Annotated in this window: 50 protein-coding genes; 28 read left to right on the top strand and 22 right to left on the bottom strand. The window is 41.9% G+C overall.

Going from position 1 to position 55337, the window contains the following annotated elements; genetic code table 11:
• A partial coding sequence (locus tag RG47T_RS14695) for a TonB-dependent receptor (protein WP_216351062.1) occupies positions 1–2292 on the bottom strand: 2292 nt, incomplete at its 3' end.
• 122 nt (positions 2293–2414) lie between these two features.
• Between RG47T_RS14695 and RG47T_RS26115 the strand changes: the two genes are divergently transcribed.
• The 4 genes from RG47T_RS26115 (at position 2415) to RG47T_RS14680 (ending at position 5795) form a co-directional block, all read left to right on the top strand.
• Positions 2415–2573 (top strand): hypothetical protein, encoded by a 159-nt coding sequence (locus RG47T_RS26115; protein WP_171972536.1) that lies wholly within the window; start codon positions 2415–2417, stop codon positions 2571–2573.
• A gap of 12 nt (positions 2574–2585) precedes the next feature.
• On the top strand, positions 2586–3548 hold the full coding sequence (locus RG47T_RS14690) for a heme-binding domain-containing protein (RefSeq protein WP_074490170.1): 963 nt from the start codon (positions 2586–2588) through the stop codon (positions 3546–3548).
• A 9-nt stretch (positions 3549–3557) separates the two neighbouring features.
• On the top strand, positions 3558–4049 hold the full coding sequence (locus tag RG47T_RS14685) for a hypothetical protein (protein WP_074490169.1): 492 nt from the start codon (positions 3558–3560) through the stop codon (positions 4047–4049).
• A gap of 327 nt (positions 4050–4376) precedes the next feature.
• Positions 4377–5795 carry a glycoside hydrolase family 125 protein gene (locus tag RG47T_RS14680; protein ID WP_074490168.1) on the top strand — a complete coding sequence of 473 codons (1419 nt, stop codon included), beginning with the start codon at positions 4377–4379 and terminating at the stop codon, positions 5793–5795.
• A 112-nt stretch (positions 5796–5907) separates the two neighbouring features.
• Here RG47T_RS14680 and RG47T_RS14675 read toward each other — a convergent pair whose 3' ends face one another.
• The 5 genes from RG47T_RS14675 to RG47T_RS14655 form a co-directional block, all read right to left on the bottom strand.
• Positions 5908–7281 (bottom strand): di-heme oxidoreductase family protein, encoded by a 1374-nt coding sequence (locus RG47T_RS14675; RefSeq protein WP_083627418.1) that lies wholly within the window; start codon positions 7279–7281, stop codon positions 5908–5910.
• A gap of 24 nt (positions 7282–7305) precedes the next feature.
• The gene (locus tag RG47T_RS14670; protein ID WP_074490167.1) at positions 7306–8382 is read right to left on the bottom strand and encodes an imelysin family protein; all 1077 of its coding nucleotides are present in this window, start codon (positions 8380–8382) and stop codon (positions 7306–7308) included.
• A gap of 6 nt (positions 8383–8388) precedes the next feature.
• Positions 8389–8811 carry a QcrA and Rieske domain-containing protein gene (locus RG47T_RS25565; protein ID WP_083627417.1) on the bottom strand — a complete coding sequence of 141 codons (423 nt, stop codon included), beginning with the start codon at positions 8809–8811 and terminating at the stop codon, positions 8389–8391.
• Between the two features lie 4 nt (positions 8812–8815).
• Entirely contained in the window at positions 8816–10036 is a 1221-nt protein-coding gene (locus tag RG47T_RS14660; protein ID WP_074490166.1) for a hypothetical protein, read from the bottom strand.
• Between the two features lie 355 nt (positions 10037–10391).
• Entirely contained in the window at positions 10392–11405 is a 1014-nt protein-coding gene (locus RG47T_RS14655; protein WP_074490165.1) for a fatty acid desaturase, read from the bottom strand.
• Positions 11406–11667: 262 nt separating this feature from the next.
• On the opposite strand from RG47T_RS14655, the gene RG47T_RS14650 reads away from it, so the two are divergent.
• Positions 11668–12240 (top strand): NADPH-dependent FMN reductase, encoded by a 573-nt coding sequence (locus RG47T_RS14650; RefSeq protein ID WP_074490164.1) that lies wholly within the window; start codon positions 11668–11670, stop codon positions 12238–12240.
• Between the two features lie 19 nt (positions 12241–12259).
• Here the strand turns inward: RG47T_RS14650 and RG47T_RS14645 are convergent, their stop codons facing one another.
• From RG47T_RS14645 to RG47T_RS14615, 7 genes are all read right to left on the bottom strand, one after another.
• Positions 12260–13636 (bottom strand): MFS transporter, encoded by a 1377-nt coding sequence (locus RG47T_RS14645; RefSeq protein WP_074490163.1) that lies wholly within the window; start codon positions 13634–13636, stop codon positions 12260–12262.
• A 6-nt stretch (positions 13637–13642) separates the two neighbouring features.
• Positions 13643–14245 carry an isochorismatase family protein gene (locus RG47T_RS14640; RefSeq protein WP_074490162.1) on the bottom strand — a complete coding sequence of 201 codons (603 nt, stop codon included), beginning with the start codon at positions 14243–14245 and terminating at the stop codon, positions 13643–13645.
• 21 nt (positions 14246–14266) lie between these two features.
• The gene (locus RG47T_RS14635; RefSeq protein ID WP_074490161.1) at positions 14267–14695 is read right to left on the bottom strand and encodes a MarR family winged helix-turn-helix transcriptional regulator; all 429 of its coding nucleotides are present in this window, start codon (positions 14693–14695) and stop codon (positions 14267–14269) included.
• A 119-nt stretch (positions 14696–14814) separates the two neighbouring features.
• Positions 14815–15501, bottom strand: a complete 687-nt coding sequence (gene clpP / locus RG47T_RS14630; RefSeq protein ID WP_074490160.1) for an ATP-dependent Clp endopeptidase proteolytic subunit ClpP — start codon at positions 15499–15501, stop codon at positions 14815–14817.
• A gap of 10 nt (positions 15502–15511) precedes the next feature.
• Positions 15512–15781: a hypothetical protein gene (locus RG47T_RS14625; protein WP_139235686.1), complete on the bottom strand. Its 270-nt coding sequence runs from the start codon at positions 15779–15781 to the stop codon at positions 15512–15514.
• Complete coding sequence (locus RG47T_RS14620; protein WP_074490158.1) at positions 15762–16307, bottom strand: RNA polymerase sigma factor; 546 nt, start codon at positions 16305–16307, stop codon at positions 15762–15764. Before RG47T_RS14620 ends, RG47T_RS14625 begins: the two co-directional genes overlap by 20 nt.
• Before the next feature lie 139 nt (positions 16308–16446).
• The gene (locus tag RG47T_RS14615) at positions 16447–17154 is read right to left on the bottom strand and encodes a type 1 glutamine amidotransferase domain-containing protein (RefSeq protein WP_074490157.1); all 708 of its coding nucleotides are present in this window, start codon (positions 17152–17154) and stop codon (positions 16447–16449) included.
• Between the two features lie 226 nt (positions 17155–17380).
• On the opposite strand from RG47T_RS14615, the gene RG47T_RS14610 reads away from it, so the two are divergent.
• On the top strand, positions 17381–17947 hold the full coding sequence (locus RG47T_RS14610) for a Crp/Fnr family transcriptional regulator (protein ID WP_074490156.1): 567 nt from the start codon (positions 17381–17383) through the stop codon (positions 17945–17947).
• A 35-nt stretch (positions 17948–17982) separates the two neighbouring features.
• Here RG47T_RS14610 and RG47T_RS14605 read toward each other — a convergent pair whose 3' ends face one another.
• From RG47T_RS14605 to RG47T_RS14595, 3 genes are all read right to left on the bottom strand, one after another.
• Entirely contained in the window at positions 17983–18801 is an 819-nt protein-coding gene (locus RG47T_RS14605) for a DJ-1/PfpI family protein (RefSeq protein WP_083627416.1), read from the bottom strand.
• A 74-nt stretch (positions 18802–18875) separates the two neighbouring features.
• The gene (locus tag RG47T_RS14600) at positions 18876–19838 is read right to left on the bottom strand and encodes a GlxA family transcriptional regulator (protein ID WP_074490155.1); all 963 of its coding nucleotides are present in this window, start codon (positions 19836–19838) and stop codon (positions 18876–18878) included.
• An 87-nt stretch (positions 19839–19925) separates the two neighbouring features.
• A complete protein-coding gene (locus RG47T_RS14595; RefSeq protein WP_074490154.1) occupies positions 19926–22286 on the bottom strand; it encodes an ABC transporter permease in 2361 nt (786 codons plus the stop codon).
• Between the two features lie 370 nt (positions 22287–22656).
• Between RG47T_RS14595 and RG47T_RS25760 the strand changes: the two genes are divergently transcribed.
• The 4 genes from RG47T_RS25760 (at position 22657) to RG47T_RS14575 (ending at position 28975) form a co-directional block, all read left to right on the top strand.
• Positions 22657–23052: a hypothetical protein gene (locus RG47T_RS25760; protein WP_139235685.1), complete on the top strand. Its 396-nt coding sequence runs from the start codon at positions 22657–22659 to the stop codon at positions 23050–23052.
• A 112-nt stretch (positions 23053–23164) separates the two neighbouring features.
• Complete coding sequence (locus RG47T_RS14585; RefSeq protein ID WP_074490152.1) at positions 23165–24295, top strand: efflux RND transporter periplasmic adaptor subunit; 1131 nt, start codon at positions 23165–23167, stop codon at positions 24293–24295.
• Positions 24296–24366: 71 nt separating this feature from the next.
• A complete protein-coding gene (locus RG47T_RS14580) occupies positions 24367–27519 on the top strand; it encodes an efflux RND transporter permease subunit (protein WP_074490151.1) in 3153 nt (1050 codons plus the stop codon).
• 7 nt (positions 27520–27526) lie between these two features.
• Positions 27527–28975, top strand: a complete 1449-nt coding sequence (locus tag RG47T_RS14575; protein ID WP_074490150.1) for a TolC family protein — start codon at positions 27527–27529, stop codon at positions 28973–28975.
• A 117-nt stretch (positions 28976–29092) separates the two neighbouring features.
• On the opposite strand, the gene RG47T_RS14570 is transcribed toward RG47T_RS14575, so the two are convergent.
• From RG47T_RS14570 to RG47T_RS14560, 3 genes are all read right to left on the bottom strand, one after another.
• Positions 29093–30010 carry an NADP-dependent oxidoreductase gene (locus RG47T_RS14570; RefSeq protein WP_216351061.1) on the bottom strand — a complete coding sequence of 306 codons (918 nt, stop codon included), beginning with the start codon at positions 30008–30010 and terminating at the stop codon, positions 29093–29095.
• Positions 30011–30213: 203 nt separating this feature from the next.
• A complete protein-coding gene (locus RG47T_RS14565; RefSeq protein WP_074490149.1) occupies positions 30214–31359 on the bottom strand; it encodes a hypothetical protein in 1146 nt (381 codons plus the stop codon).
• Positions 31360–31379: 20 nt separating this feature from the next.
• The gene (locus RG47T_RS14560; RefSeq protein ID WP_074490148.1) at positions 31380–32273 is read right to left on the bottom strand and encodes a TssN family type VI secretion system protein; all 894 of its coding nucleotides are present in this window, start codon (positions 32271–32273) and stop codon (positions 31380–31382) included.
• Between the two features lie 117 nt (positions 32274–32390).
• On the opposite strand from RG47T_RS14560, the gene RG47T_RS14555 reads away from it, so the two are divergent.
• Positions 32391–33329 (top strand): type VI secretion system baseplate subunit TssG, encoded by a 939-nt coding sequence (locus tag RG47T_RS14555; RefSeq protein ID WP_074490147.1) that lies wholly within the window; start codon positions 32391–32393, stop codon positions 33327–33329.
• Here the strand turns inward: RG47T_RS14555 and RG47T_RS14550 are convergent, their stop codons facing one another.
• Positions 33330–35174: a type VI secretion system baseplate subunit TssF gene (locus RG47T_RS14550; RefSeq protein WP_074490146.1), complete on the bottom strand. Its 1845-nt coding sequence runs from the start codon at positions 35172–35174 to the stop codon at positions 33330–33332.
• A 4-nt stretch (positions 35175–35178) separates the two neighbouring features.
• Positions 35179–35613, bottom strand: a complete 435-nt coding sequence (locus RG47T_RS14545) for a GPW/gp25 family protein (RefSeq protein WP_074490145.1) — start codon at positions 35611–35613, stop codon at positions 35179–35181.
• A gap of 211 nt (positions 35614–35824) precedes the next feature.
• Here RG47T_RS14545 and tssO (RG47T_RS14540) point away from each other — a divergent pair, with 211 nt between their 5' ends.
• The 17 genes from tssO (RG47T_RS14540) to RG47T_RS14460 all read left to right on the top strand — a co-directional run bounded on the left by tssO (RG47T_RS14540) (position 35825) and on the right by RG47T_RS14460 (position 52904).
• On the top strand, positions 35825–36343 hold the full coding sequence (gene tssO / locus RG47T_RS14540; RefSeq protein ID WP_074490144.1) for a type VI secretion system TssO: 519 nt from the start codon (positions 35825–35827) through the stop codon (positions 36341–36343).
• A gap of 5 nt (positions 36344–36348) precedes the next feature.
• Positions 36349–36840, top strand: a complete 492-nt coding sequence (gene tssO, locus RG47T_RS14535; RefSeq protein ID WP_074490143.1) for a type VI secretion system TssO — start codon at positions 36349–36351, stop codon at positions 36838–36840.
• 40 nt (positions 36841–36880) lie between these two features.
• Positions 36881–37840 (top strand): PKD domain-containing protein, encoded by a 960-nt coding sequence (locus RG47T_RS14530; protein ID WP_074490142.1) that lies wholly within the window; start codon positions 36881–36883, stop codon positions 37838–37840.
• Between the two features lie 19 nt (positions 37841–37859).
• The gene (gene tssR, locus RG47T_RS14525) at positions 37860–40235 is read left to right on the top strand and encodes a type VI secretion system protein TssR domain-containing protein (RefSeq protein ID WP_074490141.1); all 2376 of its coding nucleotides are present in this window, start codon (positions 37860–37862) and stop codon (positions 40233–40235) included.
• Between the two features lie 21 nt (positions 40236–40256).
• Positions 40257–42734: an ATP-dependent Clp protease ATP-binding subunit gene (locus RG47T_RS14520; RefSeq protein WP_074490140.1), complete on the top strand. Its 2478-nt coding sequence runs from the start codon at positions 40257–40259 to the stop codon at positions 42732–42734.
• Between the two features lie 97 nt (positions 42735–42831).
• On the top strand, positions 42832–43272 hold the full coding sequence (locus RG47T_RS14515) for a type VI secretion system contractile sheath small subunit (protein WP_074490139.1): 441 nt from the start codon (positions 42832–42834) through the stop codon (positions 43270–43272).
• A gap of 30 nt (positions 43273–43302) precedes the next feature.
• Entirely contained in the window at positions 43303–44691 is a 1389-nt protein-coding gene (locus tag RG47T_RS14510) for a DUF5458 family protein (RefSeq protein ID WP_074490138.1), read from the top strand.
• A gap of 81 nt (positions 44692–44772) precedes the next feature.
• Complete coding sequence (locus tag RG47T_RS14505; protein ID WP_139235684.1) at positions 44773–45375, top strand: NAD(P)H-dependent oxidoreductase; 603 nt, start codon at positions 44773–44775, stop codon at positions 45373–45375.
• A gap of 121 nt (positions 45376–45496) precedes the next feature.
• Positions 45497–45901, top strand: a complete 405-nt coding sequence (gene tssD, locus RG47T_RS14500) for a type VI secretion system tube protein TssD (protein ID WP_074490136.1) — start codon at positions 45497–45499, stop codon at positions 45899–45901.
• 87 nt (positions 45902–45988) lie between these two features.
• Positions 45989–46381 carry a type VI secretion system tube protein TssD gene (tssD, locus tag RG47T_RS14495; RefSeq protein WP_074489661.1) on the top strand — a complete coding sequence of 131 codons (393 nt, stop codon included), beginning with the start codon at positions 45989–45991 and terminating at the stop codon, positions 46379–46381.
• Positions 46382–46587: 206 nt separating this feature from the next.
• The gene (locus tag RG47T_RS14490; RefSeq protein WP_074490135.1) at positions 46588–47355 is read left to right on the top strand and encodes a hypothetical protein; all 768 of its coding nucleotides are present in this window, start codon (positions 46588–46590) and stop codon (positions 47353–47355) included.
• 4 nt (positions 47356–47359) lie between these two features.
• On the top strand, positions 47360–47926 hold the full coding sequence (locus tag RG47T_RS14485; protein WP_074490134.1) for a hypothetical protein: 567 nt from the start codon (positions 47360–47362) through the stop codon (positions 47924–47926).
• Between the two features lie 85 nt (positions 47927–48011).
• Positions 48012–49766 (top strand): type VI secretion system Vgr family protein, encoded by a 1755-nt coding sequence (locus tag RG47T_RS14480; RefSeq protein WP_074490133.1) that lies wholly within the window; start codon positions 48012–48014, stop codon positions 49764–49766.
• 22 nt (positions 49767–49788) lie between these two features.
• Positions 49789–50826, top strand: coding sequence for a hypothetical protein (locus RG47T_RS14475; RefSeq protein ID WP_074490132.1), 1038 nt, complete (start codon positions 49789–49791; stop codon positions 50824–50826).
• On the top strand, positions 50801–52006 hold the full coding sequence (locus RG47T_RS14470) for a hypothetical protein (RefSeq protein WP_074490131.1): 1206 nt from the start codon (positions 50801–50803) through the stop codon (positions 52004–52006). The genes RG47T_RS14475 and RG47T_RS14470 overlap by 26 nt, the downstream gene beginning before the upstream one ends.
• 17 nt (positions 52007–52023) lie before the next feature.
• Entirely contained in the window at positions 52024–52596 is a 573-nt protein-coding gene (locus tag RG47T_RS14465) for a hypothetical protein (protein WP_074490130.1), read from the top strand.
• Positions 52597–52601: 5 nt separating this feature from the next.
• Positions 52602–52904 carry a hypothetical protein gene (locus RG47T_RS14460; RefSeq protein ID WP_074490129.1) on the top strand — a complete coding sequence of 101 codons (303 nt, stop codon included), beginning with the start codon at positions 52602–52604 and terminating at the stop codon, positions 52902–52904.
• A gap of 430 nt (positions 52905–53334) precedes the next feature.
• Here the strand turns inward: RG47T_RS14460 and RG47T_RS14455 are convergent.
• The coding region (locus tag RG47T_RS14455) for an OmpA family protein (RefSeq protein WP_216351060.1) at positions 53335–55337 on the bottom strand (2003 nt) is incomplete at its 5' end.

Here is a 55337-nt window from a genome sequence, read left to right as displayed (position 1 = left end):
AGGGCGATCATAAAATGCCGTAGCATCAATAAGTGTATAGGCGGGTATTATAAATTTAAAAGTCTGCGTATTGGTTTGGTACGCTTTACTGCCGTGATTGGCACCCGCGCCAAATCCTAAACCTTTAACCTGTCCATTCATAAACTGGTAGCTCATCCATAAGTTGGCTATACGCGCCGGGCCGGATGCTGCAGGGCGTAAACCTAAAATTGAAGCATCGCCGGCGGTGTATTTGCTATTGTTATAAGCATAACCAGCCACAATGTTGAACCCTGTAACCGGGTTAGCCAATAACTCGGCCTCTACGCCTTTACTTAGTTGTGTACCATCTTGTATGTTAAAACCGCTATGGTTAGGGTCGGGGTCAAGCCTCAGGGTATTGCTTACCGAGATGTCGTAATAGCTAATGGTAGAACTAATACGGTGCTGCCATAAATCAAGCTTTACTCCGCCTTCCCACTGGTTGGCTTGCGATGGCTTAAAAGTTCCGCCGGTATAATCAGTTCCGCCGTTGTTGCTGAAACCGTTCATGTAATTTCCAAATAACGAAACTTTATCTTTTATCACCTGGTAAACCAGCCCGAATTTAGGGGCAAGGGCAGTTTGGCCATACTTGCCTGTAGTAGAATCATTGTAGGCATAATAGGTGCCTTTATTTTCAAAACGGTCTACACGTAAACTTAGCATAGCGCTTAATTTATCAGTAAAATTAATTACATCAGACGCATAGGCGGCATAGGTGGTTTGATTGGTTTTGGTATAATTGGTTAACACCGGGGCTGCGGCAGCCATTAGTGCCGATACCTTATCTGGCGTGAAGTTATTGTAGGCAAGGCCGGGTTTTGTAAAATTGATAGGTGTCATATTTACATTAACCTGGGCAGGGGTACTTTTCTGGTTATAATAATCGCCACCAACAACCAACCTGTTTCTTAAACCTGCAATTTTAAAATCACCGATAATGTTTTGCTGGATATCAACCCCGTAATATGGAAAGTCCTCTTTAATAATATTTTGTCTGATCAAGGCATCGCTGGTTAATGTAAGCTGGGTTACATAGCCGTTGGTAGTTGAGTATGTTTTAACAAATGCAGTTTGCGATTTCCAGTTGTCGGAAATCTTGTAATTAATTGATCCGAATATGTCATATTGTTTCGAAGTGTAGTTAAGGTTATTATTGGCAAAAGACCGGTCATAATCAATGGGTAAGTCTTTAATATTATGATAAATGCTTTTGTTATAAGTAGCTAAACGATAGGCCGATGTAGCGCTATAGTTACTCAGTTCGGCTTCGAGCGAAACAATAAGCCTTTCGTTTATTTTAAAAATGAAACTTGGTGCGGCAAAAACACTGCGTGTGTAACCGGCATCCTGGAAACTATGCTCGCTATGCAATGCCGTGTTGACACGAAACAGGATGGTTTTATCGCTATTTAGCGGCGTGTTAATATCGGCAGTAAACCTGCTTAAATCAAAACCACCGGCAACGTAACCAATGTTGCCACCAAAAGTATCATAAGGTTTTTTAGTGATCCGGTTAAAAAGGCCGCCGAAAGAAGTAACACTACTGTTGAACAGCGTACCAGACGGGCCTTTAATAGCCTCTATTTTTTCGAGGTTGGCCGGGTCAACGCTGTTATAATCAAACCCCGAAATACTGTTTCGTACCAGATTTGCTGTAGTAAAACCGCGTGATAATTGCGAGCTGCGGCCATTATTATAAACTAGAGGGATACCTGCACCCGGTATGTTTTTAAAGGCATCGTTATAGTTGGTTACTATTTGCTCCTGTATCAGCTCGCTGGTAACAACGCTGTACACTTGCGGGTTTTCAAGGTTTTTTAAAGGGAGCTTGGCAATATCATCAGTTTCTTTACGTAAAAACTTATTGGCTTTATAATCTTTTACATAAACTTCTTCCAGCTGCTTTTTATTTTCATTAAGGGTAAAATCAGCAACAATGGTTTCGCCAGCTACAACAATTACCTGTTTGGTTTGGGTATTTAAACCTACAAAGCTTGCTACTACAGTATAAGTACCAGGTTTAATATTTTTTATGGCGTAATGGCCTTCGGTATTAACGGTAGTACCATAGTTGGTTTCTTTTAAAGCAATGGTCACAAATTCGGCAGGGGTGCCGTCTGATGTTTTTACAAAGCCCCTGATAGTGCCGGTTGCTGCTTGCTGTGCCAGAGCAAAGTTTGTTGCCGCCATAATCAAAGCTACAATTGCAGTGACGAATTTGATTTTAGAGATTAAAGAGGCGTATGTAGATTTTTGTTCAAATTGCATAATTTTGATTAGATAATAGACTGATTGAAGAATCAATATTGTTTGCCCGGTTGAAGTTTGCAGACTTAATGCCGGGCTTTTTTTTGCAAAGTTATTCTTATTTAGAATAAGTCCAAATAAAGATGATAGTATTTGCAATATTTAACGATATCGTTATAGTAAACAGTAATTTAGTGTGCTTTAATGAGCAAAGCAGCAGAAATACCGTACTTAACTACTCATTTGCCGTGCTCAGCGTTTTTGCTGATGTAATAAGCTTAGCTTTAGGTTCATTTGTATAAAAAGGTATAAACATGAGTACAAAAAACAAACGGCCACTTAAAACTAAATTGCTTTTTATAGTTGCCTTACTAGGCGTATGTTTTATACTGATCCAGTTTGCCCGCCCACAAATTGATAGCCCGCCCGTTAAAGCAGATTTTGAAGCCCCGGCTGAAGTAAAAAATATTATAACACGCGCTTGTTACGATTGCCACTCTAACCAAACCAACTTACGTTGGTATGATAAGGTGCAGCCGATATACTGGCAAGTTGCCGAACATGTTAAGGATGGCCGCAAAGGCCTTAATTTTTCTAACTGGAAAAACATGGCCCCGGCCGATCAGAAAGCCAAGCTATGGGAGGCCGTAAACCAGATAGCCGAAGGTGCTATGCCGATAAAGAGTTATACAATGGTGCATACAGAGGCTAAGGTACCCGCAAGTGACCTGGCCATATTGAAAGCTTACCTTGCCGTTATGGTGCACAGCAAACCAGCCGATACTTCAAAAACCAATGCCTTGGATAAGCAGTACCAGAAATGGCAAAAGGCCAAAACTGCCCACACCAAATTGCCCGTTGAACCCAACGGCATTGCCTACATCCCCGATTATAAAAACTGGCAGGTAATAAGTACTACCGAGCGGTTTGATAACGGCACCATGCGCGTAATTTTTGGTAATGATATAGCCATTAAAGCCGTTAAAGAGCACCATATTAACCCCTGGCCCAACGGAACCATATTTGCCAAAGTAGCGTGGGACCAGTTGCAAGACACCGCGGGTAACGTAAAAACCGGTGCCTTTAAACAGGTGGAATACATGATCAAAGACGATCATAAATATGCATCGACCAAAGGCTGGGGCTTTGCGCGATTTAAAACCCCTAAAATGGTGCCTTATGCAGCGGGCAATGCACTGTTTGCCAATGAGTGCGTAAACTGCCATCGCCCAATGAGCAACAACGATTTTGTATTTACCATGCCTGTTAAACACTAAGTAATAGCTATGAAAAAATTAACCTATATCATAATGGCAGGCATGGTAGCCATACTGTATGCCTGTGGCGATAGTGCCAATAATAACAATGCGGGTACTATTAATGCCAGGGCGTCGCTGCCCGATTCGCTTAAATTTACGGCTTTGGGGTACAAAGTTGTAACATTGTCTATTAATAAAAAACTGGGTACCATGTCAACATTGTATGGTAATAAACAAGCCCTGGATAATGCTATTGCCGGTGCCGATGATGTTAAGGCGGGCGAAGCGTTTGCGCTGATTACCTGGAAACAGCAAGACGATGATCGCTGGTTCGGTGCCAAAATACCGGGCAATCTGCAATCGGTAGAAATGATTAAAACTGCTGCTGATGCCAGTGGAAAGGTAGCCATAGCTTACACGCACCTGGAAGGTAAAAACCTGTCGCCAATTGCAGATACCCTGCACAACGCCGAAAGGATTAAGTATATATTTGACCAGAAACCCTCTGTAATGCCATGATTTTTGCCGAATATGTAAAACGCGACAAATAAAAAAGTTTTTACCGTATCGGCACGTGTAATTTGGTTTAGTGCACTGTTTATGGGGGTGCTGGCATCTATACCCAAAATACTGCAACTGCATATTACCATAGCCGAACTTATTGCCGATTCTTCTATCGCGTTTTTGTATTCGCTGTTTGTATAGTATCCTGTTTTTTAGCCTGGCTGGATAAGCGTTAATGGATATTTTGATACATTGCAAACAAAAAAATGCCTGTCAAAAAATGAAATTGTGTTTATATAGTTATATTTTCGAAGGCAATAAGTTAAACCACAATATACTATCTTGAAACGAAGAACATTTATACAAAACGCGGGCTTGTTAAGCGGGGGGGTATTACTCAGCAAACAAATGGCCATGGCTGCTGCACCGGCTTACCCGGTAGTGCGTACTGCCGCTGCTCAAAGACGTTTTAACAGCAAAGTAATAGAGCAGGCGATAACAGAGTTTAAAAGTAAAGTGAAAGACCCTGAACTGGGCTGGCTAATGGAAAATTGTTTCCCTAATACGCTGGATACCACGGTTACGTACACCACTAAAAATAACCGCCCGGATACTTATGTAATTACCGGTGATATTGATGCCATGTGGCTGCGTGATAGCAGTGCGCAGGTTTGGCCTTATATTGGCTTTATTAAGCAGGATCAGAAATTACAGCAGTTAATAGCCGGGGTAATTAATCACCAGGTTAAATGTATTTTGAAAGATCCTTACGCCAATGCATTTTATGATGACCCGAATAAAGTAGGGGAATGGGCAGACGATGTAACTAAAATGCAGCCCGGTATCCATGAGCGTAAATGGGAAATCGATTCGCTTTGTTACCCTATACGCCTGGCCTATAAATACTGGCAATTAACCGGCGATACCACGCCGTTTGACGCACAGTGGAAACAATCCATCGCCCTGATCTTAAAAACCTTTAAAGAGCAGCAGCGTAAAGATGGCGACGGGCCTTACAGCTTTCAGCGTAAAACAGCCTGGTCGTTAGATAGTGTGCCGCTTGGTGGTTTTGGTTACCCTGTTAACCCGGTTGGCCTTATCTGTTCTGCCTTCAGGCCGAGCGATGATGCCACTATTTACCTGTTTTTAATCCCATCTAACTTTTTTGCGGTGGTAAGTTTAAAACAGGCTGCCGAAATGATCAAAGCGATCAGTAAAGACGATGCCCTATCTGCCGAATTAGCTGCACTGGCAACCGAAGTAGAGCTGGCGCTTCAAAAATATGGCGTGATGGATCACCCAACTTATGGTAAAATTTATCCTTACGAAGTAAACGGATACGGCAGTTTTAATTTAATGGATGATGCCAATGTGCCAAGTTTACTGGGCTTACCTTATATCGGTGCGGTATCAGTTAATGATCCAGTTTATCAAAACACCCGTAAGATGCTGTTATCAACCAATAACCCATTTTATTACAAAGGCAAAGCAGCTGAGGGTATTGGCGGCCCGCATGCCGGTAAAAATATGATCTGGACACTCGGCGTTATTATGCGCGGGCTAACCAGTATAGATGATAAAGAAACCAAATTCTGTATTGATACCCTTAAGGCTACCCATGCCGGTACCGGTTTCATGCACGAGTCATTCCATAAAGATGATGCTAAAGTTTTTACCCGTAAGTGGTTTGCCTGGGCTAACACCCTCTTTGGCGAATTTTTGTGGGAGACTTATAAAGCTAAGCCGCAATTGTTGGGGTAGGTTGCCTACTCCCATTTTGTCATTCATAACCTAGTTCTGAATGACAGGGCTATATAAAAGAACAGTCCCTGCTGTTTAACGGCAGGGACTGTTCTTTTATACTGAAATATTTCTACAGCGATTTTAAAAACGCCAACAACGCATTTCTATCGGCAGTGCTCAAATGCGAGAAGTATGCTTTTGATGCTTCTGCTTCGCCGCCATGCCACATTATGGCTTCGGTTAAGGTACGTGCACGGCCATCATGCAGATAATAGCCCGGGCTATTAATGGTTTCAAACAACCCCAGCCCCCATAATGGAGCCGTACGCCAGTCTTGCCCGCCTGCTAAATAGTCTGGCCGGTTATCTGCCAGGCCTGCACCCATATCATGCACCAGCATATCGGTATAAGGGTGAATTACCTGGCTGGATATATATGGCCTCGATACATCTACACCTGTTGTAAAGGTTTGCTTATGGCAATTAACGCATTTGCCCAGGGCAAATAATTGTTCGCCGCGTTTAATGGTAGCGTTTGTTGTGTTTCTGCGGGCGGGTACGCACAAGGTTTGGGCGTAAAACTTAACGGCATTTACAATGGTATCGGCAACTTCAGGGTCGTCTTTCAGCCCATCATACTGTGGCTGGCCAAAGCTGTTTTCTACAGGTAATATGCTGGTGGTTAAACCCATATCCTGGTTAAAGGCAGATACAACCTGTGTTATCACTGTTGCTGTATTAGCTTTCCATCCAAAGCGGCCCAAAAGCCTGGTTTTGGTATTCACATCCCATACATAATTGGCTCTGCCTTTAATACCATCGCCGTTGCTATCGTTGGGGTCGGCACCGGCAACAATTTGGCTTTCAGGTATGGTTTCTAACAAACCTAAACCAATCATTGGCGGGGCCAAACGTGGCGAAAGCATATAACTGCTTGCTATTGGCGTATATAAATTACTTAAAGTATAAGTAGGTGTGCGCAGCTCGTAAGTTGTGCCATCATCTAAAGTGTAAGTATTGTAGGTATAGCTGATGTTAACTTTACACTCCGGCAGCTTACCGAAAACAGCTTTGTCCTGCAGTTGCACGCCATATCCCGGCACGGCAAGCGGGCCGCCATTGGCATCTGTACCCGGCTGACTGATCCTAACCAATAGTGATGACTGCAGCTCGCCGGCTGTGGGTAAACCGATACCATCATTATGGTGGCACGATATGCAAGATACGTTATTGTATAATGCGCCTAAGCCACTGTTGATAGGGGCAGGGGCCGAAACAAAAGAACGGCTAAAAACATCGTCGCCCAGTGAATGTACATAATTGTCATAGGTACCCATGCCGGTAAACATCTGGCTAAAGGCATGGCTGGTAGCATTAAAAACCGTTTCTCCACCTCCGGAAAGGCGATCATCATAATCTTCAGCAGGCAATACTGATGATTTTTGGCATTGCACCATCAAAACCACCAGTAATAATAAAATCCCGATAACCTTAATTTTTCTCACGTATATATGCCCTTAGTGGCTTAATTAGTCTTTAATATTTGTGTTAACGAAGGTTGTCAAATCGCCATCCAGCGAATCGTGCAGGGTGTTTATAGCAGCCTGTACCGCTTTTACCTGCGACTGGTTGGTGTAAATAGCCTTTTCGTAAGTGGTAGTAATAGTGCTGAATGATGCGATTGCAGCTTGCATTTGGGTTCGCAGTTTAAGGTCTAATGCCGCATTTTTTGCAGCCACCAGCTGGTTTAAGCCAGTACCTGTTGCACCATTATAAGTACACATATAAGCATTATAAATGCCGGTAATGTTGTTCTTAAAATCGGCAATTGAATTATGCGAAAAAGCCGACTCATCCTGTAAAGAATCTTGTGCTACCAGTGGTGTTTGCATTTTTGAGGTCGAAACTTCGTTGCAAATATCGGCCATTGAGCCAACCAGGGCAATAAAAAGATCTTTACGCGAAGCAAAAACGGTGCTTCCGCTACCTGCAGTGGTTACTTGCTTGGTATAGTTGCCGCCCGAGGCCGACCAACTGTTTTGTAGCTGTGTAGCAGTATTATACAGGCTTTGGGTAAGCGAGGTAAGATATATCTTTTCGCGTGCAGTAATATTTGCTGCTTTTTGAGTTCCACCTAAACCAAAAATAATATACTCAATAGCGTGGAAACCTTTTTGTGTGTCTTGCAGGGCATTAACATCGGTAACCCCTAATGCATTATTGCTGGCTAATATAGCATCAAGTTCGTTTTTATCAACCGGCCAGCTATCCATAGTAGGGTCATAGTTAAAATCTTCAACCGGGCCAAACAAGAATCCTTCGCAAGCCTCCCATGGTGCACGGGTATTTTTCCACGCTGTTTGTGCTGCAAGCAGGTTGGCATCGGTTGGGGTGGCAACCAATGTGGTTACGGCTGTATTTAAAAGTGAGGCTTTAGCTTGCAGGTCGGTATAATCCGGGTTGGCTACTACACTGGTAAAGTCTGTAATTACCTTGGTTTCTAAGGTAGCATCTGTTGTTTGCACATCGTCTTTGCTCGATTTTGAGCAACTGCTAAATGCAAGTACAGCAGCACAGGTTAAGAGAGAGAGTAAGTTATTTTTCATATCTATTTATGATAAGTGTATAATTATTTGTCCGTTATTAATTTCTGTTGGGTATTTATGTAAAGGCTTTTCTGCGGGGCCAATGGTTACTTGCCCTTCCTGGTTAAAGGCACTGCCATGCAGTGTGCATTTATAACCGTTACCTGTAGTTATCAGTTGGTTATCGGCATGTGTACAGCGCAGTAATAGTGCGGTGTAGCTGCCGTCGTTTTCTTTCTTCAGCGCTATATTGTAGTATAGGTTTTTAGGCTGAATGATCTGCAAATTGCTTTTCTCAAAAAGAGATGCCGGTACAGTAACCGTTTGGTTGCTGATAGCGGTTTGATAAACAGGGAGTGTAGAGCAAGATGCCAGGCTGCCAATAGCTACGCCTGCACTGGCTATCATGCATAATGCACAGGTCTGCTTCAAAAAGTCTCTTCTTTCCATAATTTTAAAATGAAAAAGCCATACCCAGATTAATCAGATTGTTCTCTTGCTGATATGGTACTGTTGCCGGGTTGGGGTTAATAATCAGATTAGGGTTTTGTGCGCCGGTATGCACTATGCGTACATCTGCCTTTAAAGCTATGTTACGAATAGGCAGATAAGTTAACCCTGTTACTACGTAATTTTGATCGAGCGTGCCATCTGTAATTCCGTTGCTGGGGATTTTTGAATTCATATCCAGTTTTTCATCCCGCACAAATAAAATAAGTTGCTGAGGATGCGAATGGCGAATCAGTTTATACAACAAATCGTAGCCCAATTCAGCATAAGCGCCATACTCTGTTTCGGGCGTGTTGTTGGCGTAAGCACGGTTAATGCTTGCGGCATCTTTGATAGAAACGATAGTGCCTAAAACTTTAGCCGAAAAACCGTTGTGTGCGTATTGTACATCGGCTTCGCCCAGGGCTACCGGTACTGCAAATAAGCCTGAGCTTAAACCCAGGCTATCAGCTTTTCTTTTACTTGCACCTATTGTACCACCATAATAGCCGGAGAGTTGTGCTTTAAAATTACCCGCGTAATATTGCAGCGATGCAGTAACTGCCAGGTTATTGGCCGATGCATTACGGCCTTCAAACCGGCCATCAATAAGCCCGGTGCCGTGTGTAAATGCAGCCGAACTTAAACCGTTCATAATACCGATGGTGTAATTGATGGGTAAGCGGTTGAGGCTGCCATACAGGCTAACACCCAGTTCGCGCCATGTGGCGGGGATAATAAAAGTTTCTACGTAGTTACGCTCGTTACCGTTGAAGGTATTAGGCAGGTGATTTTCGTTCAGTATACCAATGCGGGGGATAAACAAACCAGCCACTATGTATTGGTTGGCATTAAGGTTAAACTTAAGATACGCTTGTTCGAAGCTTACCTCGCCGCCGTTTTGGCCGCCGGCTACTTTGGCATCCTCAATTTCCAGCTCAGAGAAAAAAGAGATCTGGCTGTTGAATTTGTGCCCGAAGAAAAGTACCCCTCGCTCCAGGTCGGCACGGGCTGTTCCTAAATTAGAATTGCGTTGATAAAAAGCATTACCATACCCGCCTATGGTAGTAGATGTTTTAGAAAGGTTGCGTGATAATGAATCTTCTGAAGTTGTTGCTACAGGTTGCTGTGCGAACACACTTAATGAAGAAAATAATAACAAGACGAACGTAAATATTTTTTGCATCGATTATAATATGTCGAGCAAAAGTATGCATAATTAGATTAAATCCAAATAAGAATAGGCATTTGAGAAGCTGATTTACAGACGTATATGTCAGTTGTATGAAAATTAATCTATACAAATCAATGGATATTGCCTCGCGGGAATATTACAATGAATTATGAAGAAATTCTGAATTTTTTGATTGTAATTTAAATAGATTTAATAAATTTTAATATCCTTTTTAGCTTTGCGGCTAGCCTGATTTATTGCATTAAGGTGCTTAAAAGTTTAGTTAGGTTATGGATGTTTTTAAATGCCAAAGGCTGCGCGATTGCACAGCCTTTGGCATTTAAATTTCAGTATTGTGAAGGTATATTTAAGCTACTTCCTGCACCTTTGTCATTTCCAGATCGGGTTTCGATACATCTGTTAATGCAACCTTACCACGTTCTTTTCTCAGGATGCGGTTAAACATCGAGATCTCACGATCGAACAGGAAACGGAAAAATAAGATCGTCCATGATTTATGAGAATGCAGGGTATCGTAATAAACCGGTGCTGCCTTTTTAATCTGCGGTAACCTGTTCCATGGGATAGAAGGAAAATCGTGGTGCTCATTATGGAAACCTACGTTAAAGGCCACCAGGTTTAAGCCACCATAATAGCTGTAAGTTTCCTGCTCATCGCTGTGGGTTAAATAATGTTCCTGTATCCAGCGTGCGCCTAGCGGGTGCAAACCTACAGAGAATGAGAAACTAAGCAATAAAAACGCAATAGCATGCCAGCCCATAAAGTACCATATTACGGTAGTAAAGGCTATTTGTACTAAATAATTAGCCGCAACCCATTTATCAAATGCTTTAATTTCTTTTAAGCGCGATAATCTGGTTAATTGAAAAATAGGGAAAAATAATAACCACAAGGCTTTGCCAAAAAACGAGTTGTTTATTAGTTTAGCCTCCCAGTGATTTGGTAAATCGGCATCCAGCTCATGCACACCCTGAAAAGAGTGGTGCTTAATATGGTAATATTCGAATGAGATTGAACTTGGGAAAATTTGCGGGATGTTGGCAATAATACCTGCCCAGCGGTTGGCTGATCTGTTTTTAAACAGTAAATGGTGTGCGCACTCGTGTATTAAAACAAACAATGCGTGATCGCCAAAGGCACCTAAACAATAAGCTGCTAAAAACACTACCCACCACGATTGATCGCGTACCAACCATGCCAATACAACCATAAAAGCTACTACACCTAATATAGCGAAGATGGTTAGCGGGTTTTTGCCAATGAGTTCGCGGATGTGCGGAAACTCTTTAAGCATTTTTTTAGTACGGATGCGGTGTGGTTCAGACTCTTCTGAGTATACAAAATCAGTTTTCTTTATCATAAATTATAGAAACAATAAAAGCAAATTACGCTAAAAATAAACTTTTGTACTTACCTTTTATGAATTTTTGATGAAATAAATATTCGGCAGGCGACAAAATTTTTATAGAAAGTACTGTGTTACATTCAATGGATTCGTAACGCATTAAAATTAAACATCAATTTTGTGTTTTTGTTGTAGTTTGTATTTGTTATAAGTTAGTAAGGCAAATAGCATCGCGCTTACATTTGCAATTAAACCATCAATATAAAACTACAATAGTATGTATAAAATAAAAGTAATATCAGCTACCGTTCGCCCAGGCAGAAAAGGGCCATTAGTAGGCCAGTGGATAACAGAGCAGGTAAACCGGCACGGCGCATTTGAAGCCGAATTGCTGGACCTTGGTGAAGTTAATCTGCCATTAATGAATGAGGCTGTACACCCGGTAATGAAGCAATACGAACACGAGCATACCAAACAGTGGAGCGCAAAGATTGATGAAGCCGATGCCTTTATTTTTGTTACCGCCGAGTATGACTACAGTTACCCGGCATCGCTGAAAAACGCATTAGAGTACCTGGTACATGAGTGGGCTTTTAAACCTGCCGGTATGGTAAGTTATTCTATCGGCCCCTTTGCAGGGGTAAGGGCGGTATCGAGTTTAAAGGCCGATTTGTTATCATTAAAAGTGGTATCGCTATTAGAGATGGTGAATATACCCATGCTGAATGAATACCTTACGGAAGAAGGCGCCTTTATACCCAATGAAAGGATAATTGGCAACGCAAAAATTATGCTGGACCAGTTGCTGCGCTGGACCAAAGGCTTAAAAAGTATTAAAGAAGATAAGTAATAAATAACCGGGGTTGTAGCTAAACTACAACCCTGCTGTTGTTGCGTGTACGCAGCCATAGGGGTATTAACAATAAAACCAGTGCAGCACAAGAGTACAGCACGGTATAGCCAATTATATGGAAGCTATGGTCTGTTACCCCTGTATGGAATAGCACCTTGATTTGCGAACTGGAAATGATAGCGCCCAGATAACCAAACGTTCTGGATAAGCCGAAAGAAACACCTTTTTGGGCCAGCGGTGCTTCTGTATTTAAAAGTGCCTGGTTGGCAATGATATTAATACCTTCTGCGGTACCCATTACTAATGTAACCAGGAAGATGTAGCATATACTGCTTTGCTCATTTAAGGTAAGCCAGCAAATACAGGTAAGCAGCATAATTAATACACCCCATAAATTTTGCCTGAATACTTTGGTGCTTTTAGAAACTAAATAACCCATCAGCATCGCCATGGCCGACTCGGGCAGCATCATTAAACCGGTATTGGCGGGGCTCATGTGTTTAACAGCTTCCAGCCATTGCGGCATGGCATATAGTATTTGGTACAAAACATAAGTGGTAGCCAGTGCGCGGATGTATACCAGCAATAAAGCAGGTTTATTGGCCAGTAACCTTACATCAATAAAAGGAGATTGCTGGCTGCGTTCCCAAAATATCAGTACAACTAGCAGCATAACCGGGGCAACAAGCGATAATAAGGCGAAGCTATTGCTCATCAGCACATACAAAAGTGCAAGCAAGAATGCACTGAAGATAATGATGCCCGGTACATCCAGCCGTTTAAACAAGCTAATGCTGCGGTCTGCGGGAGCCGAACCATAATCTGGGATGGCCCTTGATAGATAAAGCGCTAAAAGCACCCAGGGGATGTTGATAAAGAAGATACCCCGCCAGCCAAACCACTGGGCAAGCAAGCCACCCAATACGGGCCCTAAAACCATACTTACCTGTGCCGATACGGCGATGATACCTAATACCCTGCCCGGTACGGGTTTGCCCTCCAGCGTATATTTTTTGCTGATGAGCGCCATTGCCGATGGATAGGCGGCAGAAGTACCCAACCCAAGCATAATGCGCGACAAAATAAGCCATGGAAAACTAGGCGCGAACACGCCAATTAAAGCGGCAATCAATACCAAAACAAAACCAAGTAAATTAATCTTCTTGGCACTAAAAATATCGGCCAGCCGCCCCATAAGCGGTTGGGCAATAGTGGCGGTTACATAAAGCGAAGTAATAAGTATAGCACCCTGCCCAATGCTTATTTTAAAAGAATTACACAGCGTAAGTAATGCCGTTGCCAGCATGGTAGAGTTCAGCGGGTTCATCATGGTGCCCAGTATTAGGGGCAACATAAACCGGTACGATACTTCTTCTTTTACTTCGTTTGGCATGTTTGTTTATTGAGTTAGCATGCTAATGATGGCGGCTGTATCATCAACCTCACCTATACGCGGGAAAATAGTTTTTACACTGTTTTCATGAGCCGATAAATGCATATCCGTCATGGCATCTTGTGCAAAGGTGATGTTGTAACCATGCTCGCTGGCAGCTCTTGCGGTGCCTTCTACACCTATACTGGTGGCTATGCCAGCCAGTACAATGTTGGTAATCCCGAATCTTTGCAGGCTATCATGTAAAACGGTATTATAAAAAGCGTTCCAGGTATTTTTGGTGATAAAAATATCATCGGGTGTGGTAATGTTTGCTATCTCTGGTACAATATCAAAAAAACCGGATTGCTCCATTGCGGCTTTGGCTTGTGCAATGGCTTCTTCCCCTTTGGGCGCGGTTGATTGCTCAACCCTGGCTTGGGTCCATTTAGCGCCAAGCGGGTTTACATTAACAATAATTACCGGCAGGTTTTTGCTCCGGAAAGCAGCCACCAGTTGCGCCGATTTTTCTACTATTTGTGATGTTAGATGCGCTGTAGGCAAACTAACGATGCCTTTTTGAAGGTCAATTAATACCAGCGCAGTTTTAGCGTCAATTGCAGTTATCATGTTATTATATTTTAGGGGTTATTATTTCGATTCAACCAGCCTGTTCATCAGTGCAACAGCTTCTTGTAATGTTTTTTTCTCCGCGGCAGAGAGGTTTTGTTCAATGGCGCCATCCAGCCACTTATCGCGCTCGTAGCGGGTTTGCTCAACCATTTGCCTGCCGTATGTTGATAAGGAAATAGCCACTTTCCTTTTATCAGTTTCTGAGGGAGTTTTAGTTATTAGTTTTAATTCATCCAGATGGGTGATTACCTGCGACATGGATTGAGCCTTTACCATTGCTATCTCAGCCATTTCAGAAGGGAATAACTCACCATTTTGATATAAGTAAGAAAGCGTAGTAATTTCTGTCAATGAAAGATTATCGGCAGATTTAATTTCCCTTTTAAGCCTTTTGTGCATCCTCGATGCAGTATCTCTGAGGGATGAAGCCAGTTCGCTATTTTTCATAAACAATAAGGTAAACTAATAAGTTTACCTTACAAAATTAACGTTTGTATTTTATATAAACAAGAAAGCCCGGAATAAAGGTTCCGGGCTTATAAATGTGGTAGAAGAAATAGGGTAAATTATTCGCCCAATATTTCATCAACCATCCCAAACGCTTTGGCCTCGTGGCCTACCATCCAGAAATCACGGTCTGATACCTCATGAACTTTTTCGTACGATTGGCCGCTATGGTCGGATATAATGGTATAAAGCTCTTTCTTAATCTTTAATACCTCGCGGGCGGTAATTTCAATATCAGATGCCTGGCCTTGCACGCCACCTAAAGGTTGGTGCAGCATTACCCGCGAGTGTTTCAATGCGGCGCGCTTGCCCGCTGCCCCGGCACAAAGGAGTACAGAGGCCATAGAGGCAGCCAGCCCGGTACAAATGGTAGCCACATCGGGTTTAATAAATTGCATGGTATCGTAAATGCCCAGCCCGGCATAAACAGAGCCACCCGGCGAGTTGATATAGATCTGGATGTCCCGCTTTTCATCTGCAGATTGCAGAAACAGGAGTTGCGCCTGGATAATATTGGCGATCTGATCGTTAATTTCTGTGCCCAGAAAAATAATCCGGTCCATCATCAGGCGCGAGAAAACATCCATTTGGGTAATGTTTAGCTGGCGCTCTTCCATAATATGGGGCGTCATGCCCATAGGGGTAAAGCTGGTGCTGACTTGTGCTATAAAACGGTCGACATGTAAACTTTGCACATGGCGATGCCCCACCGCATATTTGCGGAATTCATTTTGATTAATATTCATGATGGTGTGGTTACTTTTTAAAGAAGCTCAGTATTTTACTGACGAAGTTTTTATGCTCCGGATTGGTGAAGATCTGCTGATGGACGGCGTCAATTTCGGCCTTTAAAGTTTTGCGGCCGTATTGCTGTACAAGCATATAGGTTTGCTGTTGCAGCAAAACATTGCTACGCAGGTTACTGTCTAAAATTATTTTGGCTTCAAATAGTAAGGAATCCTCCGGAGGGGTTAACCGAAAAAGATGATCCTCTATCTGCTTAATCTCATTCAAGGAAGTCCTCATAAGTCAATGATTTTTGTTTAACGGCGTCCCTTACTTTCTCTAAACATTTATATTTCTGTACCGTGGCCGACCGGGTGCTGGTATAGCCAAACAGTTCTGCCAGTTGATTAACGGGCAGGTTATCGTAATAAAATGCCTTTAATATTTCCATACACTTTTGCCCGGCGGTTTCCAGGTAGTGTATTAGTTTTTCTGTAGCAGGTAGTGTTTCTGTTTCGTCAACGGCATTGGTACAAAAGCCATCGATTGGCACATTGTGCTTATCGGTACGATACTTTTGCAGCCACAGATTTTTGGAAATGCCCAGCAGGTATGCCTTCTCGTTGGTTTGGATGGCAATCTGTCCGCTTGCCGCTTTTTCATAATAGATCACCAGCGCATCCTGAAAAATATCTTTGGCCTCCTCAAAGCAGCCTCCCATTTTGCTGATGTACCCCGCCACAGCCGGGAATGCTTTTTGGTACAATGTTATAAATACCTGTTCCCGCGCTGCCTTGGTATTTTCGGAAATCATTATCGCTTCCATAAATAATGCTTTTAATAACAAGTGTAAGTTAGCAGCAATATATCACCCATAAAATTAAAATTTATTTGGTCGCGACAAAAAAACAAAACCCCGGACTAATGAGCCCGGGGTTTTATTAGAGAAGGATTAAAGTATTTGCTTACGACACTTGTGTTGCCAAAGCAGCAATGATTTTTTCTGCAACAGAGTGCGATGAAGCTGGGTTTTGCCCGGTGATTAAATTGCCATCCACAACGGCAAACGGTTGCCAGTCGGCACCCTTGGCATATTTTGCACCTTTTTCTATCAGCATATCTTCTAGCATAAATGGTACTTCGGCGGTACTTTGGCCTGCAATTTCTTCGGTATTGGTAAAACCTGCTACCTGTTTGCCTTTTACTAACGGATCTCCGTTTTTGGCTTTCACATTTTGCAATGCAGCAGGGGCGTGGCATACCAATGCTACCGGCTTACCGGCTTCGTAAAAAGATTGGATCAGTTCAATCGATTTTACATCCTCCGGCAAATCCCACATTGGGCCGTGGCCACCGGGGTAAAAAATTGCGTCGTAATCCGCAGCGTCCACATCGGTTAACTTAATGGTGTTGTTTAACCTGTTTTGTGCATCCTCATCGCCAAAAAAGCGTTTAACGTCATCGGTAGTGAAATCTGGTAGCGTACTTTTAGGGTCTATTGGAGCTTTGCCACCTTGGGGCGAAGCAATAGTTACTTCGATACCTTGTCCGGTTAGTAAATAATAAGGGGTAGCAAATTCTTCTATCCAGATACCGGTTTTGTGGCCGGTGCTTTTCACCTCATCAAATGAGGTAACTACGATAAGTACTTTTTTTGATTTTATATTGTTCATGGTATGTTTATTAAAATTTCTGACTATGTACTTCAACAGCAATAAGTAATAATAGTGATGTTATAAAAAGTTTTTTTTGAATTTAATAATGTTAATGTTTAGTCAAAGATGCAAAGAAATTATCCCTCAATTAAGGATGTAGATCACGATTTTGGTGTGATGCAGATCACACCAAAATCCCGGCATATCTGAGTTTCTACCTATATTGCGCCTATATTTAATAATCATGAATGTCGTTTTCAGGAAACATTTAGAAGAAATCATCACCTTAACAGATACAGAATTTGAGCAGATCCTGCTGCATTTTACCGTAAAAAGGTTGAAAAAGCACCAGTTTGTAATACAGGCTGGTAGCCTGATAGATCATGAGTATTTTGTGATAAGCGGTTTGCTAAGATCATCTTACACCAATGAAGACGGTAAGGTGCATATTATACAGTTTGCTATGGAAAACTGGTGGATTTCTGATTATCATGCCCTAATTACACAAACAAACGCCATTTTTGATATTGATTGCCTGGAAGATGTGGAGTTGCTTAGCCTGTCGTCCGGGAGCAAAAAGAAACTTTGCGAGGAATTTCCTATTATGGAGCATTTTTTTAGAGTGAAAACTACAGCGGGCTATGTTGGCTTGCAGCAACGCATTTTATCATTATTAAACAACGACGCCCAATCGCGCTATCAGAAACTGTTTGCGCAATATCCTGTGCTATTTCAGCGTGTGCCTAAGGCTTTAATAGCCTCTTACCTTGGGGTATCGAGAGAAACCCTGAGCCGGCTTTCTAATATATAAGGGCGGCTTGCTTATATGTTTATTGTGAGCAACTATTATTTAGCAGTACCTATTTGTTTATCCACTACCAGGCCTTGCGCAGGCACCCACTTATCGTACTCCATATATTTGGCAATTTGTACAGCCACATCCCGGCCCCGTACTTTTTCAACCAGGTGCAAAGCGCCGTCGATACCTGCCGAGATACCCGCTGTGGTTATTATTTTACCATTATCAACAAAGCGTACGTTTGACAGTACTTTGGCTTTGGGAAAGGCTTTTCTGAGCTCTTCTATACTCTCATGGAAGGTTGTAACTGTTAAATTATCTAACATGCCTGCTTTGCCTAATATAAATGCGCCTGTGCAAACAGAGAAATAATATTCTGGCTTGGGCGCATTTTGTACCCATTTAATTACCGCTGGATCATTTGTTGCATTGCCTGCAGCACCTCCAAAAAATGCCAGTATATCAGCAGGGGGGGCATCGTCAATACTATATTGGGGAATGATCTTTAACACGCCCTGCGCAACAATAGGATCTTTAGTTTTTGATACCACGGCCACATCAAAACCAGCGTAAGAAAATACTTCCATAGGGCCGGCAAAGTCTAACACCTCTACACCGTTTTGCAGGTAAAAAAGTACTTTCAACCGTTTTAAATTCATGTTTTTTTCGTGCGTTGCCACACTTTGCAAACTAAGGGCCATTCCGCAATGCGGACATTTACCTGGTTTGTTAAAAGCAATGCGGTCACATTCATTGCCGCAAGGTTCACAGAAATAGGCTGTTTTAGCTTTGGTTTGTGAAAAAGCCGGAAACATAGTAATTATGCTAAAGAAGATTAATAAATGATGGTATAACAACGTTTTCATAAATGATATTTTTATCAAATGTATGCGCTGCAAAACATCAAAAAAGGACAACAAGGTGCAGTATCAGGCCATTATTATTGGGAAAGCGAATGCTGATTATTGAGCAGATGCCTAAGGCTGTTAGCACTTTTTAAGCCACAATGCAGCGCGGCGGCCTGTATAGAATGGCCTTCATTAATAAGCTGCCCGGCGCGTTCGGTGCGCAGTTTATCAAGGTATTCGCCAATGGTAATTAGGGTAGTTTTTTTGAATGAGCGGGTAAGGTTGCGTGCACTCATGTTGACTTCGGCAGCCAGCTGATCTATAGAAAGTTTATGCTCGAGCGACTGCGATAAAATATCCTGAACCTGGTGAATACGGTTGTCCAGGTGATTGCGGTATTGGGTAAAAACGCTCAACTGCGGGTCATCAATAGTGCGGCGGAAATAAATTACCACTTCTTTGGCTATTTGCGCTGCAAAGTGTGCACCCCAGATCTGTTCAACCAGGTATAATGCCAAATCAATACCCGATGACACGCCGGCGCTGGTATAAATACGATCTTCCTGCACAAAAAGCCGGTTAGTTTGCAGTCTTGCTTTGGGATGTAGCTTTTTAAAGCGATCGGCATATTTCCAGTGTGTGGTACAGTTGCGGTTATCAAGCAATCCGGCAGCAGCCAGCAAAAAAGTGCCTGTACATACAGAACAGATAGTTACCCCGTTTTGATGCTGCGCTTTTAACCAGTATTGAAACGGGCGGGTGCTATCTATAAAGGTGTTTTCTAATAATAGCGACTTATCCAGCCCCGGTACAAATATCAGGTCGCCGGGTTTTAAAGCCAGTTTATCATAAGGCGTTAACTGGTGAAAGGCCAGCAAGCTGCTGCTCACGGCCTCTGTCTGTTGGCTGGCAATGGTGCTAAAGAGCAATTTTACAGGTGCACCATAGCAGGCGGCTTCATAAAAAATATGCGCAGGGCCGGTAATATCAAGCAAATGAACTTTGGGCGGTACCATAAATACTGCCTGAATAGGAGATTGCTGATTGGGCTGCATGGGCTAAAATTAGTTAATCGTTTTTAAAAGGCAGAACCTTAGTTTAATTAAGCAATTTATGCAGCGTTTATTAAATGTTCAAGCTTTTTATTCGCTCCTTAAACTTTTCACCGGGTTGGCCGTGGCCGCTTTTATCGCCTGAAAACTTACTGTTAGCAAGGTTATAAAAATAATAGAAGTGCCGGCAATTATAAATACGCCCGGGCCAATGCTAATGCGGTAAGCAAAGCCTTGCAGCCATTGATACATTACCCACCAGGCTATCGGGAACGCAACAAGCACGGCAATCAATACCAATTTAAGGAAATCTTTGGTGAGCATAATGGTTATGCTATTGACCGATGCCCCGATAACTTTGCGGACCCCTATTTCTTTCTGCCGTTTTTGCGCGGTAAAGGCAACAAGACCAAAAAGGCCGAGACAAGAGATCAATATAGCCAGGAATGAAAAATATTTAGCCAGAATGGATACCCTGGTTTCGGTTTCATATTGTTTTTGATAAGCATCATCCAAAAAGTTACAAGAGAATGGGAAACCGGGATTATAAGCTTCATATAAATGCTGTATTTGGGCAATGGTTTGTTTCTGCTGCGTACCTTTTATCCTTACTATTAACTTATACCAGGGATTAACATCTTGAGCCAGTACAATAAATGAAGGCCTAACCGCCTCGTGTAATGATTCGAAATGGAAATCTTTTACCACACCGATAACCTGCAGGCTCTTATTAAAAAGTTTGATGTTTTTACCCACCGGGTTTTTAAGGTGCATGGCCTCAATAGCTGTTTCATTTAATATTACTTTACCACCTTCGGTACCATAGTTTTTAGAAAACGCCCGGCCTGCTGCCATTTTCATGCCCAAGGTTTCGATAAAGTTATAACCACCATAAAAGCCCTCAAAATAAATATCCTGGTTAGTATTTCCTTCCCAGCTTACCACAGCGGTGCCATAATTACGACCAACCAAGCCGTGTTGTGTAAAGCTGGCATTGATAACGCCGGGGATGTTTTTAAGCTGGGCAGTAAAGTTATCTTCGTTCCCTTGCAGCTTGCCTTCAGAATCAAACCGGATCACGTTGTCTTTATCATACCCCGGCTTGGTAGATTGTATGTATTGTATTTGTTTATAAACTACCAGCACGGCCACAATAAGCATAACTGATAGCGTGAATTGAAATACTACCAAGCCATTACGCGCTAGCAATTCTGCAAATGACGAGCTTAGCTTACCTTTTAAAATAGCTAAAGGTTTAAATTTAGACAAGTATAAGGCCGGATAACTACCCGAGGCCAAACCTGTAAAAAGTGTAATGGCAATCAGCATCATTAATAATGGTGCATCAAACTCCAGGCGGATTTGTTTACCTGTTAGCTGGTTAAATTGTGGCAGTAACAACCAGGTGACAGCAATGGCAATTAACATGGTTAATAGCGCCATTAGTAATGATTCGGAAAGGAACTGTGTAATTAACTGGCCACGTGCGGCGCCTACCACCTTCTTAATGCCTACTTCTTTCATCCGTCCGGATGCTTTGGCGGTGGAGAGGTTCATAAAATTGATACAGGCTATAATGAGTATAAAAATAGCGATCAATGAAAATAGTTTAACATACGCTAACCGGTCCCCAACCCGCGACCCATGGTTAAACGTGTTGTGCAGGTAATTGTAAGAGAAACGGGTAACAAAAGCGCTACGGGTGGTGTCGCCATTGTTTTTGGTTACCATGCCGGCAATTTTCTTATTAAAGGTGTTGATATCGGTGCCCTTTTTTAGCATTATAAAATTATGAGGGCCGGCATCACCCCAGTTTTTAACCCAGCCCTGTACGTCGGCCAGGTAATCAAATGACAGCACGAAGTCGAACTGTTGGGAGGAGTGTACAGGCAGTTTTTCAAAAACGCCTGATACATAAAAATATTTGCCCTGCTGAAACTTAACTGGTTTACCGATGGCATTATCTGATGTATTGAAAAGTCTTTTGGCCAAATCGTCAGAAATAACAATTCCGTTTTTATTGTTCAATACTTTACCTCTGTCGCCTTGCAGCATTTTAAAAGAGAAAATATTGAAATAATCCTTTCCGGTATATTGGCCGGCAGCCTTAATGTTTTTATCGCCCGAGGTAAGCGTAAATTTCTGAAACCAATCTGACGGGGCAACAGCTGCGGCATATTCTACTTCAGAGTTTTGCAGCTTCAATACCTCACTCATCATGCCCGATGATTCATCGGTTAGCTGTTGGCTGCTGCTTTTCCGGTGTTCCAGTACCTGGTAAACCTGGTCGTCCTTGTCAAAAAACTGATCATACCGTAACTCATCATGTACCCATAAATAAATAAGAAGGGTACAAGCAAGTCCGGCAGAAAGGCCTAACACATTGAGCAACGTAAATTGCTTGTCTTTTTTTAAGTTACGCCAGGCTATTTTCAGATAATTTTTGATCATGATGCTGTACTTTAGAGAATCGGATTACCTGTATATGGTAAATATAATGCCTGATTTTTAATTATTTGATTTTTAAATGTTTATGATAAATAATCTGACCGGCACTGTATCGGAAACGGACAATTTCACGTTCGTTTTCAGCACATAAGTTCCACGTATACAGTGGCATCCTTAGCTGTGGGGTGTACTACTTCCTGCAGCCAATATAAAGCGAAACAGAATTTTAATTATATCGGGCTATCAACTGACTAATATATTGGTAATGAGTGTTCAATAAGTACGTTAAAACCTCTATAAATTTGATATTTGCAAAAAAAAGCATATATTTTTAAAACTATTAAGGCGTAAAATCCTTATTTTTGTAATATACATGTGGAAAAAGTGGTTCAATATCTTTTTATGTATTTGGCTGGTTAATGCAGTCACGTATTTCCACGCCGCCAATCCGTTTGAGGATAACAATGACAGTCAATCTTCAGTATTTGCATCAGCACATCCAAAATTAAATACCTGGGCCGATTGCTTTTTGCACCAAGCCCCCCTTGATGATGAGGCCATACCGATACTGCCGCATAAAATTAACAGCCACCGCAGGTATGTAAACAGCAGGTCGCACAGCTTTAGCATATTTGTATCCGGCACATTTTGCTCCTCGTTATTTACAGTCCCTAAATACCTGTTGTATAATTGCAGCAGCAACTATTCTATAGGCGTAGCCATGCTACCCGCTTACTATAATTTTCTCTTCCGGTTTAGTCCGTTTTAACTCTAATAGGTTCGTTTAGTATTCTATTAATTAATGGCGTAGCGGGTTATCAATACAGATTTCTGCCTGCGCCGGTATTATCCCTTAAACAACAATATTAGATTTTGCCGTAATGATAAAAAATCATACCGCTTTTGGCTGGTTACCATTATTTGGTGCCTTGCTATTGGCCAGCTGTTCAGCAAGTAATAAAAATAAAGACGTAGAAGATACCCTGCAACTACCTGTTGTAATCTTAAAACAAAAAGATACCGTATTGCAAACTGCCTACGTAGCCGATATACAGGCGCTTAAAAATGTAGAAGTGCGGTCGCGGTTAAAAGGTTTTCTGGACCAAATTTATGTAGACGAAGGCAAGCCGGTAAAAAAAGGCCAGTTGCTATTTAAAGTAAATGACGAAGAATACCGGGTAGCCTTAGCCAAGGCCAAAGCTGCCCTAAGTAATGCCATTGCCGATGCCGTAGCAACCCGCCTGGAAGTTGACCGGGTGAAAATGCTGGTTAATAAAAACGTGATCTCGCCATCAGAACTGGATGTAGCCAAATCAAAGTTAACGGCTGATGAAGCCTTGATTACCGAAGAGCGGACTAATGTACAGGCCGCACAAAACCATATTAATTATACCAGTATCCGTGCGCCGTACGATGGAATTATTGATCGGATCCCACTTAAAGCAGGTAGTTTAATTGATGAGGGCACCCTGCTAACCACCATATCAGACATCAGCTCGATGTATGCCTATTTTAGTTTCCCCGAAAACGAATACCTGAAATACCAGCGGGCTAAAAACAATAAGGAAGAAAAGAATGATGAGGTTAAGCTGGTATTGGCCGATGGCAGTAGTTATACTTATCCCGGTAATATTGAAACCATTGAAGGCGAGATTGAACAAAATACCGGCTCGATAGATCTTCGTGCTAAATTCCCTAACCCCAGCAAGCTGCTGCGCCATGGTGCCAGCGGTAAAATATATATAACAACCAAGCTGGATGCTGCTATTATGGTGCCGCAAAAGTCGGTATTTGATGTGCAGGATAAAAGCTATGTGTATATCGTTGGGCCAGATAATAAACTGAAGATGCACAATTTTACGCCGCTTACCCGCATGTCGCAATATTATATTGTTAAGGCAGGGCTTAAAGCAGGCGATAAAATCTTATACGAGGGTACGCAAAACGCCCATGATGGGATGGTTATTAAACCCAATATGCTTACTAAACCTGCCATGCTGGTTTTAAAATAGCTCCCTGCTTATTCAGGCTGTTTCAACCCGGAACGGCCATTTGTCTGACCTTTTAAAATAGTTGAAACCTCATGTTCAATATATTTATTAAGCGACCTATCTTGTCGCTGGTTATATCTTTAATTATAACCCTTTTGGGTGTGCTGGCTTTGTTAACATTGCCGGTAACCCAGTTTCCGGATATTGTGCCGCCATCGGTTACAGTAACGGCAAATTATACAGGCGCCAATGCCGAGGTATGCGCCAAGGCTGTAGCCACTCCGTTGGAGCGGGCTATCAATGGCGTACCGGGCATGACCTATATGTCTACCGTTTGCAGTAACGACGGATTAACCGTTATACAGATTTATTTTAACGTAGGTATCGACCCCGATCAGGCTGCGGTAAACGTACAGAATCGCGTGTCGACCATTATTGATGAGCTCCCTGAGGAAGTAATCAAGGCCGGTGTTACCACCGAAAAAGAGGTGAACAGCATGCTGATGTACCTCAACATTATGAGCCAGGACAGCACCCTTGATGAGAAATTCATTTACAACTTTACCGATATCAACGTACTGCAAGAGTTAAAACGGATTGATGGTGTAGGCCGTGCCGAAATTATGGGTGCCAAAGAGTACTCTATGCGGGTATGGCTTAAGCCCGACCGGATGATGGCTTACAAGGTTTCTGCCGATGATGTGATCGAAGCTATCCGTAACCAAAATGTAGAGGCTGCACCGGGCAAAACCGGGCAAAGCTCTGATAAAGCGCCGCAGGTATTGCAGTATGTGCTGCGCTATCCGGGTAAGTTTTTTGAACCCAAGCAGTACGAAAATATTGTGATCCGTGCGGATGAAAGCGGCACGGTGCTTAAGCTTAAAGAGGTGGCCAACGTAGAGTTTGGCTCGCTTACCTATGGCATGGTGTCAAAAACCGACGGCAAGCCTTCGGCATCCATCATGATTAAGCAGCGCCCAGGCTCTAATGCCCGCGAGGTTATTGCCAACATTAAAAGCCGCATGGCCGAGATGAAAAAAGAGTCGTTCCCTACCGGGATGACTTACAATGTAAACTATGACGTTTCGCGTTTTCTGGATGCTTCCATCCATGAAGTATTGCGTACGCTGGTCGAAGCGTTTTTGCTGGTATTTGTGGTGGTGTTCATCTTTTTGCAAGATTTTAGATCTACCTTAATTCCTGCATTAGCAGTACCCGTCGCGCTCATTGGTACACTGTTCTTTATGCAAACGCTGGGGTTCTCCATTAACCTGCTTACCCTGTTTGCGCTGGTACTTTCTATTGGTATAGTGGTAGATAATGCCATTGTGGTAGTGGAGGCCGTCCACGTAAAAATGGGGGAAGGTTTAAAGCCGATGGAAGCCACCATCAGCGCTATGAAAGATATCAGCGGGGCCATTGTGGCTATCACGCTGGTGATGTCGGCAGTGTTTGTGCCGGTAGCCTTTATGTCGGGCCCGGTAGGGGTGTTTTATCGCCAGTTTTCGTTAACCATGGCTATTGCCATTGTAATCTCCGGGATCAACGCCGTAACACTTACCCCGGCGCTATGTGCCATTATGCTAAAGCATACGCACTATGAGCATGGCAAAAAGGGATTAGTCCACAAGTTTTTTGATGGCTTTAACAATAAGTACGACTGGCTAAATAATCGTTATGCCCGCCTGATTGGCAAAATTGCCGGGCAGCGTGTGATAACCGTTGTGTTGCTGCTCATCTTCTTTGTAGCCACTTGGGGCATTAGCACCATATTACCTTCGGGCTTTATCCCTACGGAAGATCAGGGTATGATCTATGTAAACGTAACCACCCCGGCGGGTTCAACCGTTGAGCGTACCGAAGAGGTACTGTCTGAAATTCAAAGGCAAACCAAAACAATAAAAGCTATCGAGTCGGTATCAACCTTATCCGGCTATAGTTTGGTGAATGAAGTTGCCGGTGCATTTTACGGCATGGCCATGATTAACCTTAAAGGTTGGGACGAACGTAAAGAATCATTAGAAGAAGTGATTAAGCAACTGCAAGATAAAACCAGGAATATTGGTGATGCCTCTATCCAGTTTTTCCCGCCGCCTACGGTACCGGGCTTTGGTAACTCCAGCGGCTTCGAGATCAGGTTGCTGGATAAAACCGGCAGCGGCGATCTACAGCAAACCGGGAAAATATCTAAAGAATTTATCGATGCGCTTAACAAGTCGCCTGAGATTGAAAATGCCTTCTCGAGCTTTGATCCAAACTTCCCGCAGTATATGATCACGGTAGATCAGCAGATGGCGGCCAAGAAAGGCATCACGATTGATAAAGCAATGTCGACCCTGCAAACTTTAATGGGGAGTTATTATGCATCCAACTTTATCCGTTTCGGGCAAATGTACAAGGTAATGGTGCAAGCCTCGCCCGAATACCGTTCGCGGCCGGAAGATGTGCTGAGCCTGTACGCCAAAAATGATAAAGGCGAAATGGTGCCGTTTTCTACGTTTATTAAAATGGAAAAAGTGGTAGGGCCCGAGCAGTTAACGCGCTACAACATGTACACGTCTGCCATGATTAATGGTGATGCTGCACCGGGCTATAGCAGCGGCGATGCCAACAGCGCCATTGAACGGATAGCCAAGGAGAAACTACCGAAGGGCTACTCGTTTGATTGGTCGGGGATGACGCGCGAGCAGATCCTGTCGGGCAACCAGGCGATTTATATTTTTATCATCTGTTTAATCTTCGTATACCTGTTACTGGCCGCTCAATATGAGAGTTTATTGTTGCCATTGGCTGTAATACTATCATTGCCTACAGGGATTTTCGGGGCGTTTTTCTTCTTGAAGATACTGGGCCTCGAGAACAATATTTATGCCCAGGTAGCCCTGGTAATGCTCATCGGTTTACTGGGTAAAAATGCCATCCTGATTGTTGAGTTCGCCGTACAGCGTGAGAAAGAAGGTTTAACACCTGTAAAAGCCGCTGTAGAAGGTGCGGTATCACGGCTCCGGCCAATTTTGATGACTTCATTTGCATTTATTGCCGGTTTAATCCCGTTATGCGTGGCCAGCGGTGCTGGTGCTATGGGTAACCGATCTATCGGTACGGCTGCAGCAGGGGGGATGTTATTGGGAACTATTTTCGGGTTGATCCTTATTCCCGGCCTTTATGTAATTTTCTCCAGCATGGGCAAAAAGAAAAAGCCGGCCGAGGTTACAGAAGAAGCAGAATTACAAAGCACCTATTAATTTTACTATGCAAATTCATCAAATTAAATATAAATATTACGCTGCGTTTGTTGCTGTTTTGCTGGCAGCGGGTTGCGGCAATTACAAATCGGCTACGGTAACATCGAGCATGAAACTGCCCGATACCTTTGCCGTAGCTAAGGATACCGGCAATATCGCGGCTATTCCCATCAGTACGTTTTTTTCGGATACCTACCTGGTGAGCCTGATTGATACGGCTATGGCAGCCAATCTGGATATCCTTTCGGCTTTACAGCGGGTTGAGGTGGCTAATGCCAATTTGAGATACAGTGGCGGTGCCTTGCTGCCAAGCGTAAACCTTAATGTAAACGCCGGAATAGAAAAATATGGCGATTATACCATGAATGGTGTAGGTAATTACGATACCAACCTGTCATCAAACATTAATAAAGACCAGCGTATACCCACCAACCCAACGCCCGATTATTTTGTAGGCTTCAGAAGCTCATGGGAAATTGATTTGTGGGGGAAACTGCATAGCCGTAAACAAGCAGCATTTAGCCGGTTTTTGGCCAGCCAGAATGGTTACAAAATGGTAATGACCTCGCTAACCTCACAAATTGCAACGGCCTATTACCAATTGCTTGCGCTTGATTACGAACTGAAGGTGATCCGCAGAAATATTATCCTACAGAACAATGCGTTGGAAATTGTAAAGATCCAAAAATTGGGTGGCCGCGCTACAGAACTGGCTGTACAGCAGTTTCTGGCGCAATTGAAACGTACCCAGGGGTTGGAATACGCCACCTTGCAACAAATTACCGAAACAGAAAATCAGCTTAATTTTTTAACCGGTAAGTTTTCGCAGCCCATTAAAAGGGATACCTCTATCAATACGCTGGTATTGCCAAAGGCTTTAACAGCCGGTATCCCATCGCAATTGCTGCTAAACCGGCCCGACATTAAAGAGGCTGAACTTGAATTAAGAGCAATGAATGCCGACATTAAAGCGGCAAGGGCAGCGTTTTTTCCATCATTAACATTGTCGCCTTATGTGGGGTTTAACTCCTTTGCCTCGTCGCTATTGTTTAATACAGGCTCGTTTGTGTATGGTATTGTTGGTGGCGTTACCGCCCCAATATTTAACCGCAGGCAAATTAAGGCCGACTATGCGCGCAATATAGCCGAAGGAAAGCAGGCTTTGTATAGCTATCAGAAAACTATCCTTTCCAGTTTTCAGGAAGTAATGAATGGCTTAAAAGGTGTTGAAAATTACCAAAACTACTACCTGCAAAAGCAACAGGAAGTACAGGCTCTTAACAACGCGGTTGATGTAGCCAATGATCTGTACCTGGTAGGCCGGGCTAACTACCTGGAGGTAATAACTGCACAACGCAGCGTACTGGATGCCGAACTGGAACTGGCCAACACCCGGAAAAATATTTTTATCAATGCTATTAACCTGTACCGCTCGGTAGGCGGAGGCTGGCGATAGAGTATATTTGAATATTCCTTAAAGCAAAGAAGTCCCTGCTTTTTAGCAGGGACTTCTGTTTGTATAATTATTAGAAGTTATTCTTCCGGATACTTAGACCGTTTTCAATTGCTGTAATTAAGGGATCAGTACAATTTTGCCATGTGTATGGCGCTGTTCCAGTTCAGCGTAGGCATCACGTACCTTATCCAGTGGGTAAGTATTTGCAACGGTGATCTCTAATTTACCGGAGGCTAACAGTCCGGCTAATTCTGCTAATACTTCTGCTGTGGCTGCTTTTGCGCTGCCTTCAGTTTTTACGCCATGTTTTTGCGCCGCTTCAAAATCTATAATGGTATTGATCCGGTCGGCTGGCACACCCAATTCAAGAGCCAGATCTACATAACCTTTTCCAAACGTATCAATAAAAGCATCAACCTTGCCTGCAGATGCTGTTTTAATGCGGTCGGCCTGGCCATCGCCATAAATTACAGCGGTAATGCCGTGATCTTTTAACCATTGCTGGTTCGATTCTCCTGCTAGTCCAATCACGTTAGCTCCGGCATTTTTAGCCAACTGTACGGCAAGTGAACCAACACCCCCTGCGGCTCCGGATACTACTACCGTATCGCCGGGTTTAAGCGAAACGGCATGTACAGATGCCCACGCGGTAGTGCCGGCCACAAAAAGCGCCCCGGCTTGTTCCCACGGTACATTAGCCGGGCGGGGTACAATATGATCGGCTTCTGCCAAAACATATTCGGCATGGCTGGCTCTGTTATCTGTAAAACCAATTACCTCATCACCTGCATTAAAACCGGTGATACCTTTACCAACTTCTTCAATTATGCCGGCAAAATCGCTCCCCTCGCCCGAAGGAAAGGTAGTAGGGAATTGTTTGGCTAATTTTCCCTCACGTATCGACGCCTCGCCGGGGTTTATCCCTGCTGCTTTAACTTTTACCAGTACCTGGTTATCTGCAGGCACCGGGCGTTGTATATCTTCTATTTTAAGTACATCCAGGCCACCGTATTTTTCAAATTTTACTGCTTTCATAATTGTGGTATTTATAAATATGTATTTCAATAACGTTGCGCTACCGTGCATGTTTCTTTAATTAAAAGCTGCCGCGTTTTTTACGGTGTAGCGACAATAGCTGGTTATTATTTGACAAATACTTGTCAAAATTTGCAAAGAATAAAAAAGGCGGTGGTTTGTAGCCACCGCCATATTGTATGCGATCAGTATCTGGGTTAACCTTAATCCAATAAAGTCCAGGTGCGTTTGGCTTGTACGGTTTGCACCATTTGCTGCTCGGCCACCACAATGTTTTCTTTACGCTGGCCAATATATTCCAGTGTGCTTAATTTGTTCCACAAGGCAATGATCACCCTTAAAAACTCGTCTACCACGGTCATTGACGAGCGGATATCATGATGGTTATATACCACCTCAATTAAACGGGCCAGTAACTCTTCAAAATTACCGGGGGTAACATCTTTCCACTCGTAAAAGTATTTCAGCAGTTCCTCGCGTTCGGTACCGGCAATGCTTTTAACGGTGCTAAAAAATATGTGTGCCATCTCAGAAAAATAGCCAACAAGCACCAGCGGTGTTTGCTGAAATGCAATGTTGCGGTAACCGAAATAAATGCGGGCAATATAATCCAGCATTTTGTCGCACAGCAGCTTCACATTTTTACCGATGGGCGATATCGTATCCTTAGAGGTTATTTTATCGATAATACGGAATGACAACAGTTGAAAATCATTCAGCTGACTACTAAATGATTCATAATATTTTATCAGATCGTTATGGCTTAAAATAGCAGTACAAGGGGGGATATAGTCTGCAATTAATTGTATGCCCGCATTGCTGCGGGTAAACTTGCCCACTTCCAGATAATGGTTGTTTTTAATGCTGATCTGCGAAGCGGGCAAAATGGTGATGCCATAAAAGTTATCTACCTCGGGGTAGCGTAGGGGTGTTTCTTCCGGATCGGGTTTGCCGCTGGCTACACGTTCGTGCGGGTTAACAGTTAAAATAATATAATAAGTTTCAACGGCATCGGTCAGTTGTTCCTGGTTAAAGTAATGGTTAAACACTAACTCCTCGCCCAATGCTTCAGCCGAAATGTGAATGCGATAACCCTCAGCTGTAATGGCATTACATTGTTTGATCTTAACCTGAATCTGGTTTGATGCGCGCTCACTTATCTGGATATCCAGCGATGTGTTTTCGCCGCTGAAAGGGGGGAGCAGCCCGAAATTGTTATTATTAAGGGTGATAGAGTTACTATCCCGGATCATGTCCTGAATAAAATTATCTGTTTGTACAAAATGCCCGCTGGAAATTTTCATCCCATCCACCCAGTTAACAGATCTATACTTCAATGGTAAATACATACGATACTATTTTGTGAAATTTATAAATAAACAGCTTCATCACCTTTGCGCTCGGGTGTGCTTGCTACCTCAGAAACCCTTTTTGCAAAAATGGCAAAGGTTTCGGTAACGTTGTTTTGTTCAATATCAAGGTCGGGGTCAATAAACTGCCGTTGCTTAAAAAACGATGGTTTAATGTAAAAAATCCACCTATAACTTTCCTTGCCGGCATGCTGGTATTGTATAGGCGAATCGGGAAATTTTAAATTATAATCATCAATAAATTTCTGGAACCATAAACCAAAGTTCATGTTGCGCGGGGCTTTTGCTTTGACTTTTAAAGGCTCTGCATCATCGGTATGCTTATACAGGTTAACTTCTAATACCAGCAAATGATTAAAATCAAGATGCTCCATGCTGATATCGGCCGGAACAAGCGGGTATTGCCAAATTTTATAGATTTCCAGCGGGATATTTAAAAAGGCAATATAGGCCCACCAGAAAACAACCGGAACCAAAAATACAAATACAGAGCTAGCCGCCCATAAGCCATATTTAAGGTCATTTAACCAATCGAAGCCCAGTTTAAACAGAAACACACCCAGCAAGCATGCTATGAGGCAACATATAAAGAAAAAGCCTTTACGTTCCAATAGCTCGGTTTCGTAATAAACGCCGGCCAGCCATACAAATAGTATACCAAGGGTTATGTAATAAATTTGGCAGATAATGTATCCCCAAGGCATAAATTGCAGATCTAAAAAGCCCATTAAGCCTGGCAACCCAAGCAATAAACTGGTAACAAGAATAATAACAATAAGCTTTTTGTTATTAAGAAGTTTATTCTTTTTATTGATAATGGTCATTATTGCCGTGGCAACAACAAAAATTACCGGGAACAGCAAATAGCGGATAAAGAAGGATTTAACGTCCATAAAAGTTATAGGTGTAGATGGCTAAAAAAAGTCCAAATAATTAAATCTGAACTTTGTCTAATCAATTACCAATAATTGTGGTTATTGTTTTATATAACACTGCAAAAATCAAGTTAAATGATTGTTAAGCTACCAAACCAGCTCGATACAGATTACAAAGCCGTAACCCTTGCCGCCGAATTGATTGAGCAGGGACTTGTTAACGCCGATGAGGTAATTATTTTGCCCGTGGGTGCCAAGGAGCGCGCCTATGCTAAAGAAATAGCCGGGGTAACTAATTATGATTCGGCCTATCGAAACCGCAAAATGCTGTCTATCAGTATTAACCGGGAGGGTTTGTATGATATGCTGCCCGAAGGGTTGTTTCACCTGCCGCCATCATCCAGTGTGATGATCACCGAGGAAGAAATGATTAAAGATGTAGTTGCCCGCCGCGAAGAGGAAAAGCAGGCCCGCGCATTTTTTGCTCCCTTTGAAGCCGAGCTCTACCACATCCGCACTGTGGTTGAACTATACGAGAGCCGCCTTGACAAAAAAAGTGAGTATGATGAACTGGTTAATATATTTTTAAAAGAGTGGCGAGAGTTTAAATGTTTTACCAACGAGCAAATGGTAATACTGATGCATGTGCTGCCTGTAATACACGAACAGCGTAACAATCTCGATTTTATAAGCAATGTATTTAGTATTATGTTTAAGGCAGGCATCAGCCTTCAATACCAGCTTAGCGATAATAACACCATGGCTGCCGAAGCCAAGGCATTAGAAACCAAGTTAGGTTCGGGTGTTTTGGGTGTTAATTTTATTGCAGGGCAGGTTAACGAGCCGGAAGAAGAATTAATTATAACTATTGGACCGCTTACAGCCAAGCAAATGCTTGAGTTTTTGCCTGGTACCCGCGCTGCCGAAGCTATGGATGTGCTGTTGTCTTATTTTATTCCTCTGCAAACCGGTATCAGTACGCGGTATGTAGCCGAGCCCGATTATCAAAAACTGGTACTGGGTTTGGGCGAAGAAAACGCCTGCCTGGGTTTTACTACATTTTTAGGCAATTAATTAGTTTATAAACAACCTGTAGCTCGAGTTTATTACGCTGCGGCTGCTTAATTTAGATTGCAGCAGATTAAGCAGCGTATCCCAATCATCAGCAGAGAGCTTGATATTACCGGCAGGTTTTAAAAATATATCCACCGTTTTTTTGAAGCCCTCTTTCGGGTTGCTGGATACCACCAGCCCTTTGCCTATTTTAACATCGGTTATTTTATTGCCCAGTTCATAAAAGCAAAAGCTTACCAGATCTGCCTGGGTAACAATCCTGTCTTTAGTGGTCAGTCCGTATTTGTAGGCCTGGATACGTTCTGTAGCCCCAAGGCTGTTACGGCCGCCAACGGTACTGCTCATCAGGCGCAGGCTATCAGCCTTAATTTTAAGCATCTCGAACTGTTGCAGGCGCGCACCACGGCGTATGTTATTAGCTGCATCGGCCAGTGTGGTCCAATATTGTAAGTAAAGCATGGTAGCTTTTTCATTAGGCTTCACAATCAGATAATTAAACAGCTCATGACCGTTTTCGGCCAGGCGCGATTTTTTTTCGATCAGTGCCAAATTCTGTTCAAGTGTTTTCAGTATGTTGTTTAAAAAATCGCTTCCATAGCTGGCAAAAGCGGCTTTTTCATCCCTCAACAACTCAAATAAATACTCGATAAGCTGTTGCGCATTGCGCGAGTCGAACCGCTCGGCGCCACCATTGCGAATAGAGTAACTGCCCTCAAAACTTTGGTTGGCCTGGGTGTACGGTATCTCACTGTAATGTACGTTACGATCGTCAAACAAATCTTTAACCGATAAAAAATGGTCATTTGATGCCACCTTAATGGGTATAATATTGTTCATTTCCCTCAACCTGTATTTCTGCTCGTACCTGCGCCTGTTCACCACCGGGAAACAGTTAACTGATACCTGCAGTTCTTCTATAATATGCGGCGCAATAGCAGCCGGAAAGGTGATCTTAATCCAGGTACATGGCTTTAACCTGCTTAGCTCTGCCGTGTTAAAAGCATTAGTAAATGCTTCCGGAAACGCCAGGGTATAATTGGTAACATCAGTTAGCCGGATGTCTGTTAATGAGATAAACCTGTTGGTGTAAAACTCTTTAATATCGCGGGTAATAAGGTTTATTACGTTCTGCTCATAAAATACAGGCCTGTTCTTGGCGTCCAGATCTTCCCTGTAAACCAGCCCGGGCTGGGTCTCCAGCTCATAATCGCCGGCATAACATTTTACTACCGAAAGCAGCTTGTAAAAATCGTCATTAGCGGTGTAGTCTGGCCATTCAAAAAAGAGGGCCAGGTTTTGCAGGTTAATAAGGCCGGGTGCAGCTTCTATCCCAACCCACAGGGTATTACTTTCGGTATGGAGGGTAGAGGCAGCTGTAAGCAGGGTATTTTTACGCATGTTTTCATCATACTCATACAAATTGCGCCCGCTGCTTGCATAACGTATATTGGCATTAAATAGATTAACATCGCCCACTGGCGAAAAAAATATATCCTCGTTTTCGTTTTTTGCGGTATCTTTTGTGGCCTGCCTTTTATAAAAAAAATGATTGTTAACGTTTACTACTTCTTTGGCTTCTATAGGCTGCGCTTTTAAAACACCATGCGCGGGCAGGGCAGAAGTTAAATAATCTGAGGCCAGTATGCGCGATATTTTGCTTAATACCCGGTTCTCCAGGTTTTTTACATCGTTTGATACATTAAAGAGCTCGGTGCTTAGGGTTTCAATCAAAAGCTTAACCATCGGGTCAATATCATTAATGTTGGCGGTGCCCCAGTAATCCATGGCGTTGCGCAGCATGCGTGTTCTGATATCTTCTTTAGTATTAAAAAATATATTGCTCATAAGTTTAGGCTGATAAAGGACTTAGAAATAACGATGTTATAAACGTATAGTTTTCGCCGGTTTGTTGCATTTTACCGTTAATAATAATCTCCACTTTCTTTTTAATCTCATTTACGTTTCTTAATGGATAAAATTTGCTTACTTCTTTAATATGTGCGTCAATTTGCACGTCGTAAATGCGCTGTTCGTATTTGGTAATGGAGCGTAAAAGCGATTGCCGCAACTTTTCTTCCCACATTCTTTCGCTTACAATGAGCTCAAAATCAAGGTCCCAGATCTCGCATCCAAAATTTGGGTCGTAGCGGTGCTCTCCATATCTGGTAAAAATTATTAGTTCGATGTACTGCGATATAGAAGCGCCAATATCTTGTGTATCAAGATCTTGTCCTTGTAAAATTCGCCCCATGCCGAAAGGTTTTTTGTAAAGTGGTATAGGCATATTTATAGGTAAATTGTAACTGTGAGTTTAAATTTGTGTTATCTGTAAACAATTCATTTCTTAAATAGTTGTATTAATATTCGTGCAGGTTGAAAAGTTGTTTATCTCATCACAAGGAAAAGCAGCTTATGGGGCGCCAAACTAACGGGCGCTTAGTAATACTAAATCAATTATCAGAGATACTTAAACCGTTTATTGATAGATTTTTTTGATGAAACCAGTTAATAACAGCGAACTACGAAGTGCCTATTTAAAGTTCATTTTTTACTTTTTTATACTCATAGTATGCAGCATTGTTGCAGTCTATTTTTTCTTTATTACAGCTACCCGGGAAGTAGCCATACTTAATGATAAGGCTAAAGAATCGGACAGGCTGGTAACCATCCGTAACGATATCAACAACAACTTCGATATTATTTTACAGCGCATGCAGCAACTGTCGCAGTATACCAAAATGAATGCTGATGAGCTTAACAATCAGAATTTATTACTGAACGATATACAGGAGAGTAACCTGAAAATTCAAGCCAAATTGCAGCAAAACCCCATGCCATTAAAAAGCTTCGACTTGTATAAAAAGCTGAGCGATAATATCTCTACAGCAGCAAATGTTAAAGATTCGCTTTTTACTACCCGTTACCAGATAGAAAGCCTTCGTTCGCAACTCGAATCATGTAACAGAACCAATACCACCGCAGTAAACAAAATTAAAGGGCGATTTGGCCGGTAAATATTATGATGAAGTTTAGCTTAAAAGAAAAACGCGAACGTTTTTTATTTTTCCTGGCCCTGTTTTTATTTACAGCGGGTGTGCTGTGCACCGCTATATTTTACAATTACAATAATGGCAGTAACGTATCTAAAGACGAGTTTGCCAAACATCTGCAGGAAGAAGAACGATTTGAAAGTACTGTTGGCGAAGCCACACCAACTATAGATACCACTTACGCCCGCATTGTAAAATTTAATCCCAACGTGCAGGCGCTGTTTCTTGAAAATGATATTAAAAATTCTATTGTAGCCATACGTTCCTATTACAACAGCAGGCCTTATGATAGCCGGTACAAGTGTTTCATTTATGCATCTAAAATACATGAAAACCTTTTTTATGATAAGCGTGAGCTTAGAGGTAACTACAACGATATAAGCCGCTTAAATAAATTATTAGACGATTGTAAACTTTCTACCCGGCAGCTCCAGCAAAGCCTGGGCTCTGCGGGGCATTAATTAACCAGATCCTGTATAACAACCACAACCACCTTTACCCATGCAAGACGATTTTAACAACGGCAGGCCAATTAACACCAACAGGCAAAACTATATTTTCCTGTACATAATTGTGAGCATAATGCTCTTAGCAGGCCTTATTTTTCTGTTTAAAAGTTCGCTGTTTGACAAAAGAACAATTAACGCACGTATTTTAAAAGATGAGATATTTTTGAACGAAGACCTCGTTTACTCTGACAATACCGCCAACGCCAAAAACTGGCAATGGGAGTTTGGCAACGGCGACCGGGCAACACAGCAAAACGGTACTTACCGCTTTAAAAAACCAGGCGCCTATATTGTACGCGTAACTGTTGATGGTAAATTACAGCAACAGTTTCCGCTAAATGTTAAAGACACTGTAGCCACAGCTGCCAAAGATACCCTGCTTACCATTAATGGCCCTACCCGCGGTATTGTTAATGAAGAAGTAAGGCTGGAAGCGCAAGGCAATGCCCGTATTTACGAATGGTCATTCGGCGAAACTGGCCGGGTAGATATTAAAGGCCCTACAGCGTTGTATACTTACCATAACCCCGGTACTTATTTTGTGAAACTGAGCACCGATAACAGTACACACCCGGTGTTCCAGAAAATATTAATTACCAATCCCGATTCTACCGTTAATGCCATTGTTACACCCGGAGAGGGTGAGGCCAAGGTTATTGACGATATCCGCTCGCACTTGCAGGCTATTGCCAATGGTGCCGATTTTAACAACCAGTATTATTATCTGGTCAATAAATACTTCTGCGGAGACGAAAAAGTAACCGTAAATGTTGAATCGAACGGGGAAAGCAAGCAAACCGATTTTTACTCGTATTGCATGCGCTTAACCTTTGGCGGCGGGGTAAATATTGATGAAGCCCAGGTTACCCTTAAGCCTAAATCAACCTGCTCCAGCATGCTTACTGTAAAGCAGCATTCTGCAACATCAAATGGTACTAAACGCATCAAATAATTAGCCTATCCGCATTGCTATGAAAAATCTACTTTATATCACATTCCTGTTTATCACCCTGGCGGCCAATGCACAGTCGCCGGTTTCTATCAGTAAAAAAGTGGCCACCTTACCTGCCGCTTTCGAAAAACCCAACAATAAAACCAACGTGTATGATGATGGCAAAAGCACATCATTACCCTGGATTGTATTCTCTGACCGTGATGAGAACTATACCTATACTTCACCGGGTGGTTCGCTGGTAATGAAAAAAATTAAGTTTATGGAGCCGTTTTATGTAAGCGAAGCCCGCAACGGTTACCTTAAGCTAATTAAATATCAGGCCGGTATGGTACAGGGCCGTAAGCTAACCAATAAAAAAGCAGCCCAAAGCTACGGCTGGATTAATAAAGACAAGGTATTGCTTTGGCAGTCGGCCTATGTAAACGCACAAAGCGGTTACCCCGAAAAGGCGATTGCCATTGTATCTGGCAAAGGCCCGTTAATCAATCCGCGTGTTTATTACGATAAAAAAGATTCGCTTTATGTATACACCTCGCCCGAGATGGAGCATAAAAAAACGAAAGTAGCCCTTAACCAGCTTTTATATATATTCAAAAAATCGCCCGATGGTAAAACCGTATTGATTGGGTCAGAAGGGCAGCTCATTGCCGATAGTGCTGCTTACAGTATTTATGGCTGGGTACCATCAGACGCGGTGCACAGCTGGGGCGAAAGGTTATACATCGGTTCTGCAAAAAGCGGTTACGATGCAGAAGATTCTGCTGCTGTGGTTATCAATAGATCGATACAGTTTAATGGCCCTACAACAGCATTTGTTTTTGATCCGCTGATGGACTTTGACCAGCCGTTGTTGCGTAGTTTGCCGGTAACCTCTTACCCAACCGACAGCAATGCCACCGGTAATTTAAAAGTAGGCGTAGCTACCGATGTTTACGATAAATCTCAAAATAGTATTATTAATATAAAGGGTGGCCACTTAACCTATAAAGATTACCTGTCCATCCGCAGAAATATCCATAAGATCAACGTGATATTTGTAGTTGATGGCGGCAGTTCAATGCGAAGCTATTTTTCGGGCTTAACCAGCACCATACAATCATTCGAGAACATATTTTCATTATATAACAAGGGTAACCAAATTAACTATGGCGCCGTGGTGTATCGCAGCGCCAGTAACTGTACCGCAAGTGGTATAGAGCAACAGCCGTTAAATACCGATTACAGAAAAGTAATTGGCTTTTTAGATAAACAGGCCAGTGTTACCAACAATTGTGTTGTTGCGCCAAATAGCCAGCCCGTTTTTGAAGGTCTGCATACTTCTTTAAATATGTTTAATGCCCATAAAAATGAAACCAATTTGGTTGTGCTCATCGGTAGTACGGGTAATAACCCCGAATCTGACAATGTGTACGATATGGCTACGGAAGTGGCTAATGTCGATGCACGCTTGCTAGCCATACAGGTTTACAGCGATTATAACCCGATCTATAACAACTTTGTGATCCAGTCGCGCAAGCTGGTTTCAGAGTCTGCCGCTTTATTGGCCGAACGTAAAAAGAACCGTATGGTAATAGGCGAGGGCTTAAGCAATACGCAACAGTTTAACGTGTCGCTTTCAGACTCTATCTCTTTCTACCTCGATTATCCAAAAAATAGTTTGATCCAAGGTGCTGTAATTTTCCCGCCTAAGGGTGTGGTTAAAACCAACCAGGCTATGGATGCCGCACTTGCCCGTTTAATGAAAGAAACCCAGAATGATATTTACACGCAAACTCATTCACTGGATAGTGTTTTCAGGTTAACCGGCCGCGAACATCGATACGTAACATCGGTTGTAAACTCACAGTTTACAGCACCGGTGCCAGACAGCCTTGGCGACAATATGCCGCATAATGCGTTTAAGTATTACTTACCTGCCGAAGTGCCGGCGAAATTGGTAAGCGACAACCCTAAACAGTTGCAATACCTGGTGATATTGAACGAGGCAGAATACAAGCAAATGTCAGACCTGCTTTCCTTAATGATAGGTGAAAACTTACAGCAGGATGCCGGTAATTACCGCAGTAAGTTGTACAAGAATTACATTGACATTGTGCGCAAAAACCTGGGTTTAAAGGATACGCCAAAATCTGATATCAAGAACATGCTACTGGGCGATTACATCCGTAAAACCACCGGTATGGTTGCCCCGCCAAGCAAAAAGGACTTATTTAAATACAAGGTAATTGACCTGAAACACGATGGCGATATGCCGCAGCAACAGTTTGAAGCCTATATCAATTACCTTGTTAAAAGCCGTAACACCATTAAGCAACAGGCTTTGCTGCAACAGCATTTTACATCTAACGGCAAAGTTTATTATTACGTAACCCAGGCCAACTGGAATAATTAAACCCCATAAGCACTTAAAAAAATGAGCGTAATAAGTTTAAGCGAATCTGTAAGAACAGCCGTAAGGGTGGCGCAATCTTTAGCCAAAGAGTACCATCATAAAGAGTTTGGTCCGGCGCATTTACTCAAGGGTTTAATGCATAATGAGGTAGGGCTTAAAAACTTCCTCAACTCCATTGGCAAAGATGCAGCCTACATCAGCGATTGGGCCGATGTGCGGATGGAAGAGTACCCGCAATCTATCACCGTGCCTGATGAGATGCTGGGTAATGATGCCGTGAAACTGGTATTTGAAGAAACAGATAACGTACGGGTAAAATTTGGGCTCGATGCCATTACCCCGGTTTGTGTGCTGGTTGCCTTAACCAAACCCAATGTTGGGTTTGATGCCGGCCAGCTCAAATCATTCCCCGTAAAAGAGAAAGAACTGCTGGATGTATACATTCAGGATGAAGGTGTGCAGCATGCAGTGTCGGCATCATCACCGGGCGAGCAGGGGGAATCTGGCTCTAAATCGACCACCGCACTACTTAAATATTGTATTGACCGTACCGATTTGGCGCGCCAGGGTAAAATAGATCCCATTATTGGCCGCGATAAAGAAACGCGGATGATTATGGAGATATTGAGCCGCCGTACCAAGCCCAATGTAATTATTACCGGTGATGCAGGTGTGGGTAAAACGGCCTTAGTTGATGGCTTTGCGCTGGATATTGTAAATAACCTGGTACCACAATCACTGCTTAATGTGAACCTCTTTGAACTGGATCTGGGTTCATTAATTGCCGGTGCATCTTATAAGGGTGAGATAGAAGACCGGCTAAAAAATATTCTCCGCGAAATTAAGCAGTTTGATAAAGCCATCCTGTTTATCGACGAGATTCATACGCTTTTAGATAGCAAAGGCCCTATTGGCGGTGGCGTAGGCAATTTGTTAAAGCCAGAACTGGCCCGTGGCGAAATTACTGTGATTGGCGCTACCACCATAGATGAGTACCGCAAAATTATAGAGCCCGAGCAGGCATTTAGTCGCCGGTTTGAAGTGTTGCAAGTTAATGAGCCGGATATTGATACCGCCATTAAAATGCTCGAAAAACTGGTGCCTTATTATGAAGAACACCACAGCCTGAAGATAAGCAATGAGGCTGTGCAGGATTGCGTTCGCCTGGCCAAACGCTATATGAAAGACCGCAGGCTACCGGATTCGGCATTCGACTTAATGGACCGCACCATGGCCGCTATAAGGTTGATGAACGATACATCAGACATGACCCTGACCGAGCTTCAGGATAAATTTGATGAGCTAAAAAATGCCGAGGCTGATACCACCGACATAAGCGATTATAAATGGCTGTACAACCTGATGCAGAACAAAACCAGCGCAGTGCTATTAGGTAAGCTGGAAGACGAAACACAGGTGAGCGCATTTGAATCGACAGATGAATATATAGAATACTTTAACCGCAATTTGCCACTGCTGGAAGCCTTTGCAAAGGACAAGATCAGCGTGGTAGATAAGCAGGATATTGCTGCCATTATTTCCTATAAAACAGGTATCCCGCTGGGTAAAATACAGGCCCAGGAAAAAGAAAGGCTTTTAAATATGGAAAGTTTTTTGAAGAAACGGGTAGTAGGGCAAGATCAGGCCTTAAAGGCTGTGGCCGATGCCATCCTGGAATCGCGCAGCGGATTGAATAAAAAGGGCCAGCCCATAGGTTCATTCTTTTTACTGGGCCCAACAGGTACAGGTAAAACAGAACTGGCCAAATCAATCGCCGACTTTTTGTTTAATGACGAAAAAGCGATGATCCGGTTTGATATGTCGGAATTTAAGGAAGAACACTCTGCTGCCTTACTATACGGCGCGCCTCCGGGCTACGTTGGTTACGAAGAAGGCGGTTTACTGGTGAACAAGATCCGCCAAAATCCTTACTCGGTATTGCTGTTTGATGAGATCGAAAAGGCACACCCATCTGTATTCGATATTTTTTTACAAATCCTGGATGAAGGCCATATGCATGACAGGCTGGGTAAGGAGGGTGATTTTTCTAATTCGCTGGTACTGTTTACATCCAACATAGGTAGCGAATGGCTGGCCGAACAACTAAGCCAGGGCCATTTGCCAACCTCCAACCAACTGATGGAAGTAATGGCCAAACATTTCAGGCCCGAGTTTTTAGCCAGGCTGTCAGAAATTGTTCCGTTTAAGCCTATCTCGGAAGAAAACGTGGTGCGGATCTTCGATATCCAGTTAAAAAGCCTGACAGATTCGCTGGATAAAATGGGCATTGGCTTCTCAATTAGCGATGATGCCAAAAGCATGCTGGCACTGGGAGGCTTTACCCCTAAATACGGCGCAAGGCAATTATCGGGAGTAATACGTAACCAGTTAAGGCGGCCGATATCAAGATATATCATTTCGGGCGAATTAAAAAAAGGGCAAAGTATCAATATTACCAAACAGGATACTGCAGCCGAACTTACCTGGGCAATTAATTAATTACTAAACAGTTAATACCATTTGTTTAATAAAACAATTTTATAACAAAAGCATTATTATATAAATATTAAAACATCTACACTTATCCCACATACCTATGTTTAATTACGAAATAGGAGGAAACGAGAAAAAAGTCGATACCTCAGAATCATTTGGAGAAATTGCTCCTAACAAAACTTTGTTTATTCAAAAACTAACTGATAACGAGCCATTGCGCCCCGAAAAGGTAGAAGGTTTAAAAACAGTTGAAGAAGTTTTTGAACATTATAAACCAAACATAAACGTTTCGCTCGACAAGCAGGATGGGTCTACCGTGATGGAAAACCTGAAGTTTGCAAGCTTGGGCGATTTTGGTGTTAAAAAATTGGTGCAACAAAGTAGTTACCTGCGTAAGCTAAATATTGAGCGCGAAATGTATTTGAATATTATTAAGCAGCTTAAAACCAACAAAACATTAAAAACAACTTTAGACAACGAAGAAACAAGGGCTGCATTTGTAAGCGCGCTAAAAAACTTTGTTAAAGAACTTGAACAATAATCCGATACCTAATAGCAAATACCTACCAATATGGCAACACCAAACGAACAAGCTTTAAACGAAACCTCTTCTGCGCAGGGATTTAAACCCGCAGAAAAGGCAGCTGCCCCGGCGCTTAGTTTAAATGAGAGCCTCGATAAGCTTTCGAGGGTTGGCGGATTTGATTTACTGGAAACCACTATTGATGGTTTGCAGAACCTTAACCCCGAACGTAAAGCGCGTAAGCAAATATTTTTAACCGATGACGAAAAAAAGCTGGAGCGTGAAGAGCTTAAGCAAAAACTAAACCAATGGATTGAAGCCCTTGAAACCGGCGGCTCTGTTGGCGAAATGGTTGAAAAAAGCGCCGAAAAGCTTCAGTCGGCAGAAGAAAACCTGAATACAAACGTACACACGGTACTGCAAAGTACCCGCGAGTTGGAGCAGGCTTACCGCTCACTGCATTTATTTTATAAAAACACCGAGGCCGATAAGCTTAAAAATGTGGTGTTGATGAATGCCAGCCTGGATCAGTTAAAAGAACTGGATAACCCCCGTTTTATTGAATACGTGGGTAATGAGCTTAAACAAAATTATGATCGTTTAGATCTGCGCCAAAATTATTCTATCATGGTTGTGCCCGGATACCTGGGTTCGAACAAAGTGGTAGAGCGCTGGTCTAAAATCGCCTTTGATAACAAGGTAATGCTGGTAACAGATTTTGCCGATCTGGACCAGCCCGATGATGTGATCGATTTATTTACATCAGCCAACTTAACTGGTGGCGATGCTTTTAAATCAAACACTATCATGACCTGTAACTGGATGGTTGGCCGCGGCAAAGTTGCCGAGGTAGGCGAGGAAGATGACCTATATGTACCAGGATCGGCTGCGTTGGCCGGTAAAATGTATTATACCTTAATGTCGCAGGTTACAGCCGGTAAAAAGCATGGTGCCGTAAATGAAGTTGATGGCGTACGTTTTGATCTGAAAAAGAGCGAAATTTCGCACCTGGAGCGCATTGGTTTAGTGCCTATGGTTAACGAGTATGGTAAGGTAATGGCGTTTTCGGCCAAAACATTATTTAACGGCGATAATATCGGTCTGCAAACTTATTCGGTAGTGCGGGTATTCGATTATATTACCAAAGTATTATTTGATTTCCTGAACAGGCGTGCCTTTGAAAACTGGAACTCTAAAACAGAGCAAGACCTGCGTTCGCAGATTGTTAAGTTTTTGGATAACATACAAGGCCCGGATCGTTTGATAGAGCGCTTTAAGATCATCCGTTTTGAGCGTGATGAGCAACAGAAAGACAGGATACACCTGGACATTAATATTACACCTTATTTCCCGGCTAAAAGTTTTGTAGTAAAACTGGATGGGCATAAAGGCGAGGATGCGAGTACTACCTGGAATTCGGAGTACAAACAACAATAAAAACCTGAGATAATCCCATTTCTATTGCTGAAATGGGATTATTTTAATTTAATGTTAGCTTAAGTTTAACAGGGGATACCATTGTCGTTAATATCTGCTATTTTTGCCGAAGCGATGAGGCAGGTAATCATAATAAATGCAGATATTAATAAAAGTGAAACTACACAGGCACTCATAGCCGCCTATCGTAAAGGTGCCGAAAGTGTAGATGCTTTAGTTAAGGAAATTGTAATTACCGACCTTAAGTTTAACCCCAACAAACAACTGCCCAACCGCATTGCCGAACCCGAGCCTGATTTGATGGAGGCCATTGAAAAGTTAAAATGGGCAAGTCATATTGTAGTATTTTGCCCGGTTTTTAAAGAATCTATCAACTTTAAGATCAAGGGTTTTTTCGATCGCATCTTTTTGCCCGACCAGGTATTTGTAGTTAACCAGCCCAATTTTAGTAATGATTTTCGTGGCCGCTCGGCCCGTATTGTATCTATACTGGATGAGGCCGCATGGAACGACTGGCAAACTACCCAGCGGGCTACCTATATGTCTATAAAACGTAGCGTGCTCGAAAAATGCCACATAAAGCCTGTGCATACCAGCGCCATCGGGCATCTTTATACCTTAGAGAATGAATACGCCCAAAAGTGGCTTAAAAAGCTTTTTAGCTTTGGTAGTAAGTTAATTTAATAAAAGTATAAATTAATTATTTTTTCTTGAAACAATATATTGTATTCGCTTGTAGTTAATATATAAGTGGAATCGATGGTCGATTTCAATATTATTAACACTAACCTTAAAATTTATCGTTATGGCTTTCAAAGCAAGATTAAATTTTTCGGGCAAAGAGTATGATGTACTTAATTGCTCGTATGCCTTAAATCGCGATGTTGACTCTAAAGGACGCCCGTCTTCAGGAGTATATGGCGGCAGTATTGACATCGAAATAGAGTCTACCGAAGACACTTCAGTGATCGAATCCATGGTAAACAATCAGTACAAACCGCTTACCGGTACCTTACTGATCAAAAAATCTGAAGAAGATTCAAAAATGAAAGAGCTGACCTTTGAGGATGCTTACATTGTGAAATATTCTGAAGGATTGAACATCATCGGTGATACACCAATGAGCTACAAATTCACCATATCTGCACGTAAGCTAAAACTGGGCAGTGCAGAGCATGTGAACGACTGGCCGGGTGTAAGTGCCAACTAATCATTAGCTTATTTAAGGAGAATTTGAGGCCTGCTAAACAGCATGGCACGCAATCTCTGATTAATTAATTTTTTAAATTTTACTACCATGGCTTTTAAAGCAAGAATTAATATCGGCTCGAAAGAGTTTGACGTGCTGCAATGCAGTTATGCATTAAGCAGGGATGTTGACGCAAAAGGTCGTCCGTCATCAGGCGTGTATGGCGGTACCATACAGGTTGAGGTAGAATCTACCGAAGATACTTCGGTAATCGAATCTATGGTGAATAACCAATACAAACCATTGAGCGGCACCATCACCTTCAAAAAATCAGAAGAAGATGCCAAAATGAAAGAACTTTCTTTTCAGGATGGTTATATCATTCAATATAATGAAGGCTTATCAATTATTGGCAATACGCCAATGTCATTAAGTTTTGTAATCTCGGCCCGTACCTTAAAAATTGGTAATGCCGAGCACGAAAATGACTGGCCGAAATAAGCCCTACAGTGTTAAATATTGTATAGGATAAGTATGGAGGAGTTTTAACACTCCTCCATACTTTTACCCCATATCTTAATGCCGGTAGATATAAAGTATCACGCCAATTAAGAAACCTTCATCGCCTGTTCGCAATATATTATTATACCTTTTTATAAAGCGCCGGCCTTGTAGTATGCTCATATCACCACGGTTAAGTTTGTTTTATGGCTAAGAGTAAAAAAATAGGTAAAATATTATCACCCGCTGAGTATGTGAAGCTCTATTCAACTATGAAGCTCGATGGGAAAAAAATAGCCCAGATAGATTTACTGATCGATCACAAGATCATACCAAACAAAAACAGGTATGTAAGTATTCGTAATCAGGTGGTTGGTGCAGTTGATTCAAACATAACCCGTAATTTAATTTGTTTTGCCAACCCGGAAGATACGGCCTCGATAGCAAGTGTGCTTAAAGGCCAGGGCTTGCGAAACAATACCTTTACAATACCTGCCCCGGTTGCCGATAGCAAAGGAGTGCCGTGGTTTGTTATCGCACTCATTCATTATATCGAGTGCGATTTTAATTTTTCCAAGCATTTATTTAACGGCGATTCGCTAAAAGATTATACACACAGGTTTCCGCCGGGTTATCCCAAGGTGCATCATAAACCTCCGTTTACGTTTGATGAAAGTGCTGTAAATGCCTTAAAGTACGAGGGTTTTGATAAGATTGACCATTGGAACGTGCCCGTGATATTAAAGAACCTCGAAAAGTATAACGGCTTCGGTTACGAAATGTATCAAAACATGAACTCGCCTTATTTATGGAGCGGGTCTGATATCTATAAATCGGGTAAGTATATCGAGACAAAAAAGGATGGCAAGTGGAAATCTGATTTCTACCCCAAAGCTGTTTCCAGTCAGCTGGGTACAGCTGTTATTTTAAAAAGGATGGAAACCAGGGGCTTAATAACTATAATTTATAATTAAAGCAATGCGAAAGATTTTAGGCTGGCTATTGATTGTAAGTATTTTTTATGCCTGTACCAATAACGGGCATCCAAAAACCACAGCAGATACTGTAGCTAAACCTACCGCAGTAATTACTGATAAAGTTGCAACGCCTGACTTTAAACCATTTTGGGCCGAATTTACTAAAGCAGTTAAGCAAAAAGATGTGAAGGCTATTAACCGGCTCACCTATTTCCCGCTGCACAATTTGCACCCTTGTTACTTACCCACGGCAGGCGAAACCAGGCTAACAGATACTGCTGGATTATCGCCCGAAAACTTTAAAAAAATAACCCGTAAGGTATTTGATGATGAAACATCATGGCTTACCAGCACGTCGGCAGATAGTCTTTATCTCTACAACAAAAAAGATGATGATAAAAGCCTGCCAATTGACAGTATAACAGATAACAAAACCCCAGTGTATATATACGCTGTAGTATACAATCAAGGCAGAACAGGTGGCACCAAGAGCCTGTATTTTGGCATTGTAAAAGGGGCCTATAAATTAATATGGATTGATTGCGACGGTAACATAACCGGGCATTAATATTAAAGGAAGCGCATTTACTTGTAGTAAAACACGCTGATATTGTAAAGTAATTTATTAAGTGTTTACCAATTAACACACCAAAATGGAAACCAAGATCAAAGTAGATATTAGCATAGAAGGATCTCAGATTACGCATTTTTCGAGCTTTAGCCTCGAGCAGCGGTTTAACGAGCATCACTCATTTCAATTACGGTTTAACCACGATCAGATTGAGAATACTAATAATATAACCCTCGAAAAATCGAAAGAATTTATCGGTAAAAATCTTACCGTACAATTTGGCCGGGGCGAAGAATTTGAACATCAATTTATTGGCAAAATTACCAAAGTTGAAATTGCCCAAAGCCATGGCTTTCAGGGCGATGTGATTATCAGCGGCTTTAGCCCCAGTATATTGATTGACCGCGGGCCCGACCTGGGATCTTACTTAAACAAAGATCTGAAAACGATATTACAGCAGGCCACAGCCGATGCCCCGCAAAACGATATCAGCTTTAATATTAATCCTGCTTATACTTCGCCTATCGATTATATTATCCAGTACCGGGAAAGTGATTTTCAGTTTATAAACCGGCTCTCGGCCGAATACCATGAGTGGTTTTATTATGATGGCGTAAAGCTGAACTTTGGTAAACCGGCCAAATTAGATGAAGCCCCGTTAATATACGGCCGGGATTTGCACAGCCTGCAATATGGCATGCAGATAGCGCCGCTTAATTACAAGAAATTTTCATACCATTCGCAGCAGGACGAATTACTGAGTTCGCAGCCATCTGGCAATAGCTCGGGTTCGCCTGATTTGTCGCATGCTATAGCGGCATCAAATCAGGTTTACAGCAAACAATATAATGAGCCGCTGGGCGTAAGGGTTAATTCGCAAAAAGAGATAGACACTTTTGTAGATGACGAGCATAAAGCCCTGGTATCAGAGCTATTGTCTATCACTGGTAATGGCGATAATCCGCAGGTTAAGCTGGGCTGTGTTGTTAGCATTAGTACCAGCATGCGCGCCGATACCGGCTTCCAGGTGCAGGATTTTGGCAAGTTTCTGGTAACGGCAGTATACCATCAGTTAGATGGTGTGGGGCATTACCATAACACTTTCGAGGGCGTATCTGCCGATTCTGAAAAACTACCCGTAAAGCATCTGGGAAAACCCTCGCCAGATATGCAGCTGGCCACCGTGCTTGATAATGACGATCCACAAAAGCAAGGGCGTATTAAAGTGCAGTTTAAATGGCAATGCACCGCCAATGACCCTACCGAATGGCTACGGGTAATGAGCCCCAATGCCGGGCATGGCGATACCGGTAAAAACCGTGGCTTTTTAGTAGTACCAGAAAAAGGCGACCAGGTTATAATAGCATTTGAAGAAGGTAACATTGCACGCCCTGTAGTAATGGGCAGCGTTTACCATAGTAATAATGTGGATAGCGGCGGTTTTACCAATAGTAATATTAAAGGTATGATGTCGCGTAAGGGGAGCCACCTTAAGTTTGATGATGCTGAGCATGCATTATCATTGGCAACATCATTGTCAAATATGATACATGTTAATGAGCCTAATGGCACTATTGAAGCCACTGCAGCCAGCATTATAAGTAATAAGACCGGTAAAAATGCCATTGTAATGCAAAGCGGGCCGGGTACTATTGGTATTGCCGCAGAACATGAAGTTGCGCTTACAAGCGATGGAAATGGCATAAATATTACCCAAAAAAGTGGATCGATCTTAATCTCTGCAAACCAAAAAATAACTATACAATGCGGAGGAAGTTCGATTGTATTGACAACCGCAGGTATAATCATTAATGGTAAAGAAGTAGATATTAATTAAGTTAAACAATAAGAACTGACTAATGAATAACGACCAAATTAACCAGGATAATTCAACTTCCAATTATTTCGAAAAGGCATCAGCAAAGCCCGATTTGAAAAAGTGGAGCTTTTCGTCAACAGAAACAACAAATCTATCAAATCAGGAGACTAAACAAAATACGCCTTCTGAACATCTCTTTGCTGGATTGAGACAAGCAGGGTCAGATAAATATCGTTGCGAGGCTGTTTCATTATTTAAGATCGATCATGTGGTGGTAAGCAAATCATCTACAATGACTGATTTTACTATAGCAATTATTGAAAAAGATAATCGATATTCTGTTGCTGAAATAAGTGTGCAAAATACCTATTTAGATAATAGTATTGAGCAATTTGCCAGTTACAATGCCATGCTTAAAAATATTGCCAGTGTTAAAGATAAAATTATACTAAAGATTGATAATTCTGGCTTAATAATAAATGTTTTAAATAAGGATGAATTAAAAGAAAAGTGGCTGCAGGTAAAGGCCGATTTGCAGAGGGACAGGATGTTTAACACGTTTAAGCCAGAAGAACAAAAATTAATACTTCAGGGTGGTGACGATGAATATCTAAAAGATTTTGATATGGTATCCTTTATTAATAAGGGACATACTTTGTATCCGATGTTTTTTTGTGGGTACTGGAAAGAATACCAAATACAGGAAACTTACGATTTGAAACCTCAGCTAAAAAATTCTACAATATTTAAAGATGAGGTAATTCCTCTGGAGGTTTATGGTAAAGTAAAGAGATATACTAACAATAATAATAATTATCAGTTGGAAATTCAGGCCATAGAAAGCAGAAGCTTTGACACCGGGAAATTAAAAAAGTTATACAAAGAAAATTATCCGTTTGCCAAAGTTGAATTTGATGATTACTCATACGATTACAGTACCAAGATTGAGGCTGATGTTGATACCGGTTGGATAAAAACATTAGGAATGACAGTATTAGAGCAAGCAGGAAGTATAGTGATGTTTATGGATTGCACTATAAAACAGTTAAGTGATGAAAAAAGCAATATTACCGAGTAAAACATACCTGGTATGCAGTAGCGGGATGCGGAAGACTGAGCTTGAAGTTATTAGTCAACTCACCGTTTTCAATGATAGTAAGAACCGTAAAATAGCAACTATTGACGATCGATTTGGAGATTTTATATGTAAATATGCTTTGATAGTAGGTGCTTTTGTTGCCGCTGCAATTTTTGCATCTGGCGGTAGCTTGGCGTTTATAATTGGTGTGGCTTTAATAGCTGGTTTAGCAAGTTTAAGCATGTGCTTTATTGTAAACTTATTTAATAGCGGAGGGTGGAAAAATCCGCATCCTACAGCATTTATAGGCAAAGAGAAAAAGAAAAATTTACTTACAGATAAATCGTATTTCAGCTGCCCGATCGGTGGAACCATTATCCCCGTCTATGATGAAAAGATAGCCTCAAGGCAGGCGGAAATATTTCGGGATAAGGCAATAACTGAAATATTTATGTCGGCGGTGGGCGGATATTTTGCCGGTGGCTTTGCGGTTGCAAGTATTGCGGCCCAAGCAAGTTTTGGCACCGTTGCCAGCGGTTTTGGAGTAGGTTATCTGATAGGTGTAGGTGTTAGCACAGGTGAAGATGCAATTAAAGATGCTTATTATGGCAAATTAAGCAAAGAAGAGGAAGAAAGTCCGTTACATCATGAAGAAGGAGGAGAAGCCAAAGATCTGTCTTACGTAACTCCCAAAATGACTGGCGATGAAAATACCGTTGAGACTATAACTAAAGCTAAAGAGCTTAGTGAGGATAAGCAAAATATTATTGATGAAAAGGTTGACGAGAGTTTATCAAGTAATACTGGTCGTAATGGGGGATTGTTGAAAAATGACCCAAAAAAGGCTGCAAAAATAGCCAGGGATAATGGTAAGTTAAGTAATAAAGAATACCTTAAGCTCAGGAGAGATCTGGAAGCAAAGCAAATAAAAGATTTGAAAAATACTGAAGGAGTTAAGGGATATAGAGGTGAACAATTGAAAAATATAAAAGAAAGTGGTTCCAGGTTTTTAGACGGGTTTAGCCTTAAGACAAGCCCAGGAAAACTTTTCTGGGCGGCTACCTTAACCGAACTTATTAGTAATCTTATTACAGAGAAGATGCAAAGAAATTTATATGACGATTCAATTGATGCAGAAGCTGAAGCAAAAAAGGCACTTGGCGTTTACGCACAAAAATAATAGTACATAACTTTAAAATGACTGATTCAATATCTACATATGATCAATGGAAGGCAAACCGACCATTGGTAATTGGTTCTCTTATATATACCATAGTGATTTTTGTAATTTTATTTTATACTATTTATGCTTATTTTAATATGCAGCATATTAATGGCCGTGTTGCATCGGTTGATGTAGATCGCCAAAAGCATACTTACTTAACCTTAAAACTAACAGGCGACAAGCGAATATATTATCAGGTTTATGGAAAAAGATTTTATGACCCGGCAATCGAAAATCTTCATAAAAATGATAGCATTACATTATACACGTTTAATACTCCTGAAAAAAAACATGCTGCGATTAGTAGTTCAGGTGACCAGTCAAGTTTTCTGTATTATCCTGTATTTAATATCAATAAACAAAGCGCCGGAATATTAGATGTATTCTATTATTATATTTATGATAATCTAATCCTGTCTTTAATCGTTGCATTTTCCTGGGTACTGATATTATATAATGGGTTTTATATTTTTATACAGGCGGGCTGGGCTATAAAAATTCCTATCATAATTTGGACATTAATAATGGCCTGGATAATGATATAACTTAAATGATTGATCTTATATCAAGAAATTGGAAGGCCGATAAAGCTTTATTTGTTAGTGTTGCATTATTTATAGCAGCATTATTGGTGGTTGTGGTTAGTGTAATATTTTCATATGTCAATTTGCATGTTGTACAAGGCCGAGTGTCATTAATAGATGTTGATGCTGGAAAACATACCCATTTAACAATCAAACTGCTTAACGATAGTAACCGGTATTATCAGCAATATGAGAATAGGTTTTATGATGCCGGAATGAATAATGTCCACAACGGCGATAATGTTAAGTTTTATACATTCAGTAGCTAGGTAAGAAAAGCAACCCCATTATTCGCCAGTAAAGATCAGATTGGGTTTAATTATTATCCAATATTTTATATTAATAAAAATGAGGGGTTGTTGCAGCTATTTTATTTTTATGCTTATCACGCTTTTTATAGCCTCGCCTTATTATTTACCGGTTTATTAGTGTTATACAACGGTTTCCCTATGGTGTTCAATAAACAGCTTTTACCTAAAATACCATTATATCTTTTAACTATATTTTTGGTTTGGCTTTCATATTAATGCTCAATGTTTACTGGTAAGCCCAGGGAAATGGAAAGTAAGCCTGTATCTTACTTATATGATGCCTAAAGAGGATTTTAAGAAGCGTTTTGGTAAGTTGGAATTTAAACCAATTAAAGTGGCCTCAGTATTAAGCTAAGGCCATCTTTAATAAAAATATTTTCTATGCTAATTACCTGTTATCAAAAGCTCTTTCTATCCATTTGCAATCCATGCTTAACACCTTTTTACCGCTTTTAATAATGGAGAACTCCGAACGACGGTTTAGCTGTTGCTCGGCTTCAGTACAGGGTACCCCATCCGGGCAATCATTTACAAGGTTGTTTTCGCCAAAATGTTCGGTATATATCCTTGCAGCATCAATGCCATTGGCTACCAAATAGTCTTTTGCCGCCTGCGATCTGCGGAGCGAGAGCGCCATATTGTATGCTTTTGATTCGCGGCTGTCGCAATAGCTGGCTATCAGCAATTTTAGATCCGGCTGCTCATTAAGCAGTTTAATCAGTTTGGCTAACTGCACCTGGGCATCGGGGCGGATAAACGATTTATCCAGATCGTAATAGATCTTGTCGATGGTCAGTGTTTTCTTCAGCGAATCGCAATTAAAGGTGGATGCGCTGGTTTCCTTGTCCAGATCAAACGGCCGTTTGAGGCCGGTAATTTTAAGCACAATATTTATAGTAGTGTCCTTATGGATGCCCCTGGTGCTAAAATTGGCCACGGCAGTGCTGTAGCCATAGTTAGTAGCAGTTACATGATAATCTGTTTCTGGCTGCAGCAAGCTGCCAAAGCTACAAGGCATGTCCGGTTCCAGGTCTTTAAGGCCGTAAGGCTTTAGCAGTGCGGTGCTGTAGCAAATAGGTTCATTGGTATGCGCATCCACAATGGTACCATGCAGTTTAATTTCGAAGTCGTTATGTAAGAAACTGTAGATATCGTCGTTGCCATTACGGTTGCTGCTAAAGAAGCCATGCTTCCCATCCTCGCTTCTGATCAAGCCAAAATCGTCGACCGATGAGTTGATAGGCGAACCCAGGTTAATGGGGGCATGCAATGGTTTCAAATTGCTTAAGGCCACTTGGAAAACATCCAGCCCGCCCAAACCCGGGTGCCCGGTTGAAGAGAAGTAAAGGGTGCTATCCTTATATAAAGTTGGGAATAATTCATTGCCTTCGGTATTAATTATTGGGCCCATATTAACCGGCGTTTCCCATTCGCTGTTAGTAGTGGCGCGTTTGCAATAATAAAGGTCGGTACCGCCGTAACCACCGGGCTTATCTGATGCAAAGATCAATATAGTTCCTTCCTTATTTAAGGAAGGATGCCCTGTAGAATATTGGTCATTATTATACGGAAATGGCTCTATAATTTCCCATTTGGGTGCTTTTGCGGTGAAGATTTTTAGCTTGTTTACGCCATCTTTACTTTCGTTGTATTTACCCTTAAAATAATTGTTACGGGTAAACATTAAAGAGCCATCGGGAAGGAGGGTTGCCGAACCTTCATGATATGGCGAATTTACATTGCCCATTACCGGATCAGCCGCAACTTTTGCACTCAGATAATCGCCAATGGTATCCTGCAAAAACTTGGGATTGTAGTTGCCCTGGGTTTGGGAGTCGTTGGCAGTAGGCGGGGTGTCGTCGTCGTTCTCTTTGTATCTTTTGCCTTTTATTTTGGTGTCTTTTTTCAAAGCAGTTTTAAGGCTGTCCAGGTTAACGGCTTTAATATCTTGCCTATTTTTTACCTCATACAAATCGCTAAAAGGAGTTTGATCCCAGCCGAAAACCTTTTTGCTAAGCACACCCATTTTGCGGTTGCTGGCAAATATTAGCCCCTTTTTATAATACAACGGCGAATATTCTGATGCTGCTGTATTGATATTGAGATAGGAGATGCTCCAATCTTTACGGTTACGTAAAAAGCCATCTACCTGCGGGTAAACTTTTGCAAATGCAGCAGCCCGGTTATCGGTAGTTACCAGTTCCAGGTATTTCTGATACCATTTTTCTGAGCCTGTATAATCTTGCTTGTTGGCCAGCACTTCGGCATAATATAAAGCCCATTGTGGTTTAATGGTTGGTGCCTGGGTGAGTTGGGTATACCAGTAATCGGCTTTGCTGTAATCTTTAATATTACGATAGCTGTCGGCAATCATTTCCTGCGCCTCTAAAT

Origin of the sequence: Mucilaginibacter polytrichastri (assembly GCF_001911425.1) — a bacterium.
Classification (GTDB): domain Bacteria; phylum Bacteroidota; class Bacteroidia; order Sphingobacteriales; family Sphingobacteriaceae; genus Mucilaginibacter; species Mucilaginibacter polytrichastri.
Note: the sequence above shows the minus strand (reverse complement) of the source record. Positions and strands in the feature narration are given on the sequence as shown.

Coding starts and splice junctions, on each gene's coding strand:
- RG47T_RS26115 (WP_171972536.1), top strand. CDS start 2,415: ATGATAGTATTTGCAATATTTAACGATATCGTTATAGTAAACAGTAAT.
- RG47T_RS14690 (WP_074490170.1), top strand. CDS start 2,586: ATGAGTACAAAAAACAAACGGCCACTTAAAACTAAATTGCTTTTTATA.
- RG47T_RS14685 (WP_074490169.1), top strand. CDS start 3,558: ATGAAAAAATTAACCTATATCATAATGGCAGGCATGGTAGCCATACTG.
- RG47T_RS14670 (WP_074490167.1), bottom strand. CDS start 8,382: ATGAAAAATAACTTACTCTCTCTCTTAACCTGTGCTGCTGTACTTGCA.
- RG47T_RS25565 (WP_083627417.1), bottom strand. CDS start 8,811: ATGGAAAGAAGAGACTTTTTGAAGCAGACCTGTGCATTATGCATGATA.
- RG47T_RS14660 (WP_074490166.1), bottom strand. CDS start 10,036: ATGCAAAAAATATTTACGTTCGTCTTGTTATTATTTTCTTCATTAAGT.
- RG47T_RS14655 (WP_074490165.1), bottom strand. CDS start 11,405: ATGATAAAGAAAACTGATTTTGTATACTCAGAAGAGTCTGAACCACAC.
- RG47T_RS14650 (WP_074490164.1), top strand. CDS start 11,668: ATGTATAAAATAAAAGTAATATCAGCTACCGTTCGCCCAGGCAGAAAA.
- RG47T_RS14645 (WP_074490163.1), bottom strand. CDS start 13,636: ATGCCAAACGAAGTAAAAGAAGAAGTATCGTACCGGTTTATGTTGCCC.
- RG47T_RS14640 (WP_074490162.1), bottom strand. CDS start 14,245: ATGATAACTGCAATTGACGCTAAAACTGCGCTGGTATTAATTGACCTT.
- RG47T_RS14635 (WP_074490161.1), bottom strand. CDS start 14,695: ATGAAAAATAGCGAACTGGCTTCATCCCTCAGAGATACTGCATCGAGG.
- clpP (WP_074490160.1), bottom strand. CDS start 15,501: ATGAATATTAATCAAAATGAATTCCGCAAATATGCGGTGGGGCATCGC.
- RG47T_RS14625 (WP_139235686.1), bottom strand. CDS start 15,781: ATGAGGACTTCCTTGAATGAGATTAAGCAGATAGAGGATCATCTTTTT.
- RG47T_RS14620 (WP_074490158.1), bottom strand. CDS start 16,307: ATGGAAGCGATAATGATTTCCGAAAATACCAAGGCAGCGCGGGAACAG.
- RG47T_RS14615 (WP_074490157.1), bottom strand. CDS start 17,154: ATGAACAATATAAAATCAAAAAAAGTACTTATCGTAGTTACCTCATTT.
- RG47T_RS14610 (WP_074490156.1), top strand. CDS start 17,381: ATGAATGTCGTTTTCAGGAAACATTTAGAAGAAATCATCACCTTAACA.
- RG47T_RS14605 (WP_083627416.1), bottom strand. CDS start 18,801: ATGAAAACGTTGTTATACCATCATTTATTAATCTTCTTTAGCATAATT.
- RG47T_RS14600 (WP_074490155.1), bottom strand. CDS start 19,838: ATGCAGCCCAATCAGCAATCTCCTATTCAGGCAGTATTTATGGTACCG.
- RG47T_RS14595 (WP_074490154.1), bottom strand. CDS start 22,286: ATGATCAAAAATTATCTGAAAATAGCCTGGCGTAACTTAAAAAAAGAC.
- RG47T_RS25760 (WP_139235685.1), top strand. CDS start 22,657: ATGTGGAAAAAGTGGTTCAATATCTTTTTATGTATTTGGCTGGTTAAT.
- RG47T_RS14585 (WP_074490152.1), top strand. CDS start 23,165: ATGATAAAAAATCATACCGCTTTTGGCTGGTTACCATTATTTGGTGCC.
- RG47T_RS14580 (WP_074490151.1), top strand. CDS start 24,367: ATGTTCAATATATTTATTAAGCGACCTATCTTGTCGCTGGTTATATCT.
- RG47T_RS14575 (WP_074490150.1), top strand. CDS start 27,527: ATGCAAATTCATCAAATTAAATATAAATATTACGCTGCGTTTGTTGCT.
- RG47T_RS14570 (WP_216351061.1), bottom strand. CDS start 30,010: ATGAAAGCAGTAAAATTTGAAAAATACGGTGGCCTGGATGTACTTAAA.
- RG47T_RS14565 (WP_074490149.1), bottom strand. CDS start 31,359: ATGTATTTACCATTGAAGTATAGATCTGTTAACTGGGTGGATGGGATG.
- RG47T_RS14560 (WP_074490148.1), bottom strand. CDS start 32,273: ATGGACGTTAAATCCTTCTTTATCCGCTATTTGCTGTTCCCGGTAATT.
- RG47T_RS14555 (WP_074490147.1), top strand. CDS start 32,391: ATGATTGTTAAGCTACCAAACCAGCTCGATACAGATTACAAAGCCGTA.
- RG47T_RS14550 (WP_074490146.1), bottom strand. CDS start 35,174: ATGAGCAATATATTTTTTAATACTAAAGAAGATATCAGAACACGCATG.
- RG47T_RS14545 (WP_074490145.1), bottom strand. CDS start 35,613: ATGCCTATACCACTTTACAAAAAACCTTTCGGCATGGGGCGAATTTTA.
- tssO (WP_074490144.1), top strand. CDS start 35,825: ATGAAACCAGTTAATAACAGCGAACTACGAAGTGCCTATTTAAAGTTC.
- tssO (WP_074490143.1), top strand. CDS start 36,349: ATGATGAAGTTTAGCTTAAAAGAAAAACGCGAACGTTTTTTATTTTTC.
- RG47T_RS14530 (WP_074490142.1), top strand. CDS start 36,881: ATGCAAGACGATTTTAACAACGGCAGGCCAATTAACACCAACAGGCAA.
- tssR (WP_074490141.1), top strand. CDS start 37,860: ATGAAAAATCTACTTTATATCACATTCCTGTTTATCACCCTGGCGGCC.
- RG47T_RS14520 (WP_074490140.1), top strand. CDS start 40,257: ATGAGCGTAATAAGTTTAAGCGAATCTGTAAGAACAGCCGTAAGGGTG.
- RG47T_RS14515 (WP_074490139.1), top strand. CDS start 42,832: ATGTTTAATTACGAAATAGGAGGAAACGAGAAAAAAGTCGATACCTCA.
- RG47T_RS14510 (WP_074490138.1), top strand. CDS start 43,303: ATGGCAACACCAAACGAACAAGCTTTAAACGAAACCTCTTCTGCGCAG.
- tssD (WP_074490136.1), top strand. CDS start 45,497: ATGGCTTTCAAAGCAAGATTAAATTTTTCGGGCAAAGAGTATGATGTA.
- tssD (WP_074489661.1), top strand. CDS start 45,989: ATGGCTTTTAAAGCAAGAATTAATATCGGCTCGAAAGAGTTTGACGTG.
- RG47T_RS14490 (WP_074490135.1), top strand. CDS start 46,588: ATGGCTAAGAGTAAAAAAATAGGTAAAATATTATCACCCGCTGAGTAT.
- RG47T_RS14485 (WP_074490134.1), top strand. CDS start 47,360: ATGCGAAAGATTTTAGGCTGGCTATTGATTGTAAGTATTTTTTATGCC.
- RG47T_RS14480 (WP_074490133.1), top strand. CDS start 48,012: ATGGAAACCAAGATCAAAGTAGATATTAGCATAGAAGGATCTCAGATT.
- RG47T_RS14475 (WP_074490132.1), top strand. CDS start 49,789: ATGAATAACGACCAAATTAACCAGGATAATTCAACTTCCAATTATTTC.
- RG47T_RS14470 (WP_074490131.1), top strand. CDS start 50,801: ATGAAAAAAGCAATATTACCGAGTAAAACATACCTGGTATGCAGTAGC.
- RG47T_RS14465 (WP_074490130.1), top strand. CDS start 52,024: ATGACTGATTCAATATCTACATATGATCAATGGAAGGCAAACCGACCA.
- RG47T_RS14460 (WP_074490129.1), top strand. CDS start 52,602: ATGATTGATCTTATATCAAGAAATTGGAAGGCCGATAAAGCTTTATTT.